The 57671-nt window shown below is 62.2% G+C and carries 51 protein-coding genes and 2 tRNA genes (2 of these 53 running past the window's edge); 33 read left to right on the top strand and 20 right to left on the bottom strand.

Annotation, left to right across the window (positions count from 1 at the left end):
• The 5 genes in view from EOA16_RS07965 to EOA16_RS07945 are tightly spaced (at most 12 nt apart) and all read left to right on the top strand, a layout consistent with a single transcriptional unit that may run on beyond the window.
• Positions 1 to 547: the end of an ABC transporter substrate-binding protein gene (locus tag EOA16_RS07965; RefSeq protein WP_027035742.1), read on the top strand. It extends 707 nt beyond the left edge of the window; the window shows 547 of its 1254 coding nt (coding positions 708–1254); its start codon lies beyond the left edge, outside the window; it ends in the stop codon at positions 545 to 547.
• Between the two features lie 3 nt (positions 548 to 550).
• Complete coding sequence (locus tag EOA16_RS07960; RefSeq protein ID WP_127256930.1) at positions 551 to 1288, top strand: ABC transporter ATP-binding protein; 738 nt, start codon at positions 551 to 553, stop codon at positions 1286 to 1288.
• Positions 1285 to 1998, top strand: a complete 714-nt coding sequence (locus EOA16_RS07955) for an ABC transporter ATP-binding protein (protein WP_127256929.1) — start codon at positions 1285 to 1287, stop codon at positions 1996 to 1998. The genes EOA16_RS07960 and EOA16_RS07955 overlap by 4 nt, the downstream gene beginning before the upstream one ends.
• A 12-nt stretch (positions 1999 to 2010) precedes the next feature.
• Positions 2011 to 2886 (top strand): branched-chain amino acid ABC transporter permease, encoded by an 876-nt coding sequence (locus EOA16_RS07950; RefSeq protein ID WP_127256927.1) that lies wholly within the window; start codon positions 2011 to 2013, stop codon positions 2884 to 2886.
• Positions 2883 to 3917, top strand: a complete 1035-nt coding sequence (locus tag EOA16_RS07945; protein WP_127256925.1) for a branched-chain amino acid ABC transporter permease — start codon at positions 2883 to 2885, stop codon at positions 3915 to 3917. Before EOA16_RS07950 ends, EOA16_RS07945 begins: the two co-directional genes overlap by 4 nt.
• Positions 3918 to 4255: 338 nt before the next feature.
• Here the strand turns inward: EOA16_RS07945 and EOA16_RS07935 are convergent, their stop codons facing one another.
• The 4 genes from EOA16_RS07935 to EOA16_RS07920 form a co-directional block, all read right to left on the bottom strand.
• Positions 4256 to 5572, bottom strand: a complete 1317-nt coding sequence (locus tag EOA16_RS07935) for an ArgE/DapE family deacylase (protein ID WP_127256923.1) — start codon at positions 5570 to 5572, stop codon at positions 4256 to 4258.
• Positions 5573 to 5629: 57 nt separating this feature from the next.
• Positions 5630 to 6541, bottom strand: a complete 912-nt coding sequence (locus EOA16_RS07930) for a MurR/RpiR family transcriptional regulator (RefSeq protein ID WP_127256921.1) — start codon at positions 6539 to 6541, stop codon at positions 5630 to 5632.
• A gap of 175 nt (positions 6542 to 6716) precedes the next feature.
• Positions 6717 to 8342, bottom strand: coding sequence for a DUF882 domain-containing protein (locus tag EOA16_RS07925; protein WP_127256919.1), 1626 nt, complete (start codon positions 8340 to 8342; stop codon positions 6717 to 6719).
• 562 nt (positions 8343 to 8904) lie between these two features.
• On the bottom strand, positions 8905 to 9576 hold the full coding sequence (locus EOA16_RS07920; RefSeq protein ID WP_127256917.1) for an FCD domain-containing protein: 672 nt from the start codon (positions 9574 to 9576) through the stop codon (positions 8905 to 8907).
• A gap of 80 nt (positions 9577 to 9656) precedes the next feature.
• Between EOA16_RS07920 and EOA16_RS07915 the strand changes: the two genes are divergently transcribed.
• The 11 genes from EOA16_RS07915 to EOA16_RS07865 all read left to right on the top strand — a co-directional run bounded on the left by EOA16_RS07915 (position 9657) and on the right by EOA16_RS07865 (position 23445).
• Positions 9657 to 10658, top strand: a complete 1002-nt coding sequence (locus tag EOA16_RS07915; protein ID WP_245455878.1) for a fumarylacetoacetate hydrolase family protein — start codon at positions 9657 to 9659, stop codon at positions 10656 to 10658.
• A complete protein-coding gene (locus EOA16_RS07910; protein WP_127256915.1) occupies positions 10655 to 11434 on the top strand; it encodes an alpha/beta fold hydrolase in 780 nt (259 codons plus the stop codon). Before EOA16_RS07915 ends, EOA16_RS07910 begins: the two co-directional genes overlap by 4 nt.
• Before the next feature lie 52 nt (positions 11435 to 11486).
• Complete coding sequence (locus EOA16_RS07905) at positions 11487 to 12815, top strand: amidohydrolase family protein (RefSeq protein WP_127256913.1); 1329 nt, start codon at positions 11487 to 11489, stop codon at positions 12813 to 12815.
• On the top strand, positions 12812 to 13861 hold the full coding sequence (locus EOA16_RS07900; protein ID WP_127256911.1) for a branched-chain amino acid ABC transporter permease: 1050 nt from the start codon (positions 12812 to 12814) through the stop codon (positions 13859 to 13861). Before EOA16_RS07905 ends, EOA16_RS07900 begins: the two co-directional genes overlap by 4 nt.
• A complete protein-coding gene (locus tag EOA16_RS07895) occupies positions 13858 to 14886 on the top strand; it encodes a branched-chain amino acid ABC transporter permease (protein ID WP_245455877.1) in 1029 nt (342 codons plus the stop codon). Before EOA16_RS07900 ends, EOA16_RS07895 begins: the two co-directional genes overlap by 4 nt.
• A gap of 55 nt (positions 14887 to 14941) precedes the next feature.
• A complete protein-coding gene (locus tag EOA16_RS07890; protein WP_206517317.1) occupies positions 14942 to 16183 on the top strand; it encodes an ABC transporter substrate-binding protein in 1242 nt (413 codons plus the stop codon).
• 41 nt (positions 16184 to 16224) lie between these two features.
• The gene (locus tag EOA16_RS07885; RefSeq protein ID WP_127256908.1) at positions 16225 to 16995 is read left to right on the top strand and encodes an ABC transporter ATP-binding protein; all 771 of its coding nucleotides are present in this window, start codon (positions 16225 to 16227) and stop codon (positions 16993 to 16995) included.
• Positions 16988 to 19195: an ABC transporter permease gene (locus tag EOA16_RS07880; RefSeq protein ID WP_127256906.1), complete on the top strand. Its 2208-nt coding sequence runs from the start codon at positions 16988 to 16990 to the stop codon at positions 19193 to 19195. Before EOA16_RS07885 ends, EOA16_RS07880 begins: the two co-directional genes overlap by 8 nt.
• A gap of 81 nt (positions 19196 to 19276) precedes the next feature.
• Positions 19277 to 21466, top strand: a complete 2190-nt coding sequence (locus EOA16_RS07875; protein ID WP_127256904.1) for a flotillin family protein — start codon at positions 19277 to 19279, stop codon at positions 21464 to 21466.
• Between the two features lie 17 nt (positions 21467 to 21483).
• Positions 21484 to 21921, top strand: a complete 438-nt coding sequence (locus EOA16_RS07870) for an SRPBCC family protein (protein WP_127256902.1) — start codon at positions 21484 to 21486, stop codon at positions 21919 to 21921.
• Positions 21922 to 21930: 9 nt separating this feature from the next.
• Positions 21931 to 23445: a zinc-binding dehydrogenase gene (locus tag EOA16_RS07865; RefSeq protein WP_127256900.1), complete on the top strand. Its 1515-nt coding sequence runs from the start codon at positions 21931 to 21933 to the stop codon at positions 23443 to 23445.
• 571 nt (positions 23446 to 24016) lie between these two features.
• Here EOA16_RS07865 and EOA16_RS07860 read toward each other — a convergent pair.
• A tRNA-Thr gene (locus EOA16_RS07860) sits at positions 24017 to 24091 on the bottom strand.
• A gap of 161 nt (positions 24092 to 24252) precedes the next feature.
• Here EOA16_RS07860 and EOA16_RS07855 point away from each other — a divergent pair.
• The 9 genes from EOA16_RS07855 (at position 24253) to yacG (ending at position 29905) form a co-directional block, all read left to right on the top strand.
• Complete coding sequence (locus EOA16_RS07855) at positions 24253 to 24429, top strand: hypothetical protein (RefSeq protein WP_127256898.1); 177 nt, start codon at positions 24253 to 24255, stop codon at positions 24427 to 24429.
• A gap of 145 nt (positions 24430 to 24574) precedes the next feature.
• Complete coding sequence (gene murA, locus EOA16_RS07850) at positions 24575 to 25867, top strand: UDP-N-acetylglucosamine 1-carboxyvinyltransferase (protein ID WP_127256896.1); 1293 nt, start codon at positions 24575 to 24577, stop codon at positions 25865 to 25867.
• Positions 25868 to 25956: 89 nt separating this feature from the next.
• Positions 25957 to 26391: a DUF2948 family protein gene (locus EOA16_RS07845; RefSeq protein WP_127256894.1), complete on the top strand. Its 435-nt coding sequence runs from the start codon at positions 25957 to 25959 to the stop codon at positions 26389 to 26391.
• Positions 26392 to 26398: 7 nt separating this feature from the next.
• Positions 26399 to 27691 carry a histidinol dehydrogenase gene (gene hisD / locus EOA16_RS07840; RefSeq protein ID WP_127256893.1) on the top strand — a complete coding sequence of 431 codons (1293 nt, stop codon included), beginning with the start codon at positions 26399 to 26401 and terminating at the stop codon, positions 27689 to 27691.
• 6 nt (positions 27692 to 27697) lie between these two features.
• Positions 27698 to 28183, top strand: coding sequence for a UPF0262 family protein (locus tag EOA16_RS07835; protein WP_127256891.1), 486 nt, complete (start codon positions 27698 to 27700; stop codon positions 28181 to 28183).
• Positions 28171 to 28641: a low molecular weight phosphatase family protein gene (locus EOA16_RS07830; protein WP_127256889.1), complete on the top strand. Its 471-nt coding sequence runs from the start codon at positions 28171 to 28173 to the stop codon at positions 28639 to 28641. Before EOA16_RS07835 ends, EOA16_RS07830 begins: the two co-directional genes overlap by 13 nt.
• Positions 28642 to 28841: 200 nt before the next feature.
• A complete protein-coding gene (gene infA / locus EOA16_RS07825; RefSeq protein ID WP_006200926.1) occupies positions 28842 to 29060 on the top strand; it encodes a translation initiation factor IF-1 in 219 nt (72 codons plus the stop codon).
• A gap of 21 nt (positions 29061 to 29081) precedes the next feature.
• On the top strand, positions 29082 to 29711 hold the full coding sequence (locus EOA16_RS07820) for a Maf-like protein (protein WP_127256887.1): 630 nt from the start codon (positions 29082 to 29084) through the stop codon (positions 29709 to 29711).
• Positions 29708 to 29905: a DNA gyrase inhibitor YacG gene (yacG, locus tag EOA16_RS07815; protein ID WP_027035756.1), complete on the top strand. Its 198-nt coding sequence runs from the start codon at positions 29708 to 29710 to the stop codon at positions 29903 to 29905. Before EOA16_RS07820 ends, yacG begins: the two co-directional genes overlap by 4 nt.
• A 15-nt stretch (positions 29906 to 29920) precedes the next feature.
• Here the strand turns inward: yacG and EOA16_RS07810 are convergent, their stop codons facing one another.
• From EOA16_RS07810 to EOA16_RS07785, 6 genes are all read right to left on the bottom strand, one after another.
• Positions 29921 to 31294, bottom strand: coding sequence for an alpha-glucosidase/alpha-galactosidase (locus EOA16_RS07810; RefSeq protein WP_127256885.1), 1374 nt, complete (start codon positions 31292 to 31294; stop codon positions 29921 to 29923).
• A 19-nt stretch (positions 31295 to 31313) separates the two neighbouring features.
• The gene (locus EOA16_RS07805) at positions 31314 to 32981 is read right to left on the bottom strand and encodes an ABC transporter ATP-binding protein (protein WP_127256883.1); all 1668 of its coding nucleotides are present in this window, start codon (positions 32979 to 32981) and stop codon (positions 31314 to 31316) included.
• Between the two features lie 9 nt (positions 32982 to 32990).
• The gene (locus tag EOA16_RS07800; protein WP_127256881.1) at positions 32991 to 34130 is read right to left on the bottom strand and encodes an ABC transporter permease; all 1140 of its coding nucleotides are present in this window, start codon (positions 34128 to 34130) and stop codon (positions 32991 to 32993) included.
• A gap of 2 nt (positions 34131 to 34132) precedes the next feature.
• Complete coding sequence (locus EOA16_RS07795; RefSeq protein WP_127256879.1) at positions 34133 to 35140, bottom strand: ABC transporter permease; 1008 nt, start codon at positions 35138 to 35140, stop codon at positions 34133 to 34135.
• 111 nt (positions 35141 to 35251) lie between these two features.
• Positions 35252 to 37336 (bottom strand): ABC transporter substrate-binding protein, encoded by a 2085-nt coding sequence (locus tag EOA16_RS07790; RefSeq protein ID WP_127256877.1) that lies wholly within the window; start codon positions 37334 to 37336, stop codon positions 35252 to 35254.
• Positions 37337 to 37467: 131 nt separating this feature from the next.
• Positions 37468 to 38934 (bottom strand): alpha-glucosidase/alpha-galactosidase, encoded by a 1467-nt coding sequence (locus EOA16_RS07785; RefSeq protein ID WP_127256875.1) that lies wholly within the window; start codon positions 38932 to 38934, stop codon positions 37468 to 37470.
• 75 nt (positions 38935 to 39009) lie between these two features.
• Here EOA16_RS07785 and EOA16_RS07780 point away from each other — a divergent pair, with 75 nt between their 5' ends.
• Positions 39010 to 40056, top strand: coding sequence for an AraC family transcriptional regulator (locus EOA16_RS07780; protein ID WP_206517316.1), 1047 nt, complete (start codon positions 39010 to 39012; stop codon positions 40054 to 40056).
• A 27-nt stretch (positions 40057 to 40083) separates the two neighbouring features.
• On the opposite strand, the gene EOA16_RS07775 is transcribed toward EOA16_RS07780, so the two are convergent.
• From EOA16_RS07775 to EOA16_RS07755, 5 genes are all read right to left on the bottom strand, one after another.
• Positions 40084 to 42111, bottom strand: a complete 2028-nt coding sequence (locus tag EOA16_RS07775) for an aldo/keto reductase (RefSeq protein ID WP_127256871.1) — start codon at positions 42109 to 42111, stop codon at positions 40084 to 40086.
• A 36-nt stretch (positions 42112 to 42147) separates the two neighbouring features.
• Positions 42148 to 43227, bottom strand: coding sequence for a sn-glycerol-3-phosphate ABC transporter ATP-binding protein UgpC (gene ugpC / locus EOA16_RS07770; RefSeq protein WP_127256869.1), 1080 nt, complete (start codon positions 43225 to 43227; stop codon positions 42148 to 42150).
• A gap of 8 nt (positions 43228 to 43235) precedes the next feature.
• Entirely contained in the window at positions 43236 to 44072 is an 837-nt protein-coding gene (locus EOA16_RS07765) for a carbohydrate ABC transporter permease (protein ID WP_127256867.1), read from the bottom strand.
• The gene (locus tag EOA16_RS07760) at positions 44069 to 44929 is read right to left on the bottom strand and encodes a sugar ABC transporter permease (protein WP_127256865.1); all 861 of its coding nucleotides are present in this window, start codon (positions 44927 to 44929) and stop codon (positions 44069 to 44071) included. Before EOA16_RS07760 ends, EOA16_RS07765 begins: the two co-directional genes overlap by 4 nt.
• Positions 44930 to 45036: 107 nt before the next feature.
• Positions 45037 to 46308 carry an extracellular solute-binding protein gene (locus tag EOA16_RS07755; RefSeq protein ID WP_127256863.1) on the bottom strand — a complete coding sequence of 424 codons (1272 nt, stop codon included), beginning with the start codon at positions 46306 to 46308 and terminating at the stop codon, positions 45037 to 45039.
• Between the two features lie 85 nt (positions 46309 to 46393).
• On the opposite strand from EOA16_RS07755, the gene EOA16_RS07750 reads away from it, so the two are divergent.
• The 5 genes from EOA16_RS07750 to EOA16_RS07730 all read left to right on the top strand — a co-directional run bounded on the left by EOA16_RS07750 (position 46394) and on the right by EOA16_RS07730 (position 49586).
• Complete coding sequence (locus EOA16_RS07750; protein WP_206517315.1) at positions 46394 to 47287, top strand: helix-turn-helix domain-containing protein; 894 nt, start codon at positions 46394 to 46396, stop codon at positions 47285 to 47287.
• 321 nt (positions 47288 to 47608) lie between these two features.
• Positions 47609 to 47684: transfer RNA gene (locus tag EOA16_RS07745), tRNA-Phe, on the top strand.
• A gap of 241 nt (positions 47685 to 47925) precedes the next feature.
• Entirely contained in the window at positions 47926 to 48411 is a 486-nt protein-coding gene (locus EOA16_RS07740; protein ID WP_127256859.1) for an antitoxin Xre/MbcA/ParS toxin-binding domain-containing protein, read from the top strand.
• A complete protein-coding gene (locus tag EOA16_RS07735; protein ID WP_127256857.1) occupies positions 48408 to 48917 on the top strand; it encodes an RES domain-containing protein in 510 nt (169 codons plus the stop codon). Before EOA16_RS07740 ends, EOA16_RS07735 begins: the two co-directional genes overlap by 4 nt.
• A 228-nt stretch (positions 48918 to 49145) precedes the next feature.
• Positions 49146 to 49586: a hypothetical protein gene (locus tag EOA16_RS07730; protein ID WP_127256856.1), complete on the top strand. Its 441-nt coding sequence runs from the start codon at positions 49146 to 49148 to the stop codon at positions 49584 to 49586.
• A gap of 96 nt (positions 49587 to 49682) precedes the next feature.
• On the opposite strand, the gene EOA16_RS07725 is transcribed toward EOA16_RS07730, so the two are convergent.
• Complete coding sequence (locus tag EOA16_RS07725; protein ID WP_127256854.1) at positions 49683 to 50951, bottom strand: DUF6161 domain-containing protein; 1269 nt, start codon at positions 50949 to 50951, stop codon at positions 49683 to 49685.
• 527 nt (positions 50952 to 51478) lie between these two features.
• Between EOA16_RS07725 and EOA16_RS07720 the strand changes: the two genes are divergently transcribed.
• A complete protein-coding gene (locus EOA16_RS07720; RefSeq protein WP_127256852.1) occupies positions 51479 to 51817 on the top strand; it encodes a hypothetical protein in 339 nt (112 codons plus the stop codon).
• Between the two features lie 33 nt (positions 51818 to 51850).
• Here EOA16_RS07720 and EOA16_RS07715 read toward each other — a convergent pair whose 3' ends face one another.
• Genes EOA16_RS07715 through EOA16_RS07705 form a run of 3 tightly spaced genes read right to left on the bottom strand, consistent with a single transcriptional unit; the run spans position 51851 to position 55618 of the window.
• The gene (locus EOA16_RS07715; protein ID WP_127256850.1) at positions 51851 to 52753 is read right to left on the bottom strand and encodes an alpha/beta hydrolase-fold protein; all 903 of its coding nucleotides are present in this window, start codon (positions 52751 to 52753) and stop codon (positions 51851 to 51853) included.
• 23 nt (positions 52754 to 52776) lie between these two features.
• Entirely contained in the window at positions 52777 to 54828 is a 2052-nt protein-coding gene (fhuB, locus tag EOA16_RS07710) for a Fe(3+)-hydroxamate ABC transporter permease FhuB (protein WP_127256848.1), read from the bottom strand.
• The gene (locus tag EOA16_RS07705; protein ID WP_245455875.1) at positions 54821 to 55618 is read right to left on the bottom strand and encodes an ABC transporter substrate-binding protein; all 798 of its coding nucleotides are present in this window, start codon (positions 55616 to 55618) and stop codon (positions 54821 to 54823) included. The genes fhuB and EOA16_RS07705 overlap by 8 nt, the downstream gene beginning before the upstream one ends.
• A 349-nt stretch (positions 55619 to 55967) precedes the next feature.
• On the opposite strand from EOA16_RS07705, the gene EOA16_RS07700 reads away from it, so the two are divergent.
• Positions 55968 to 57671, top strand: the 5' portion of a protein-coding gene (locus EOA16_RS07700; RefSeq protein ID WP_164754148.1) for a TonB-dependent siderophore receptor. Its footprint extends 453 nt past the window's final position; 1704 of the gene's 2157 nt are visible here — the first part of the coding sequence; the start codon lies at positions 55968 to 55970; its stop codon lies off the right edge, out of view.

Here is a 57671-nt window from a genome sequence, read left to right as displayed (position 1 = left end):
CGAGAACGTTCCCGATGTCGTTATCAACACCGACTATCTGCCGGGCAATTCGGCATCCTTCCTCAACCAGTTCCTCGAGCAGCCGACCAAGAGCCTCGTCTTCCTGCAATACGCGCCGAGCGTTCCGGAATTCGTCGAACTGACCGGCAAGAAATCGGATGGTGTCATCTACAACCTGCTCGGCGGCGCGCTGACGACGCCGAAGAACCCGCGCGCCGATGAGGTGGCAGCCAAGTTCAAGGCAAAATACGGCGTCGAGAGCGGCACCTACGGCGTCGGCCTCTACGAAATGACCAATGTCTATTTCGACGCGGTCAAGAAGGTCGGCGGCGCATCCGACCATGCGGCGATCATGAAGGCGCTGTCGGAGACCGACAAGCAGGTCGCGGAAGGGCGGCTGAAATTCGATCCCGCCACCCACCTTGCCACGCAGGGCGACGACTATATTCCGATCACCTTCTTCCAGATCTGGGATGGCCAGCGCACGCTGATCTCGCCGGAGAAATACGCCACCGGCGCCTTCAAGCTCCAGCCCTGGATGAAGTAGGGAATGGCCCTGCTTGAACTGGACGACGTGTCGAAGGCCTTCGGTTCGCTGAAGGCCGTCGACGGCGTGTCGTTCAAGGTCGAGGCCGGCGAGATCTTTGGCATCGCCGGCCCGAACGGCAGCGGCAAGAGTACGCTGTTCAACATCATCACCGGCATCCCGTTCGGTCCCGACCGGGGCAACATCCGCTTTGACGGCATTGCCATAAACGGCAAATCGGGACACGCCATCGCGCGCCTCGGCCTCGCCCGCACGTTTCAGCGCGAGACCAGCTTCGACGGGCTGACCGTGTTCGAGAACGCGCTGATCGGCGCCAGCTACGGCAGGCAGGAAAAGACAGCGGCCATGGCCCGCAATGCCGCCGCCGAGGCGCTGGAGTTCGTTGGCCTGGGATCCCAGTCGTTCGGCCGGCTTGCAGGCGAATTGTCCGTGTTCGAGCGCAAATGCCTGATGCTTGCCACCGCGATCGCCATGCAGCCGCGCATGCTCTTGCTCGACGAGCCGGCATCGAGCCTGACCAAACCCGAGATCGAGACGTCTATCGGCCTGATCCGCCGCACCGCCGAACGCGGCATCACCATCCTGTTGATCGAGCACGTGCTGACCTTCCTGATGAGCCTTTCGCAGCATCTGCTGGTGCTCAACAATGGCCGCGTGCTGGCCGCTGGCAACCCGGCTGGCGTGATTGCCGATCCGCGCGTCATCGAGGCCTATCTCGGCACGAGGAGGTCGGCGGCGTGAACCCCATTCTCAGCGTCGAAGGCGTCACCGCCGGCTATGGCCGCGTCACCGTGCTGCACGATATCTCGCTGGAGGCCGGCCGTTTCGGCAATGTCGGCCTGTTCGGCCCCAACGGCCATGGCAAGACGACGTTGCTGCGTGCGATCTCCGGGCTTCTGCAGCCGAAGAGCGGCCGCATCCTGTTCGACGGGCAAGACATTGTCGGCCACAGCGCGCGCGCCATCGTCGGCGCCGGCCTGATCCATGTGCCGCAAGGCAATCGGCTGTTTCCCGATCTCTCGATCGCCGACTGCATGGCGCTCGGCGCCTATTCGCCGCGCGCGCGGCCGCATGAGGCGGAGAACCGCGAAAAGGTGGTCAGGCTGTTCCCGAAACTGGCGGAACGCTGGCGCCAGCGCGTGCGCACGCTGTCAGGCGGCGAACGCCAGATGGTGTCGATCGGCACGGCGCTGATGAGCCATCCGCGCCTGCTGATCCTCGACGAGCCGACGCTGGGGCTGGCGCCCAAGATCAAGGATGAGCTCTGCGCCTCCGTGATGGACATTTCGCGCGGCGGCGTGCCGCTGATCGTCGTCGAGCAGGACATCGAATTCCTGCTGGAGCTGACGCAGCAACTCTACCTCGTCAACCATGGCGCCGTGGCGACCGAGATCAAGCCGGGCGAAAGCCTCGACCACGGCGAGATCATGTCGATGTATTTTGGCCATTAGGAAAATCTGAAGATGAGCGCATTGGCGGAAATCCTGTTCGGCGGCCTGTTCCAGGGCTCGCTCTACGCCATGATGGCGGTCGGGCTGGCGCTCGTCTGGACGACGATCGGCGTGTTCAATTTCAGCCATGGCGTGTTCATGATGCTGGGCGCCTACATCGCCTGGCAGCTGGTCGAACTCGGCCTGCCGGCGATGATCGCCTTTCCCATCGCCGTCGTCGTCATGGCCGGCGTCGGCTGGATCCTGCAGGCGAGCGTCGTGCGGCCGCTGATCGGCCGGCCCAATATCGTGCTGGTCGTCGTCATCACCACGCTGGCAGCCGGATCGCTGATCGAGAACGGCGCGCTGACCATCTGGGGACCGCGCTCGAAACAGATCCCGGCGCTGATCGCCGGCAACACCACCATCGGCGGCGTCGGCGTCTCCCTGCACCAGATCGCCATCATCGTCATCACGCCGCTGATCCTGGCCGCACTTTGGATGTTCCTCAACCGCACGCGGCTGGGGCTGGCGCTGCGCGCCGTGGCGCAGAACGAAGATGCAAGCCATCTTGTCGGGCTGAACGTCACCGCGCTCTATGGGCTGGCCTTCGCCATCGCCGCTTCGCTGGCCGGGCTCGCCGGCATCTTCATGGGCGGCTACCGTTTCATGTCGCCGGTGATGGGCAGCGACCCGCTGCTCAAGGCGCTAATCGTCGTCGTCTTCGGCGGCATATCGAGCATATCAGGCCCGATCTTCGCCGCCTATCTGATCGGCTTCTTCGAAGCCGCCTGCAGCTATTATTTCGGCTTGTACTGGACGCCGGCATTGCTGTTCGGCGTGCTCATCCTGACCCTGATGGTGCGCCCCGAGGGCATTTTCGCCAGCCGCTCCCGAGGCCTAGCATGACCGACACGACATCGCCGACCACCCTTGGCCATGCAGAGGCGGCAACCCCGATCGCTCCCGGCCGCACCCCATGGAAGCTCGAGGCCATCGGCTTCGTGCTCGGCTTCACCTTGCTGGCATTGCTGCCGCTGATCTTCGGCGACACCTATGCCCGCCACATCCTGATCATGGCCTTCATCTATGCGATCGTCGCCTCGAACTGGGACCTCAGCCTCGGCTATGGCGGCGTCTTCAATTTCGGCCATCTCGCTTTGTTCGGCATCGGCGTCTATGCCTACAGCCTGCTGACCAAGCTGGCCGGATTCGACCCGTGGACCGCGCTGTTTGCCAGCGGTGTCATCGCCACGCTGGCGGCGATCCTGGTGACCATCCCGATCCTGCGGCTGAAAGGCATCTACATCATCCTGGTCACTTTCGGCTTCGCGCAACTGGTGATGCAGGTGATCATCAGCCAGTCCGCCATCACCGGCGGCACGCAAGGGCTGGTGCGCATTCCCGGACTCTACCTGTTCGACCACAACATGGTCCGCGACGGCAAGTTTGCCTATTTCTACATCGCGCTGGCGCTGCTGGTGGCGAGCACGCTGTTCCTGCGCGTGTTCGTGCGCTCACGCGCCGGGGCCAGCATCGTCGCCTTGCGTGACAACGAGGAATACGCCATCAGCCGCGGCGTCTCGATCGTGCGCCAGCGCATGCTGACGCTTGCCGCGAGCGCCTTCTTCACCGGCATCGCCGGCGCCTTCTATGCCGCCTACCAGCGCAATGCGTCGATCGACGTCTTCGGCATGAGTCTCGCGACCATCATCCTGTCGATGGTGCTGCTTGGCGGCACCAGCACCATCTACGGCGCCATCATCGCTTCTTTCGTGCTGACGATCTTCGCCGAATGGATGGCCGATTTCGGTGCGTGGCGGCCGATGATCACGGCGGTGCTGATCATCGGCGTGATGCTGGCCTACCCGAGCGGCCTGGTCGGCATGATCAAGGCTTCATGGGGCGCCGTCGCCGGGCGGCTCAAACGCCCCGCCTGACACCGGCTCGGAGCGGGATCAATCTGGCGAAGTCGGCGCCACCCTCATTGCCCTGCCGGGCATTCCCCCTCCGCAGGGTTGTGCCTGTCTTGCGGCGGCTGCGCGTTTGGCGAATGGCTTCCCCCACTCCGTCGCTGCTTCGCAGCGCCACCTCTCCCCCCTCCGGAGGGAGAGGAAGGGCGCCAAGGCTGACCAACTCGCGCCCTTCCTCTACCCCGTCGATCGGGGGAGAGGTGGCGAGCGAAGCTCGACGGAGTGGGGGGCGACCTTCCCTGAGCAATGCTTCCGCCTGATTGGGTAGCGTAAACGTGAAGCGATTGCCCTGATGACACCGTCGTTCAACGCACGCCGCACCAGTCGATGACCGACGCGGCGATGACCTTGGCGGTCTCGACGACAGATTCGACCTCGACATATTCGTCGGAACCATGAAACCCGTCGCCCGAGGGGCCGAAGATGACACCGTCGACGCCGGCGCCGGCATAGTGTGCGGCATCGCACACGGCGACGAAGCCGCGCGCCTGCGGCGCCTTGCCGACCATGGCCTTGCGCTTCATCAGCGATGTCATCAGCGGATGGTCGACCGGCGTGTTCATCGGCGGAAAATGTAGCCCGCCGAGTTCCCACTGGATCGCCGGCGGATTGTCGCGCAGCCACGCATCGGTTTGCGCGAAATGGTGGACGAACGTCTCGAAGTCGCGGCGATAGTCGCCCGAGTTCTCGTCCGGCAGGAATTTCATGTCGAGATCGAGCACCGCGACATCGGGAATGATGGCCGGGTTGGTCATCACGGTCGGCAGGCCGTGTTCGCCAAGGCCGGTGCCGCCATGCATGACGCCGATGTTGATGGTGTTCATGCCTAGCGGCAGCAGCGGATGGGATTTCGCCCGCGTCCGGTCCAGTTCGTACTGGCGCACGGCGGCAATGAAGCGGGCGGCGATCTCGATCGCGTTGACACCCGGCTCCAGCCGGTCCTTGTCGTGGCGCTGCGGATAAATCTCGTTGTAGCGCAGCGCCGAATGGGCGTTGCGGCCGCGGATCGTCACCCGCGCCCATTCGAGCCCGCCTTCGACCGGCAGGACATCGCCCCAGGTCGGTTCGGCGACCAGCACCGCCTTGGCGAGCTTGCCCTTCTTGACCGCATCCATGGCGCCGAAGCCGCCGGCTTCCTCGTCGACGACGGAGTGGATGGCGAGCCGGCCCTGCAACGTGATGCCCGCCTTGCGGATCGCGCGCGCGGCGGCGATGCAAGCGGCGACGCCGCCCTTCATGTCGACGGCGCCACGGCCATAGAGCCGTCCATTGGTGATCTCGCCGCCGAACGGATCGACCGACCAGTCCTTCATCGCGCCGACCGGCACGACGTCGATGTGGCCGCACAGGATCAGGCTGCGGTCCTCGTCTCCCGCCCATTCGCCGACCAGATTGGGCCGGCCGGGCAAGGCATCCCATTGCTCGGTCCTGAACCCGTCCTGCTTGAGGATCGGTTCGAGCAGCGCCTGGACATCCGCCTCGCGGTTGATCGCCGGGTTGGGCTCGAATTTGGGATTGACCGAAGGGATGCGGACCATGTCGCGGGTCAGGCCGATCAACCAGTCGCGATCGGTCTCGATCTCAGCCTGCACGGCGTCGATGATGGTCTGGTTGTCGGGCATTGTCGCTTCCTTCTCTGCGTCGCGGCGCTTTGCATCGCTGCACTGGGCGCAACGGCACTATTTCCTTGTGGTTTTGGTTTTGGATTTGGCGGCGTCGTCAGCCGATGACGACAGGACGGTATCGAGCGTGACCGCATTGGCGCTGCGGATCTTCTCGATGTCCTCGATGCGCCTGCGAACCCCGGCGCCATGGCCCTCCAGCGCGTGGGCAAACACGGTTTCCATCTGGGCAACGGCCGTCGCCAGCGTGTCGAACGGCGAGTTGGCGTCGATCGCCGCGACCAGGGTCAGGTCGGCGATGTCAGATATCGGCGACAGCCAGACATCGGTGAACAGCAGGATGGAGACGCCGCGCTCCTTGGCCTGCTGGGCAAAGCTCACCACGTCCGACTGGTAGCGCCGGTAGTCGAACACGACGAGGAGGTCGCGCTTGCCAAGGTCGATCAGCAGGTCGAAATCGGCGGGGCTCAACGAACCGATGTCGCGCACGCCGGAACGGAACTGCAGGAGGTAGCCGGCCAGCATGGAGGCGATGTGACGGCTGAAACGGCCGCCCAACAGCACGACCTGGCCCTTGCTTTCGAGCAGCATGTTGACGGCGCGCGTGTAGGCCTGCACCGGCACCGCCGTGCGCGTGCGCTCCAGGCTGTCGGAAACCGAATGGAAATAGGCAAGTGCGGTGCCTTCGCTGGAGCCGCCCGGACGCTTGGCCTCCATCATCAAAAGCGGCGAATGCAGCCTGGATTCGACTTCCGTGAGCAGGCGTGCCTGGAAGTCGGCAAAGCCGACATAGCCAAGCTTGGTCATCAGGCGCGTCACGCTCGGGTCGCTGACGCCAGCGCGCCGGGCCAGCCGGGTCGCGGTGCCCAGCCCGGACATCGGGTAATCGGCGAGCAGGACCTGGACGATCTTCTCTTCCGCGGAGGTGAACGCCACGGTCGTGTTGGCCAGTTCTTCGCGGATCGACATTGTCATCGCCTATCGTCGACGGAAAGACAATTATCTTACAATCTCGCACATGTTTGTCAAATTTGGAAATTTCCTTACAGAGCCACCCGAGCTTTCGGCATAGCCTGCAATCCCGTGACGGCCAAGCCATCCCGTCGTGCGACACATCCACGTCGGGTCGAACGAGGGCTTGCGTCTATTTGAAGCTGGCGATGGGCAGGAACTTGACCGCGGAACCGGTGAAGCGTCGGTGATCGGAGGTCTGTCCTCGCGGCTGGAATCCGTCGAGATAGACGTGCTCCGGCGCGGTGCGGATGAGATTGGCGGCAATGACGGGCGCCGTCGCGGGGCTGGTTCCGCCAGCGATGCCGCGACCTGTCTCAATCAGCCGGCCGGACAACGCTGCCGGCACGATGACTGCGGTGGCTTCGGGATCGAGACGTGGCTGGACGCGGTCGGCCTTCGGGCTGGTCCTGACGCGATCTTCGGGCTTCGGTTGGGCAACCGAGACCCGCTGGCCGGCCAACCCATCAAGGCCGTCATCGGCGTGGTTCAAGGCCAGCAAGGCAGCGACCGCATCGCCGGATTTGTCTGCGTCAGGCTGACGCGTCGGGCTTGTCAGGCTTCCCGGCCGCCATGTCGGCAACGGGATGTTGAGCGCCACCATGTCCGGCGCGCCGCTCGCGGGACCGGCATCCGACTTGCCCGAGGGAATTTCCGCATCGGTTGCTGTTGGCTTGGCCAGTTCGGCCCGCGCCGTGGAAGCGTCGGCTGTTGCAAGTGGCGCGATTTGCGGGGTCGGAATGCTGGTCGTTGGCCCAGTGCGCGGGGCGAAGGCTGGCAGCGGCACTGAGCCCGGCGCCATCGCCATGACGATTGCTTCAGGCGTCTTCGGCGATTCTTCGGCCCGATCGACGGAAGCCGTCTGGATGTCGGCGCGCTGGGCATCCTGCGGCGGCACGATTGCGATGCCGGCGGGCCTAGGTTCAACGGACCTGGCAGGCTTGCGTGGCGCCGGCACCGCTTCGGCGACATCGTCGGTCTCGTCCGCGCCGCGCCCACCCAAAAGGGTGGCCAGCAGGCCGCGTGGCCTACGTTGGCCGCCGTCGGCACTTGCCAGTTCGATGCTGGGCGTGCCGGCGCCCTTGCGCGATTTGTAGGCGGCAAACGCCTGCCCATAACCGGGCAGCGGTTTGCCGTCGCTCGGCACATGCAGGGTATTGCCGTTCGGGAATACCCTTGCGAGTTCCTGGCGGCTGATGCCAGGCCAATGCCGCACATTGCCGACGTCCATATGGATGAAAGGCGAACCGGAGGTAGGGTAATAACCGACGCCGCCGCCCTGCATCTTGAGCCCGATGTCGCGCAGTTTCTTCAGCGGCACATCCGGCAGGAAGAAGTCCATCGCGCGGCCAACCATGTGTTGACTCTCCCGCGCCACGCCCTTCGAGCGGCTGCGCAGCATGGCGTTCGTCGCTGGCGACCGATAGGCGCTGACCGCGTGGATATAGGCGGTCGAGCCGCTGGCGCGATAGGCCTGCCAGACAAGATCGAGCAGGCGCGGATCCATCTTCGTCGGTTCGTTGCGACGCCAGTCGCGCAGCATGAGATTGATCTTCTTCAATCCCGCCGGATCATAGCGCCCATTGCGCTTGAAGACGATTTCAGCCTTCTCGCCCGTATGGAGATGTTGAATCTTCAAAGCACGCGTCTCCGCGAACGCGCCGGTAACGCACAGGCAAAGGAAGGCTGCGATGATGGCAGGCAGTGTCCAAAGACGGGAAGCACCCGGGGTGTTTTGCACGTTTTCGCTCACGTTCATGCCTTGCACATTGTTTTGTTTCGGGCGATTTCAGGTTTCCGCCCAGATCAGGAGCCTTTCGGCCCTCTTCCTGACAAGCATGGACCTGACCGGCGCAGACGGGCATCCACGCCACAATACGTCATGTCGATGAACAGCATCTTGGTTAACGAATCGTGTCTTGCCGGGAATGCGCTTCGGCCGGATTTGCCTGTGACAGCCTTTTTCTGAAGCAATGCACCGCTGATGAGGTCCGCCAGCACGATGGCCGCGCCATTCCCATGTACCCTCGCCCTCGCAAATGCCGGGGCTGTTTGCCTCAGGTCACACGCTAGATGACCGGGCGGCAGAGAACGAATGCTGCCGGTGGTTGCAGATCGAGGCGTCGCCGTGATGGTGAACCGACCACTTGGGCAGAGGGCATTGGTTCATCGGCTTGCCCAGTTTTGCCGCCGAGCCAGGCTGCAAAAGCTGAAACGAACTGGCGTTACATACGTTGCAGCGAACCCCTCGGTTCCCGATGCGCGACCGGATCAGGCAGACGGCCGATCCCTGAGGATTTGGCGTGGTCAGGCACCGATAGTCAACGTCCCAGAAGGTTCTTCCCGACGGTTCCGAGATGGACCAACATCGCTGTCTTGGCGCCATCCGGATCGCGATGGAGCAATGCATCCAGAAGCGCCTGATGCTCCTCGCAATACACCAGGCGGCGCTCTTCGGAGAATGACCGCTTCTTCATCTCGAACCAGGGCGACTGATTTCGGATCGCACGCATGAGATTATGGATTTCTTTCAAAAAATCATTGCGGCAGCATGCGAACACGCGGTGATGGAATTCCGCATCCCAATGCTCGAATGTGGGCATGTCTTGCGACTCGCAGGCGGTCTTGTGTGCTTCGCGCACTGCATTCAGTTCGGCCGCACTTGCGTTGGTCGCGGCAAAAGCCGCGGCAGCCGGCTCCAGCAGTTGCCTTATCTCCATCATATCGGCGGGGCTGGTGCCTTCCATCCGGGCAACCATCGAGGCAATCGACAGGGGATTTGTCGCGGTTAGAAATGTCCCGCGGCCGACGTGGCGAACAACCGTCCCATCGTCTTCCAGGAAACCAACGGCGCGCCGCACGGTGTTGCGCGCCACCCCAAACTCGACCGCCAGGTCGCGCTCAGGAGGCATCCGCCCGTCCTCAAGCCATTCGCCGGATGAAATCCGCTTCTTGAGCATCAAGGCAATATCGTTCGCAACGAGCTTTGGCATGGCGAAGCTTCTATCTGATCCAATTGTGAACCAAGAATATCAGTCCCCGGGCGTTCGGTCTAGGTAGTCCAAGCCCCAAATTGGTCTTTTCAGGCAGATATGCAAAGTTTCCTGCACGAAACCCATTGCCAAGCCCAACCAATCGTGGCTATCGTGTCTTCAAAGGCCACATATTGGCTCATAAAAGGTTCAGGGAGAGAGGCATGAAAATTGCGACATTCGCGATCGCCGGAGAGCGTCGCGTCGGCATCGTCGATCTCGAGAAGCAGACCGTTTCGCCTTTTGATCTACCCGTCGAGCAGGCACAGACAGGTCTTCTGGCGTTGATCCGTCGCAATGGCGCCGGGGTGCCGCGAACGCTTTCGCCGATCCCGCTTGCGCAGGTTGAGATCGAAGCGCCAATCCCGCTGCCGGCCCGCAACATTTTCTGCGTCGGCAAGAACTATCATGAGCATGCCCACGAATTTTCCCGCAGTGGTTTTGACTCGAGCGCGGCCGCCGGAACCATCCCCAAGCATCCGATCATCTTCACCAAGGTTCCAGAGTCGGTGATACCGACCAACACCAATGTGCTGATCGACTCCTCTGTATCGACGGCCATCGATTATGAGGCCGAGCTTGCCGTCATCATCGGCAAGGGCGGGCGTGGAATTTCAAAGGAAGACGCTTACGATCACGTTTGGGGCTACACGATCGTCAACGACGTCACCGCTCGCGATCTGCAGGGCAAATACAGTCAGTGGCTGATAGGCAAGTCCCAGGACACTTTTTGCCCCATGGGGCCTTGGGCCATAACCAAGGACGAACTCGACCTCGATAGTGCTTCTGTTCGCTGTTTCGTCAATGGCGACCTACGCCAGAACTCGAAGATTTCGCTGCTCATTTTCGATATCCCGACGATCATCTCGACGCTCTCGCAAGGCATCACACTGAACCCTGGCGATATCATTGCGACGGGCACACCAGCGGGCGTCGGTATCGGGTTTGATCCGCCGAGATACCTGAAGGCCGGCGACGTCGTCCGCGTCGAGATCGACGGCATTGGATCTCTGGAGAACCGCTTCGCGGAGCGTGCGCAATGACGACCGTGACGATCGGACCGGTCGTTGCCGAGGTCACCGGCGAAGGTATGCCGGTGGTGATGATCCATGGCCTCGGCGGAACGTCGAACATGTTCCAGCCCCAGATGGCCGCACTTTCTGGATATCGTGTAGTCCGGCTCGATCTGCCTGGCTCGGGGCGCTCGCCAAGGCCATTTGAGCCGCTGACGATGGAGATCATGAGCGATGCCGTTATCCACGCCATGGACGGTATGGGCGTCACGCGGGCACATTTCATCGGCCATTCGATGGGCACCATCGTCTGTCAGCAAATAGCTGTTAAGCAACCTGCGCTGGTCGCCTCGCTGGCATTGTTCGGCGCCTTGGCCGAACCTGCCGAAGCGACCCGGCTGGGCCTTGCCAAGCGAGCCCAATTGGCCAGGTCCGGCGGCATTGCCGACATTGCCGATCAGATCGTCGCCAATGCGCTGTCGGCGCATACAAGAGAGACGTCGCCTGCGGCGGTCGCCTTCGTGCGCGAGTCGATAACACGTCAGGATCCGGAGTCCTATGCGCGCACTTGCGAGGCACTGGCGAAGGCGGTGGCGGTCGACCCCAGGCGCATTGCGGCCCCTACCCTGTTGGTCACCGGCGACGCCGACACGGTCAATCCGATGAGCGTCGGTCAGGCGCTTGCCGATGGCATCAAGGGAGCCGTAATCTCGTCGCTCGATCGGTGCGGACACTGGGCCACCATCGAGTGCCCCCGCGAAAGCAGCCAGAAGCTCGCCGATTTTTTGCGACGCGTTGATAGGTGAGGACCTGAACAGCGCGTAAAACTGCGCGTTCGACAGTTTTTGGGAGGTTAAGATGGCAGAAGACAGCTGGAACGGAAACAGTTCGGGCGGCACGCTCTTCACCAATGTGCGTGTGCTCGACGCGACCGGTGAGTATCCATATACCGGGGAAGTTCTGGTGCAGGGCAACCGCATCAAGCAGATCATCAAGGGTTCGTCACGTTTTGGCTCATCATCGTCACCGTCATATGGTGGCGGTGCGACGGTCATTGACGGCATGGGCGCGACGCTGATGCCCGGCATGATCGATGCCCATCTGCACCTGTCCTGGAACAATGCGCCCGGCATCGACCCTATCCAGATGATGGAGATCGAGGAGCATATGCTGGTCACCATGGAAATGGCCAAGCTCGTGCTGGACGCAGGCTTTACGGCCGGCCGCGGTGCTGCGGCAGCCAAGCCCAGGCTGGATGTCGTGTGCAAGAAGTTCATCAATCAGGGACGGTTTCCTGGCCCTCGCTACCTTGCAGCTGGACCCGAGATCACCACGGTGGGAGGCCTCGGAGATTCGTCGCCGTCTCATATCCCGCACGAGGGTCTCAACCTCGGCATCGTCGTATCGGGACCAGAAGAAATCCGGCGCACCGTGCGCCAGCTGATCAAATACGGCGTCGACTCGATCAAGCTCAACCTGTCCGGTGAAAGCATCACCGGCATGGGCGCCGAAGAGACACCGATGTCCGAGGAGGAGGTCGCCATGGCGGCCTCGGAGGCACGCTGCCGCAACAAGGTGTTGTCGGCACACGCGCGCTCTTCCGGATCGGTCAAGCAGTGCATCAGGCACGGCATCCAGAATATCTACCATGCCTCTTTCGCCGACGAAGAGGCACTCGACATGCTTGAAGCAGCCAAGGACAAGCACTTCGTTGCGCCCGGCATTGCGTGGCTCATCAACACTGCTCGCCATGCCGAGCAATGGGGCATCAAGCCGGGCTCGCCACTTTCGCTCGAATATGAGCGCGAGCTCGAAATGTGCATCGATACGATGAAGAAGATGCATCGGCGCGGTATCCGCGTCTGCATCGGCGGCGACTATGGTTTTGCGTGGACCCCGCAAGGCACCAACGCCAAGGACATCCAGACGTTCGTCGAGATGCTTGGCTACTCACCGATGGAGGCGATCCAGGCCGGAACCAAGTTTGGCGGCCAGATCATGGGCATGGGCGACGAGCTCGGTCTGATCAAGGAAGGCTATCTCGCCGACCTGCTGCTGATCGACGGTGATCCGATCTCGGACGTGCGCATCCTGCAGGACAAGAACCGCATCCTCGCCATCATGAAGGACGGCAAATTCCATAAGGCGCCGCGGATCAACGAACAGCGCCGGCGGCTGACTGCATGAGTATCCTGGACCGGCCATCTTCGTCCGGGATCTCGGGCGGCGGCGTGTCGCGCCGGCAGGCGTGGGGCCTTTTCTGGCTTCTGGTCGCCGCGCTCGTCGCATGGCTGGTTTTCGCCGTCTGGCCGGATTGGCTCAACGCGATCCTGATATCGAAGAAAGCCTTCGTCAGCGCCGTGCTCAATGGCGTCACCCTGGCAGGTCTCTACTTTCTGGTTGCCAGCGGTTTCACATTGATCTTCGGTCTCATGCGCAACGTCAACCTGGCGCATGGCTCGCTCTATCTGCTCGGCGCCTATATCGGCTACGAAGTGGCGAACCGCACCGGCTACTGGTTGCTGGGAGTCGCGGCCGGCTTCATCGTGCTGGCGGCGATCGGTGTCGTCATGCAGGTCGTCGTCTTCCGCCGCCTGGAGGGTGACGATCTCAGGCAAACCCTGGTCAGCATCGGCATCTCGATTGTCGCGGCCGACTTGATGCTGGCGGTCTGGGCCGGCGGCACTTACCAGATCGCGGTGCCGGAATGGCTCGATGGTGCAGTGACCTTGCCTGTCATAACGGCGGTCCGATCCAACGGCGCATCGGTCTTCCTGACCTACCCATTTTATCGGATTGCTGTCCTGGCCGCGGCCATCGTCATTGGCATCGGCCTGTGGCTGATGCTGAACAAGACCCGCGTCGGCATGATGATCCGCGCCGGCGTCGACGACCGCGCTATGCTCTCGGCGTCTGGCGTCAATGTGCATGCGGTCTTTGCCATCGTCTTTGCGGTCGGCGCCGGACTTGCCGGCTTTGCCGGAGTCGTTGGCGGATCAGCGCTCTCCGTCGCGCCTGGAGAGGATATTCGCTATCTGCTGGCCTCGCTTGTTGTCGTCATCGTCGGCGGCATGGGCTCGATATCAGGCGCGGCCATAGGTGCGCTTCTCATTGGCCTGGCCGAGCAGCTCGGTCTCGTCTACTTCCCGACCTACGGCGTCGTGCTGACCTTCATCATCATGGTCGTGACGCTTGCGATCCGGCCTCAAGGCATCATGGGCAAATCACGATGACCATGAGCCTCCAATCCACGCCCGGCGCAACCCAGCCAAACTGGCTGGACAAAATTGGCGCGGGCCACATTTTCCTCGGCATCGCGCTGGTTCTGTATCCGCTGGTGGCGTCGGATTTCTTCCTGACGCAGATCGGCGGCTATTCCTTGATCTTTGGCATGCTTGGACTGTCGCTGATGATGCTCGCCGGCTACGGCGGCATGGTCAGCCTGGCTCAGATCACCGTCGCCGGCATCGCTGCCTATTGCATCGCGATCTTCGGCGACAACAACAGCCACCTTCTTGGCTTTGGCTGGCCGTGGTGGATTGCGGCGCCGGTTGCGATCCTGATCGCGGCGATAGCCTCGTCCCTGATCGGATGGATATCGGTCCGCACCGAAGGCATCTACACCATCATGATCACACTCGCGATTGCCACCGCCACCTTCTACTTCGCGCAGCAGAACTACGCGATCTTCAATGGCCATTCGGGCTATGCCGGCGTACGCGCGCCAGCTTTCTGGGGCGTGAACTGGCGCGATCCGAAGCCGTTCTATTACCTGTGCCTTGGGTTCTCGGTGCTCGCCTATGCCTCGATCCTCTATGGCTCCAGGTCAACGTTCGGGCTGACCCTGCAGGCGATCCGTGACAATCCGCGGCGGATGCGCGCTCTGGGCTTCAACGTCACCGCGCACAAGGTGTTCGCCTGGTTTCTGGCCGGCATCACAGGTGGGATGGCCGGTGTGCTCCTGGTCTGGTTCAACGGCCGCGTCTCGCCCGGCACCATCGGTGTGGACGCTGCAATCGATGTTCTGATCATCGCTGTCATTGGCGGCCTGCGGCATCCAATCGGACCCTTTCTTGGCGCCCTCGTCGTCGTCCTGATGCAGACGTTCGCGATCGATCTCGTCGGTGCCGAGCGTTTCAACACGCTGATCGGCCTCGTGTTCCTGGTGATCGTCTTCATTTCACCAGACGGAATTCTTGGGTTGTGGGCAAAGTTCAAGCCCAACTTTTCTCAGGAGTCCTTGCGCCCCGGCCTGTGACGGCCGGGCGGAATGAACTGCATAACTCTGTCAATCAAGGGAGGAAATAATGAGGATGCACAGACGCACATTACTGGCTTTGGCACTGGCGAGCGGGCTGACCGCTCCGTCCTTGGCTCTCGCCGCTGACGACACCATCAAGATCGGTCTGCTTGCGACCTTCGAAGGGCCCTTCACGGTGCTTGGCGAAGACAGCGAGCGTGGCGCAATGACTGCCGTGGAGGAGGTCGCCGGCACCGTGGCCGGCAAAAAGATCGAGATCGTCAAGGGGTCGTCCGACGCGTCGCCCGACAGTGCGGTGCGCGCGGCCCGCAAGCTGGTCGAACAGGATGGCGTCAAGGTTCTGATCGGCCCGCTTTCTGGTGACGAAGGCCTGGCCGTCAAGGACTATGCCAAGACCCAGCCGACGGTCACGTTCCTGAATGGCGCCTCTGCTGCCCAGGACACGACTTTCAGGGATCCTGCCCCGAACTTCTTCCGCTTTGGAACCGATGGCGCGCAGTGGATGGCAGGCCTCGGCACTTACGCCTTCAAGGACAAGGGCTACAAGACCGTAGCAACCGTCGCGGAGGACTATTCGTTTCCCTACACGCAGGTGTTCGGCTTCATGGCTGAATTCTGCAAGGCAGGCGGACACGTACCGTCGAAGTCCTGGGTGCCGATCGGCAACAAGGATTTCTCCTCGGTCATCGCTGCCATCCCCGACAGTGTCGACGCAATCTATGTGGCACTTGGCGGTGCAGACGCCGTGAACTTCCTGACTCAATACCAACAGTCCGGCGGTGCCGCCCCGCTAATCGGTGGCTCGATCACTGTCGATCAGACAGTGCTCACGGCCAAGGGCAAGCTGCGAGACGTGCTCGTTGGAACGCCTTCGGCCGGTCCGACGGCCGACACGAATGACACCCCTTCCTGGACCAAGTTTGTCGAGGCTTACAAGAAGCAGCCAGGTGCATTCCCGTCGCCGTCGCTGTTTGCCCATGCCTACTACATCAACATGAAAGCCGCGCTGCTTGGCCTCGACAAGGTCGGTGGCGATGTGTCCGATGGTGGTGCGAAGCTCCGCGAAACCCTTTCGTCGCTGTCTTTTGAGACGCCGACGGGCAAGGTTTCGCTCGACAAGAACCGCAATGCGATTGCCGACATCTTCCTGACGGAAGTGACTGAAAACGCAGACGGGACGCTGTTGAACAAGCTGATCAAGGTGGTTCCGCAGGTAAACCAGACACTCGGCATTGCTGAAGCGGACTTCACGGCGCTGGGCGCAGTGAGCCGCGACAATCCGAGCTGCCCATAATCGGTCGAACGCAGGAGCGCGCACCAGTGGCCGAGAATGACATGGCTTCCCCTCTGCAAGGACCTGGTGCTTACGCACTGGAACTGGACGGCGTCGCGCGTCATTTCGGTGCTCTGGTGGCGCTCTCCGGCATCAATATGAGGATCGCGGCCGGTGAACGGCGCGCGGTCCTCGGCTCCAACGGCGCCGGCAAGACGACGCTTTTCAACGCGGTGACCGGCGACTTCTTGCCAACCGCCGGGCGCATCCGTTTCTTCGGCGAAGACATAACCGATCTGCCCCCACATGAACGCATCAGGCGTGGCTTGCGGCGGACCTACCAGATTTCGCAGCTGTTCAAGGGGTTGTCGGTTCTGGATTCAATCTTCCTGGCGTGCCGCGGAGTGTCGCGCCGGCGGTTCTCATTGCTTCGGCCGCGGTTGAATGACGTCAACAGGGTTCAGGCCGAGTCGATCCTCCACGCCGTGCATTTGGACAGCGACCGCGACGCGTTGGTGGCGACACTCAGCCACGGCCAGCAGCGACAGCTCGAAATTGCGCTGGCGCTCGCCGGCGCACCGCGATTCATACTGTTCGACGAACCCGCAGCGGGTCTGTCGCCGACAGAGCGCCGCGATCTGGTTGCGATCCTCAACGGCCTCCCCAAGCACATCGGCTATGTCATCATCGAGCATGATCTCGACGTGGCGCTTCGCGTCTCCGAATATGTCTCGATGATGCACAATGGCCGCCTGTTCAAGGAAGGCACGCCCCAGGAGATCGAGGCCGATCCTGAGGTCCAGGAAATCTACCTTGGAGGCAAGCATGGCTGAGCGCGCCGCTTCCTCAGGCAAGGCGGTTCTCAAGATCGAGGACCTTCAGGTCTACTATGGCCAAAGTCATGCGCTGCAGGGCGTGTCGCTGACTTTGGAAACCGGCGTGTTGTCGGTCGTCGGCCGCAATGGCATGGGCAAGACGACACTGTGCAACACCATCACTGGCCTGAAGCGCGCACAATCCGGTTCCATTCGAGTCAACGGTCGAGAGATATCATCGCTCGACCCGCACGAGATCCACCGCCTCGGCGTCGGCTATGTCCCCCAAGGCAGGCGAGTCTGGCCAAGCCTGTCCGTGGATGAGCATTTGCGGATGTCGTCGAAACGCGACGCCAACTGGACGGTCGAGCGTGTCTACCAGACCTTTCCGCGCCTGGCGGAACGCAAGAGCAATGGCGGTTCTCAACTGTCCGGTGGCGAGCAGCAGATGCTGGCCATTTCGCGTGCGCTGCTGAGCGACCCCAAACTGCTGGTCATGGATGAGCCGACCGAAGGGCTGGCGCCGGTCATTGTCGAACAGGTCGAGCGTATGCTCGTCAGCCTGGCGGAAGAAGGCGAGATGGCGATCCTCGTCATCGAACAGAATATCGGCGTCGCAACGGCAGTGTCGGACCGCGTCGCTATCATGGTCAACGGGCGCATAAACCGGGTCATGGAAGCCTCGGCGCTTGCCGCCGATCGCGATTTGCAGCAACGCCTGCTGGGCGTTGGCCGCCACTCCGATGAACCTGGTGTTACCCCAGCCGCAATCGCCGAAGCACAAGAGCAACTGGCGAAGGTCTACCGCATTGACCGGGTGGGCACACGCACCGAGCCGATCGCCCAGAATGGGGTTTATCGTCCGGTCACCGAGCTGCCAAACCGATGGAACGTCCCGGTTGCAGCCATGCGGGAAGCGGCTGTCGAAAAACACAATCCGCAAGACGAACTGAAGAAAGTGTTCGCCATCCCCTTCGCCGAGCGGATCGGCCGCACCGTTCTTGTCGCCGGAACGTTCGACACGAAGGCGAAGGAATTGCGGTTCGTGGCCGATCGTCTGAAATCGCTGGGGATCCCCGTTCGCACAGTCGACCTCTCCACCTCGGGAAAGCCGTCGAGCGCGGACGTTCCCGCTATGCAGGTCGCAGGCATGCATGCGCGAGGATCATCGGCTGTGTTTTCCAATGACCGCGGTAGCTCGGTCGCGGCAATGGCCGAGGCCTTTGCTCGCTGGATCGAACGCGAGCAACGTCTCGGCGGTGTGATTTCAGCCGGCGGCTCAGGTGGAACGACTATGGCCACCGCCGGTATGCGCGTCCTGCCGGTAGGCATCCCCAAACTGATGGTGTCCACTGTCGCAGCCGGCGACGTCGGCAAATATGTCGGTGGCGCCGATATCATGATGTTCCACTCGGTCGCCGATGTTCAGGGCCTCAACTCGATCACCGAGGCCGTCCTGGGCAACGCTGCGCACGCTATGGCGGGCATGGTCGCGCAGCTGCCTTCCGGCGAGGCCTGGGAGGCCAAACGAAAGCTGGCACGTCCAGCCGTCGGCATCACCATGTTTGGCGTCACCACGCCCGCCGTGCAGGCCGTGACCAAACGTTTGGAAGCGGATTATGACTGCCTGGTTTTCCACGCGACAGGCATTGGTGGCCGGGCCATGGAGAACCTCGCCGATTCCCGAATGCTGTCGGCCTTCATCGACCTGACAACGACGGAAATAGCCGACATGGTGGTCGGCGGCGTATTCCCGGCAAGCGATGATCGCTTCGGCGCGGCGATACGCACTGGCTTGCCCTATGTCGGATCCACCGGCGCCCTGGACATGGTCAATTTCGGTCCGCGCGACAGTGTGCCGGAAAAATTCAAAAGCCGGAAGTTCGTCGTCCACAATCCCAATGTCACCCTGATGCGCACCACCAGGGACGAAAACCGGCAGTTTGGCGAATGGATCGGCGCGCGGCTGAATTCCATGAACGGGCCTGTGCGCTTTCTCCTGCCTGAAGGCGGCGTCTCGATGCTCGATGCACCCGGGCAACCATTCCACGATCCGGAGGCCGACAATGCGCTGTTCGAGGCGATCGAGAAAACCGTGCGCCAGACCTCACTGCGTGTGGTTCAGCGGGTCCGATCCAACATCAACGATGCGCCATTCATCGATGCGGTGATCACTGCATTCCATGCAATCGGACCGAAACTGCAGAGGCGCGCATGACACGATCTGCAGTTCGACAGCTTCACGAAAATCAAGCCGGTCGGCTTCGGTCGATCGCATCCTGTTTGGGAGGGTAGAAAAATGGCCGCGCAGACTTTTGGCACGTTCCTTTTGTGGTTGATCGTCGCAGCGATCATCGTTGTGATTGCTGTCTATGTCCTGCGATGGCTGTATCGGCGTTCCACCAAGGAAACAGCGTTCGTGCGAACCGGTTTCATGGGCGAGAAAGTGGTCGTCAATGGCGGCGCTTTCGTCATACCGGTCCTGCACGAAATAACTCCCGTCAACATGAACGTGCTGCGCATCGAGGTGCGTCGCGAAGACGCTCATGCGTTGATCACCAAGAACCGGATGCGGGTCGACCTGATCGCGGAATTCTTCGTGCGCGTGGGAGCAAGCCGCGAATTGGTCGCCGCTGCCGCGCAGACACTTGGCCGGCGCACATTGCAGCCTGAAAGCCTGCGCGAATTGCTTGAGGGAAAATTCGCCGGCGCCATGCGCACGATCGCTGCGCAGATGAGCTTGGAGGAAATGCACGAGTTGCGCGGCGACTATGCGGCCAAGGTGCGCACGCTTGCCTCCGAATCGCTAGCCGCAAACGGTCTCGAACTTGAGAGTGTCGCTATCGTCGACCTCGACCAGACCAGCCTGGAATATTTCGATCCGTCCAACGCTTTCGATGCCGAGGGGCTGACGCAACTGACGGAATCCATCGAAACTCGCCGCCGGATGCGCAACGAGATTGAACAGCGCACCCTCGTCGATATCCGCAACCAGAACCTCGATACGCAGCGCAAGGTGCTCGAGATCGACCGTGACACCGAATATGCGCGGCTCGAACAGGAACGCGAGGTCGAAATCCGCCGTGCCTCGCAGCGCTCTGAGCTGGCCATCGAGCGCGCGCTCCGCGACCAGGAATCCGAACAGGCGCAGCTGTCATCGCGCGAAGCCGTCGAGAAATCGCGCCTCAATCAGGAACGAAACATCACCGAGGAGCGCATCAAGAGCGAAGAGGACACGCAGCGCCGTGAAATCGCCCGCCGGCGGTCCCTCGACGAGACCGAGATGAAAATGCGCGAACTGACAGAGCGTGAACAGATCGCTCTGGAATTGTCCCTGGAAAAGGCTCGCATCGAGCGCGAAGGTGCGCAGAGCGGACTGGAGATCGAGCGCAAGAAGGTGCTCGAGATCGCGGAGCTTGAGCGTCAGATCGCCTTGGCGGAGAAGGCCCTGGAGGTCACCAAGGCAGAGGCTGAAAAGCGCCGCGCCGAGATCGTCGAAAACCAGGCCACGGAAACCGCGCGCATTGCGCAGGAGCGCGCCATTGACGAGGTGAGGATTGCGCGCGAGCGTCACCTCGAAGCGCTGCAAATTGCAAAGCGCCAAGCGTTCGAGGAAGCCGAAATCTCTGCCGGCGAAGAGGTGGAACGCGCCCGCATCACCACCGAGCGCGGCATTGAGGAGGCCCGCCTGATCAAGGATCGCGACATGCGCCAGTTGGGCGTCGACCGTGACCAGAAGATCGAGATCGCCGAGATCCAGAAGGCCATCGACATCGCCAAGAAAACACAGGAGCGTTCGTCCGCGATCGCCGCATCGGAAGCCGTTCGTGCAAAGGCGATTCAGGCAGAGGAACAGGCCTTCACCGCCCGTGAGCGCGAGATTGCCGAGCGCCGCAAGCTGACCGATCTCATCGGCGCCGCCCGGGAAGCCGAGCGCGATGCCTTGCGCATCACCTCGGCCGCCGACGCCGAGATGAAAGCGGCCAAGAGCCTGGCGGAAGCGCAGAAGATCGCTGCTGTCGCTTCGGCGGAAGCGGAGAAAATCCATGCCCTGGCCGCAGCCCAGCGCTACGAGGTCGACGCCGCCGGTCACAGGCAGCTCAACGAGGCCGAGAATCTGCTCTCCGACGAAGCCCGCGCCGGGCGCCTGCGCGGCAAGCTGCTGGACCATATGGAAGGCATCATCCGCGAGAGCGTCAAGCCGATGGAGAAGATCGAAGGCATCAAGATCCTGCATGTCGACGGCATCAACGGGAGCCAGGGCGGCAGCCGCAACGTCACCGACGAGGTCATCGATTCAGCGCTGCGTTACAGGGTGCAGGCGCCGATGATCGACAATCTGATGAAGGAGATCGGCATCGAGGGCGGGTCGCTTGGCCGCATGACGGATGTTTTGCGAGACGCCAAGGACATAGCCAGCCTGAGCCGCGACAAGAAAGGCAAGGCAAAGAGCGGCAAGGAAACCGACGATGACGATCGCGACCAGTGAAGCCGTAAGGTCACCCGATGCCGAAGATTTATGTGTCGTCTACGATCAATGCGCCAGCTGTGGACGTCTGGAAACTTGTCCGAAACTTCAATGGCTTGCCGAGCTGGACACCGTTCGTCGCGGAGAGCCGCATCGAACAGAACGCGCATCCGGACCAGATCGGCTGCATTCGCAATTTCTTGCTGAAGGACGGCGGCCGGATCAGAGAGAAACTGCTGGCTTTGTCTGACTACGACCTCTCCTGTAGCTATGCGATGCTGGAGAGCCCGATGGCGGTCGAGAACTACATAGCCACACTCTCCCTGACCCCTGTAACCGACGGCAACATGACGTTCGCCGAGTGGCGGGCCGAGTTCGACTGTGCACCCGAGCGTGAAAGCGCATTGGCGCAACAGATCGGCACGGGTGTATTCCAGAGCGCCTTCACGGCGCTCAAACAGCGCTTCGCCCGCTGACATCGACGAATGGTCAAGGTTTGCCAGAGCACGATCATCAACGCGCCTGTCCAGGACGTCTGGTCTGTCCTGCGCGATTTCAACGGGCATGAACGCTGGCATCCGGCAATCTCCTTCAGCGAGATCGAGGGCGGTGATGCGGCCGATGCGATCGGCGCGGTGCGTCATTTCCGCCTTACGGATGGCAGCGAGCTGCGCGAACAACTCCTGGCCTTGTCCGACAAAGACCGGCGGCTGAGCTATTGTCTGCTGGAAGCGCCGTTGCCGTTGATGGGTTATGTCGCGTCGATCCGGCTGAAGCCGGTAACGGACGGCAACACCACCTTCTGGGAATGGTCCTCGGAGTTCCATCCGCCGGCGCATCGCCGTGATGAACTGGTCAAGCTGGTCACCGAAGGCATCTACCAAGCCGGTTTTGAGTCCGTTCGCCGGCTCTTAAACGGAAGGCCAGTTGCCGAACCAACGGGGGCCACGTCAAAGCAACCAGTGGCGCGGTTGATCCCGGAGAGGCCCCAGCTGGAGCCGCCTAGGACCAGCGCCCAAGGCACACGGGCCAAGGCAATCCTCGTCGAGCGACACGGAGGACCGGAGGTTCTGCAGCTTGCGGAGATCGCCTTGGCGCCGCCATCGCGTGGCGAGGTCCAGATCCGTCACACATTCATTGGGGTCAACTTCATCGACGTCTATTGCAGGACCGGCTATTTCGATCTCCTGCAGCCGCCAGGCGTTCCGGGCATGGAGGCCGCAGGCGTCATCGCAGCGGTCGGCCCCGAAGTTTCGGGCTTTTCAGTCGGCGACCGGATTGCCTATGCATGCCCGCCGGTCGGCGCATACTGCGAACGACGCAACATGGCACCGGACCTTTTGGTTCACCTCACTGACGGCGTTTCCGACCTAACCGTCGCGGCAAGTCTTTTGAAGGGCATTACTGCGAGCTTCCTGCTCCATGACGTCTATTCCGTGAAGCCCGGGGCCGTCGTGCTCATCCATGCGGCAGCAGGCGGGGTCGGCCAGTTGCTGGTGCAATGGGCACGCCATCTCGGCGCGACGGTGATCGCCACCGTCTCGAGCGACGATAAGGCCCGGATCGTGGAACGCCTCGGCGCCCATCACGTGATCGTCTACTCCAGAGAGAATTTCGCCGAGGCCGTCATGCGTTTGACCGAAGGCAAGGGCGCAGATGTCGCCTATGACGCCGTCGGCAATGACACGTTCGGTGGATCGTTGGCCGCATTGGGTGTCCGTGGCCATCTCGTCAGTTTCGGTCAGGCCTCTGGACCTGTGGGAAATTGGGACATCGGTGGGTTCTCTTCGAAGTCGATCACCATTTCCCGTCCGAACTACGCCCATTACACTGACAGCCCCGAAAAGCTTGGCCCTCACATCAACCGGTTTTTCGCTGCTTTGCGCCAAGGTGTGATCAAGATCGGCGCGCCCAGGCAATATGATCTGGCGCGGGCTGCCGACGCTCATCGCGACCTCGAGGCTAGGAGGACAACCGGGGCACTTGTGCTGAAGGCATGACGTGGATTGCTGCGGACTGATTGGTCTAGACGCGACCAGAACCTCCGCAAGAGCTTAGCCACTCAATGGAAATAAATTAGCGCTGGGAAGATTGAACTCTGAGTTCAATTAGCAAAATCAACAATTTACAAGACGCTTTGCAAGATTGTGATGTCCATCAAAATGGACAATGTCTGACATAGTGGTGCGTCCGGATCTTTGAATCGTCGGCCAGGCGCATTTGACAGTCTCGATGGTGGAAGAAGTTGATAGCGGCCGACAGTGATGGACTGTTCGTCAGCCGCGACGGCGCCGCGCCCGCCAAGTGCTATTTCATGCTGAAGAGTGGCGACAGCACCAGGAAGCGTCTTCATGGCTGTCCTGTAGTCGCGGCCAAGCCCTTGGTCGCAATCCCGATATCCGACCAAAGCTCTTTCGGGACTGCAAGCCGTGCAAAATAGCGGCCGCCCGATTCAGGAGATTTCGAACACGGCCTGCCATCAGTTCCATCCAAATTGTACGGTATTTGTAACGTCAGAATGGACAGAAACCGTTGTGTGTCAGTGGCTTGAAAGATTTCAACAGAAAAATCTGGTGCTGCGAGAGAGGATTGAACTCTCGACCTCTCCCTTACCAAGGGAGTGCTCTACCACTGAGCTACCGCAGCCGCTGATGGCGGGGCTTCTGCCATATCGAACCGGCAAGCGCAAGGCCAAGTGCAACGCTTCTGTGAAAGGCTTTGCCGGATAGCTTTTAATGACATGGCCGTGCCACAATGTTGGCTATCCCTGAACAGCAAGCTGGCGGGTCGCCGGCACGGACGGGGCGATGGACGACAAGACAATTCCACCGAAAAACAGAGCAACAATCCGCAAGGATCGGCTTGCCGAGCAATTGCGGGCCAATCTGCAAAAGCGCAAGGCGCAGTCGCGCTCGCGGCGGACCGGCGAGGCCGACCTGCGCCCGGACGGGCTCGCTGCATCGAAGGAAATACAAAAAGATTAACTCAAATCGGCCACTCTTGGCCCGGGGTGGGCGAAATCCTATTTCTGCACCAGTGTAATTCTTGAACCAGATTGGCCAATGGTCTAGACGGGCCGCTACTCAAACGATTGAACCGGCCCTTTTTGGCCGAGAGGGACGCTCTTCCATGGATCGCATCAGAATTGTCGGGGGCAACAAGCTCTCGGGAAGCATTCCGATCTCGGGCGCGAAAAACGCGGCCCTGCCCCTGATGATCGCCTCGCTGCTCACCGACGACACGCTGACGCTGGAAAACGTGCCGCATCTGGCCGATGTCGAGCAGCTGATCCGGATCCTCGGCAATCACGGCGTGGATTATTCGGTCAATGGCCGTCGCGAGAAGCAGAATGAGGGCTATTCGCGCACCATCAATTTCTCCGCCCGCAACATCGTCGACACGACGGCGCCCTACGAGCTTGTGTCGAAGATGCGCGCCTCGTTCTGGGTGATCGGCCCGCTGCTGGCCCGCATGGGCGAAGCAAAAGTGTCGCTGCCCGGCGGTTGCGCGATCGGCACACGGCCGGTCGATCTGTTCCTCGATGGCCTGCAGGCGCTGGGTGCCGATATCGACGTCGACACCGGCTATGTCATCGCCAAGACCCGGAATGGCCGGCTTGTCGGCAACCGCTATATCTTCCCGAAGGTCTCGGTCGGCGCCACCCATGTGCTGATGATGGCCGCGGCACTCGCCAAGGGCGAGACGGTGCTGGAAAATGCGGCTTGCGAGCCCGAGATCGTCAACCTCGCCGAGTGCCTCAACGCCATGGGCGCGAAGATTTCCGGCGCCGGCACCCCGACAATCACCATCGACGGCGTCGAATCGCTGTCGGGCGCGCGCGTGCGCGTCATTCCCGACCGCATCGAGACCGGCACCTATGCCATGGCCGTCGCCATGACCGGCGGCGACGTCGTGCTTGAGGGCGCGCGGCCGGAGCTGCTGCAGACCGCGCTCGACGTGATCGCCCAGACCGGCGCCGAAATCACGCCGACAAATTCCGGCATCCGTGTGAGGCGCAACGGCGCCGGCATTTCGCCGGTCGACGTGACGACAGCGCCCTTCCCGGCCTTCCCGACCGATCTGCAGGCGCAGTTCATGGGCCTGATGACGATGGCCAAGGGCAAATCGCGCATCACCGAGACGATTTTCGAAAACCGCTTCATGCATGTGCAGGAGCTGGCGCGGCTCGGCGCCCACATCACGCTTTCGGGCCAGACGGCGATCGTCGAGGGCGTGCCGAAGCTGAAGGGCGCCCCGGTCATGGCGACCGATCTTCGCGCCTCCGTGTCGCTGGTCATCGCCGGCCTGGCGGCCGAAGGTGAGACCACGGTCAACCGGGTCTACCATCTCGACCGCGGCTTCGAACGGCTGGAAGAAAAGCTGTCCAACTGCGGCGCGGTGATCGAGCGGATCTCGGCGTAGGAATCGCAACCCCTTGCGGTGCGGTTGCGCGGAGGGGAAAGACCGCCTAACAGAAGGTTCAGTTATCAACCTTCAGGTGCGAACTCCGCATGACCGGCCTTAAGCTTATCGCCCTCGACGATCAGGATCTGAGCATCGTCTCGGCCCATGTCCAGGACGCCGTGATGAAGGTCTCAGACCTCGAATTCCTGCCCAGGGCCAAGCGTTTCCTGCTGACCATGAACCGTTTCGTCTGGGAGGCCAAATCCGGCCTGTTTCGCCAGCACAATGAGCGGCGGCAGGCCGTGCTGCATTTCGACCGGGTGCTTGGCGCCAAGACCAATGGCATCGCCCGCGACAAGCCGAACGAAATCCTATCGCTGCTGGCGATCAGCTTCATCGAGATCAGCAAGCCGGCCGGCATCGTCGAGCTGATCTTTGCGGGCGGTGGCACGATCATGCTCGACGTCGAGTGCATCGAGGCCCGCCTTGCCGATATCGGCGGCGCGTGGGAAGCCACCTCGCGCCCCATCCACAAGGCCTGACCGTCCGATGGCCATCACGCTTCGTCAGTCCGACGCCGATTTCGAGCAGCGTTTCGCCGCCTTCCTGCTGACGAAGCGGGAAGTGTCCGCCGATGTCGACGCCGCGGTGCGCGACATTATCGCGCGCGTGCGCGCCGAGGGCGACGCGGCGCTGATCGACTATTCTCAGAAATTCGATCGCGCCGATCTGGCTGGGCTAGGCATCGCTGTCTCGAAGGACGATATCGCTCAGGCCTACAAGGCCGCCGACCCAAAAACAATCGAGGCGCTGGAATTCGCGCGCGACCGCATCCGCTCGCATCATGAACGGCAGCGGCCGAAGGACGATCGCTATACGGATGCCGCCGGCGTCGAGCTCGGCTGGCGCTGGACGGCGGTCGAGGCGGTCGGGCTCTATGTGCCGGGCGGCACGGCGAGCTATCCAAGCTCGGTGCTGATGAACGCCGTACCGGCCCGGGTGGCCGGCGTCGAGCGCATCGTCATGGTCGTGCCGGCGCCGGGTGGCATCATCAATCCGCTGGTTCTGGTAGCCGCCGATATAGCCGGCGTGTCGGAAATCTACCGCGTCGGCGGCGCGCAGGCGATCGCCGCCCTTGCTTACGGCACCGAAACGATCCGGCCGGTCGCCAAGATCGTCGGCCCGGGCAATGCCTATGTCGCGGCGGCCAAGCGCCAGGTGTTCGGCACCGTCGGCATCGACATGATCGCCGGGCCATCGGAAGTGCTCGTCGTGGCTGACGGCAGCAACGATCCGGACTGGATCGCGGCCGACCTTCTTGCCCAGGCCGAGCACGACACATCGGCGCAGTCGATCCTGATGACCGACGATGCGGCTTTCGGCATCGCTGTCGAACAAGCGGTCGAGCGTCAGCTTCAGAGCCTGCCGCGGGCCGAAACGGCTGCGGCGAGCTGGCGCGATTTTGGCGCCGTGATCCTGGTTCCAACCATTGAATCCTCGCTGCCGCTGGTCGACCGCATCGCCGCCGAACATGTCGAATTGGCAATCGACGATGCCGAGGGTTTCCTGTCGCGGATGCGCAATGCGGGTGCCGTCTTTCTCGGCCGCCATACGCCGGAAGCCATCGGCGACTATGTCGGCGGCTCCAACCATGTGTTGCCGACGGCGCGCTCGGCACGTTTCTCGTCCGGCCTGTCCGTGCTCGATTTCGTCAAGCGCACGTCGATCCTCAAGCTTGGACCGGAGCAGTTGCGGATTTTGGCGCCGGCGGCGATTGCGCTGGCCAAGGCGGAGGGCCTTGACGCGCATGGACGCTCCGTCGCCATACGGTTGAACATGTAGGCGGCGATGTCTGGCCCCGATCAAAACCGCGCCAGGCTGATCGATGTCGAACTCGATGAATCGATCGGCCGTTCGACACCCGATGTCGAGCATGAACGCGCGGTGGCGATCTTCGACCTGATCGAGGAAAACAGTTTTCAACCCGTCAATGACAGCGGCGCCGGTCCTTATCGGCTGAAACTGTCGCTGGCCGAGCAGCGCCTGGTGTTTGCCGTGGCCCGCGAGGATGGCGCCGCCGTCGTCACCCATATCCTGTCGCTGACGCCTCTCAGGCGCATCGTCAAGGACTACTACATGATCTGCGAAAGCTACTACGACGCCATCCGCTCCTCGACGCCGAGCCACATCGAGGCGATCGACATGGGTCGCCGCGGCCTGCACAATGAAGGCTCCCAGACATTGATGGACCGGCTGTCCGGCAAGATCGACATCGACTTCGATACGGCGCGCCGGCTGTTCACGCTGGTCTGCGTGCTGCACTGGCGGGGCTAGCCCTGGCACCCGGCGCCCTGCCCCGTTCGATCCTGTTCCTGTGCGGCATGAATGCCGTGCGCTCGCCAATGGCGGAGCAGCTGGCGCGCCGCATGCTGCCCGCCACCGTCTTTGTCGCTTCCGCCGGCGTCCGCGCCGGCGAGCGCGATCCATTCGTCGATGCGGTGCTTGCCGAAGAAGGTCTCACGCTGGGCGAGCGTCACCCAAGGACGATGGACGATCTCGAGGACGACTATTTCGACCTGATCATCACGCTGGCGCCGGAAGCGCACCACACCGCACTCGAACTCACCCGCTCGCTCGCGGTCGAGGTCGAATACTGGCCGACGCCAGACCCGACCGACGCCAGCGGCACCCGCGAACAGATCATGGCCAGTTATCGGGACGTGCGCGAGCGGCTGAAGGTGCGCATAGGCCGACGTTTTTTGCATCCTGAAGCAAAAAACACGACGGATTAAGCGTGTTCACAAGCGGACGATTATCATATAGGTTCCGCCGAAATTCCGGCTAGAGTCGGATGATTTCAGGTCTGTTCGACCTGAAATCTGAATCCGCCTCTAGATCAAAGAAATAGAGCATGATGTCGTCCGAAAACCGCTTGACACTTTTCGGCATCATGCTCTAGGCGCCGGAACTACCATCCAAGCAAAGGTATCGAATGCCGAAGGAAGAAGTCCTCGAGTTTCCGGGTGTCGTGACGGAATTGTTGCCGAACGCGATGTTCCGGGTAAAGCTCGAAAACGAACACGAGATCATCGCCCATACGGCCGGCCGCATGCGCAAGAACCGCATCCGCGTGCTGACCGGCGACAAGGTTCTGGTCGAGATGACGCCATACGACCTGACCAAGGGCCGCATCACCTATCGTTTCAAGTAAGCAAAGCCCGACTGGTCCGCGATGAGCATTTTGCAGAAGCTGGTGCTTGCCTCGGGTTCGCCGCGCCGGATCGAACTCTTGCAGCAGGCCGGCATCGAGCCGGACCGCGTGCTGCCGGCCGATGTCGACGAAACGCCGCTGCGTGCCGAGCATCCGCGCTCGCTGGCCAAGCGGCTGTCGAAGGAAAAGGCCGAGAAGGCGTTCGCCTCGCTGCAGACCGAAGCCGACTATGCGCCGGGTTTCGTGCTGGCCGCGGACACGGTGGTTGCCGTCGGGCGGCGCATCCTGCCCAAGGCCGAAACCCTCGACGACGCCGCCAACTGCCTCGGGCTGTTGTCGGGCCGTTCGCACCGGGTCTATTCCGGCATCTGCCTGATCACCCCAGGTGGCAAGCTGCGCCAGCGGCTCGTCGAGACGCGGGTGCGCTTCAAGCGGCTGCCACGCGAAGAGATCGACGCCTATATCGCCTCGGGTGAATGGCGCGGCAAGGCCGGCGGCTACGCCGTCCAGGGCCTCGCCGGCGCCTTCGTCGTCAAGCTGGTCGGCTCCTACACCAACATCGTCGGGCTGCCACTCTATGAAACCGTCGCGCTGTTGAGCGGTGAAGGCTTCAAGGTGCATGGCGGCTGGCTGGCGGGAACCCGGCTGTGAATTCCGATCCCAAAGTCACGCCCTTGCGCCCCAAGCGCCCCTGTCCCGAATGCGGCAAGCCGTCGGCGCGCGACACCTTTCCGTTCTGCTCGACGCGCTGCAAGGACATCGACCTCAACCGCTGGCTGAAGGGCGCCTATGTCATCAAGGCCCGCGACGACGAGGAAGAGACGGACCCGGACGCTCCGAAATGAGCCGAGCGCCGCCGATCAGGCGGCAGCTTCGTTCTTGCGGTTGACGCGCGCCCAGTCCGGCAGCCAGTCTCCGTGAGCGGCCAAGAGATCATCGACCAGTGACCAGATCTGGTCGAGATCGAGTTCGGCCGCGGTGTGCGGATCCATCATCGCCGCATGGTAGATGTGCTCGCGGTTTTCCGTCATCAGCGCCCGCACCGTCAATTCCTGCACGTTGATGTTGGTGCGCATCAGCGCGGTCAATTGAGGCGGCAGGTCGCCGATGTAGGTCGGCTGGATGCCGGAGGCGTCGACCAGGCACGGCACTTCGGCGGCGCAATCCCGGGGCAGCGAGGTGATGCAGCCATTGTTGCGGACATTGCCGTAGATCACCGAGGGTTCGCCGGTCCAGACCGAATTCATGATCGAGGAGGCATATTCCTTGGACTGCTCGACTTCGATGCGATCGGCCGAGCGATAGGCTTCCGCCTGCCCCTTCCAGCGCTCGATCTGCTCGATGCAGCGCTTGGGATACTCATCCAGCGGGATGCCGTATTTCTCGATCAGGTCTGGGCGTCCTTCCTTGATGAAATAGGGCGTGTATTCGGCGAAATGTTCCGAGCTTTCGGTGACGAAATAGCCGAGCCTGGTCAGCATCTCGTAGCGCACCTTGTTGGGACAGCGCGGGTTCCAGCCGGGCTTGGGCGCACGGCCTTCGCGATAGGCGCGCACCAGATCGGGATAGAGGTCGCGGTAGGAGCCGTCCGCCTGACGATGCTCGAATTTCAGGTAGAAGGCCATGTGGTTGATGCCGGCCGAGCGATAGCGGATTTCTTCGTAGGGAAGGTCGAGGTCTTCAGCCAGCTCCATCGCCGTGCCCTGCACCGAATGGCAGAGGCCGACCTGCCTGATCTCAGGATATCTCTCCGATATCGCCCAGGTGTTGATCGCCATCGGGTTGACATATTGCAGCATGATCGCTTCGGGGCAGACGGCGAGCATGTCCTCGCAGACCTTCCACAGATGCGGCACGGTCCGGAGCCCCCGCATGATGCCGCCGACGCCCAGCGTGTCGGCGATCGTCTGGCGCAGGCCGTATTTCTTCGGCACCTCGAAGTCGGTGACGGTGCAGGGTTCGTAGCCGCCGATCTGGAAGGCGACGACGACGAAGTCGGCGCCCGTCAGCGCCTTGCGCTGGTCCGAATGGGTCTCGGTCTTCGCCTTGACGCCAAGCGTCGCGATCAGCTTGTTGACGACGATGGCGCTCTCTTCCAGCCGCTGCGGATTGACGTCCATCAGCGCGATCGTCGCGCCGGACAGCGACGGGCGCTGCAGCACGTCGCCGACAATATTCTTCATGAACACCGTCGAGCCGGCGCCGATGAACGTGATCTTGGGATTTCTTGCCATGCTAACCTCCGGCATATGTTCAGGCCACGTCGAAAGCGGCCCTGACGAGCCGTTCGGTGTAGGCGGTCTTGGGATTGGACAGGACGTCGTCGACGGGCCCCTGCTCGACGATCTTGCCGTTCTGCATGACGATGACGCGATGGCACAGCGCGCGCACCACCTTGAGGTCGTGCGAGATGAAGAGGTAGCTGAGGCCGCGCTCATCCTGCAGCTTGCGCAGGAGGTCGATGATCTGCGCCTGGACGGAGAGGTCCAGCGCCGATGTCGGCTCGTCGAGCAGGATGAATTCTGGTTCCAACGCGATGGCGCGGGCGATGGCGATGCGTTGTCGCTGGCCGCCGGAGAATTCGTGCGGAAACCGCGACAGTATATCGCCCGGCATGCCGGCGCTGACCAGCGCGTCGCGCACCCGTTGGACCCGCTCGCGCCGCGTCGCCCCTATGCTGTTGACGATCAGCCCTTCCTCGATGATCTGTCCAATCGTCATGCGCGGGTTGAGCGAGGAGAATGGATCCTGGAAGACGATCTGCATGCGCGAGCGCAACGGCCGCATCTGCGCCCGCGACAGGCCTTGGATCGGCTTGCCGTCGAAACGGATCTCGCCGCGCTTGGCGTCGATCAACCTGAGCAGGGCCTGGCCGAAGGTGGTCTTGCCGGAACCGGACTCACCGACCAGCCCCAGCGTCTCATGGCGACAGAGTTTCAGGCTGAGATCGTCGACGGCGACCAGCTCGCGCCAGTCCGGTTTCAGGAAAGTGCCGTGGCGCAGCATGAATGAGACGCGCACGCCGCTGGCCTCGAGGATGGTGCCGCAGCCCTCCGGCAGCGGCTTCGGCTGCCCGTGCGGCTCGGAAGCCAGCAGCCGCCTCGTATAGGGATGCCGCGGATCGGCGAAAAGCCGTTCGGTGACGTTGTGCTCGCACATTTCGCCATGCTGCATGACATAGACGTAGTCGGAGAACTGGCGCACCACGGTCAGGTCGTGGGTGATCAGGATCACCGCCATGCGCAGCTCTTTCTGCAGGCTGCGGATCAGGTTCAGGATCTGCGCCTGGACGGTGACATCGAGCGCCGTGGTCGGCTCATCGGCGATCAGCACGTCTGGATTGTTGGCCAGCGCCATGGCGATCATCACCCGCTGGCGTTGCCCGCCAGAGAGCTGGTGCGGATATTGCTTGAGCCGCGCGGCAGGATCGGGAATCTGCACATGCTGCAGGAGTTCCAGTGCGCGCGCCCAGGCCTGTTTGCGGCTGACCTTGCGATGCACCCTGATCGCCTCGACGATCTGGCTGCCGACCGTATAGATCGGGTTGAGTGAGCTCATCGGCTCCTGGAAGATCATCGAGATGCGGTTGCCGCGCAGCTTGCGCCGGGCGCTCTCGGGAAATTTCAGGATGTTTTGCCCGTCATAGCAGACGCTGGAGCCGGGCGACACCGTGGCGCGCCGCGACAGCAGGCCCATGACGGTGCGCGCCGTCACCGACTTGCCGGAGCCGGATTCGCCGACGATCGCTATCGTCTCGCCGCGATAGAGCTGGAAAGAGATGTCCTTGACCGCGTCGACGACGCCATGCTCGACCTTGAAGGCCACGGCGACGTTGCGGGCATCGATGACGGGCTGGTCCTGGCGTCCGTCATGATCGTGGCGGACGATCGGTGCGAAGGATTCGGCGAGCGCGACGGTCATCTCAGCACCTCAATAGGGGTCGACGGCGTCGCGCAGGCCATCGCCCAGCGCATTGAAGGCAAAGACGGTGACGAGCACAAAACCGACCGGCGACAGGATCCAGGGATAGGTGCCGATGACGGAATAGGTCGCGGTGTCCTGCAGCATGAGGCCCCACGAGATCAGCGGCGGCTTGACGGCGAAGCCGAGGAACCCGAGGAAGGATTCGAGCAGCACCACCGTCGGGATCGCCAGCGTCACCGCGACGATCACATGGCTCATCACATTGGGGAAGATGTGCTGCATGATGATGCGCCGGTCGGTGGCGCCGACCGCCATGGCGGCGCGCACATACTCGATCCGCGCCAGCGCCAGCGTCTTGCCGCGCACCTCGCGCGACATCTGCGCCCAGCCCAAGGCCGACATGACGATGATGACGAAAGCCAGGAAGACGTTGGTGGGAGCGGTGACCGGGATCAGCGTCGTCAGCGCCAGATAGAGCGGCAACTGCGGAAAGGCGAGCACCAGTTCGACGAAGCGCTGCATCCAGACATCGAACCTGCCGCCGAAATAGCCCGAAACCATGCCGACGGTTGTGCCGATGACGGTGATGATGAAGACAACCGTCAGCGCGATCATCAGCGAAACGCGCGAGCCGTGGATCGCGCGCGACAGCACGTCACGGCCGAACTTGTCGGTGCCGAGGAAATGCACCGGCTGGCCGTCCAGCGAGCCGAACAGATGCCGGTCCGCCGGGATGAGCCCGAAGAGCTTGTAGGGGGCGCCATGCACGAAGAAACCAAGCAGCCTTGGATGGTCGTAGTCGGGTCCGACGACGGGCTGGAAAGTGACCGGATCGAGGTCCGCCGAATCGGCCAGCGCATAGACCCTCGGCCGCGCGGTGAAAGCGCCGTCCTTGTCGTGGAAACCTGGCACCTGCGGCGGAGCGAAGCCGACGTCCGTGACCTTCGGGTCCATTGGCGCGATGAATTCGGCGAACACGGCCATCACCAGCAGCAGCACGACGAGCCAGAGCCCGGCCATGCCGGTCCAGGAGCGCCTCAGCCGGCGCCAGACAAGCGCGATGTAGCTTTCGTTGCCGCGCGCCGGTTTGGCAACGATGGGACCTTCGGCCGGCGGTGGCGGCGGTGATGGATCGCGCGCCAGCATCTCTAACCCTCCCCGAACTGGCGCACGCGCGGATCGAGCAGGACGAGCAGCATGTCGGCGATGATGTTGCCGACGATCAGCGTCGCCGACAGCACCATCATGAAGGTGGCGGTGACATAGACGTCGCCGACGGCCATGGAGCCGACAATCGCCGGGCCGACGGTCGGCAGCGCGAAGATGATCGCCGTCTCGATCTCGCCGGTCAGCATATAGGGCAGCACCACGCCCTGATACATGATGAGCGGATGCAGCGCGTTGGGCACGGCGTGGCGCATGACGACGGCGGCGCCGGTCAACCCCTTGGCCCTTGCCGTCTCGACATATTGCGCGTTCAGCGTGTCGAGCAGATTGCCGCGCATGACGCGCATATTGTAAGCGAGGCCGCCGAAAGTGGCGATCGCCACCACCGGCCAGACATGCTTGACCAGGTCGATGAATTTGGCCCAGGACCACGGCGCGCCACCATATTGCGGCGAGAAGAATGAGCCGATCTCCGACACGTTGAACTGGAAGACCAGGAGATAGACGATGATCAGCGCCATCAGGAACCGCGGCACCGTCATGCCAAGGAAGGAGATGGCCGACAGTGTCGAGTCGATCCAGGTGTATTGCCGCGTCGCCGCCCATATGCCGAATGTGATGCCCAGCACCGAGGCGAGCAGATGGCAGACCAGCGCCAGGAGAAGCGTGCGCGGCAGGCGCTCTCCGACCACGTCGGCTACCGGCTTGTTGTAGTAGAGGCTGTAGCCGAAATCGCCGCGGGTGACGATGCCGCCGATCCAGTTCAGATACTGGACGGGCAGCGGCTTATCGAGGCCATGCTCGATGCGATAGGCCTTTGCCTGCGCGTCGGCTTCGGCGAAGGAGGCTCCACCCTGGTTGATCGCCTGCGAGCGGATATAGTCGGCATAATCGCCCGGTGGCGCCTGGATGATGGCAAAGGTGGCCAGGCTCAAAATGGCGAGGACCGGGATTGCCGACGCTATGCGCGTGAGCAGGAATCGCAGCATGGACGGTTCGTTCCTTGTCTCGCCGATCGCGCCCTTGGTTGCGTCCGGAGGTTGGTTTGTCGGGCCGCGCCAGCGGCGCGGCCCGAGTTCTCTCGGTCAGGGGAGGTAAACCTAATTCATCGGGCCTTTTTCTCCGGGCTTGCCGGGCAGCTCCTCAGGGAACAATTCGTATTTCGCCTGCTTGTCGGCCGCGACAAAGACCCGTTCGCGGATGATCGAATCTTCGGCCCAGTTGAACATGAAGATCGGCGTGCCCTGCGGAATGTTCGAGAAACGCTTGTTGACGATGAGCGCGCCGGGATATTCCGTCAGGCCGACATTGTAGACGTGCTCCGTCGAGATCTTCTGAAACTGTTTCATCAGGCTGGCGCGCTGGTCATTGTCCTGCGTCGAGACGAACGTGTTGACGATGTCGACGAGGTCCTTTTCGAACGGCATCACATCGACCTCGCCATTTTCCGGCGCACGATGGTCCCAGCTGGTGCGCGGACCGACCGGGGCAAGCTGCACGGTGTTCTGCACCACCGACGTCAGTTCCTGTTCGTTGCGCCGGACCAGCCAATCGAAGCGGCCGGAATATTGCGACGCGTCGCGCTGGGTGCCGTTGAGGCCGTTGAGCACGACGCGAAGCCCGAGTTTTTCCATCTGGGCGACGACGCCTTCGGCAAGGCTCTTGTCTGTCGTGTAGTCGTTGTTCACCAGCATCACGATCTCGACGTTCTTGCCGCCGGCGGTGCCGGAAGGGAAGTTCACGAACCCATCGCCGTCCGTATCCTTGAGGCCGGCCTTGGCGAGCTCGGCCTTGGCGCCCTCGAGGTCGAAGGGGTAGTAGACCGTCGAAGCGCGATCGTAGAAGCTGGTTCCGGACGACAGGCCGCCGGGATAGATGGCGGTGAACGGCCCCTTGACCAGCGAGTCGCCGAGCGCCTTGCGGTCGAGCGCCATGGTGACGGCCTTGCGGAAATCCTCGTTGCGGTTCAGCTCGCGCACAGCTTGCCCGCGTTCATCCGGGTTGCCCCAGCCATTGGCGGAAAAATTAAAGCGCAGATTGTAGCCGATGAGCCGCGGGCCGAAAGCAAGACGGGCCGGCGCGTTCGGCTCCGCCGCACGCTTCAGCGAGGCGACGAAGTTTTCCGGCTGCTCCAGATTGGAAAAGTCGGCTGCGCCGGCCACCGCCTGGACGTCGCGATCGGCCCAGGTTGACAGCTTGTAGTGCAGTTCGTTGAGATAGGGCAGCTGATTGCCCTTTTCGTCGACTTTCCAGTAATAGGGATTGCGACGCATGACGATGATGTCGTCCGGCCGGTATTCGACCGGGACCCAGCCACCCATCACCGGCATATTCATGAATTCCGGCGGGAAGGCATTTTTGAACTGATCGTAGGTGTTCTTCGAATATTTCGGATGCTGCGGCTTGAGGATGTGCGCGGGGCCGGGACAGAAGGTGCCGTAGGCCATGGTATACAGGTACTGCTTCGGGAAGGCATCCTGGAAGGTCCATTCGACGGTGTAGTCGTCGATCTTCTTCAACGTCGTGCCGACACCGAAGGTTTCCGGCGTCGCGCCGTTCAGCGGCGAGACGTTGGGATCGACCACCTCGTCGTCCCAGTAGAACATCACGTCGTCGGCATTGAACGGCACGCCGTCCGACCACTTCGCTCCTTCGATGAGGTGCATGGTCAGCTTGTGGCCATCGCTCGACCAATCCCAGCTCCTGGCCAGATTCGGCAGCGGCTCGGTATCTTTCGCCTCGACCTGGAACAGCGGCGCGGTGCGCGTCAAGCATTCGGAAAGGCCGATATCGATGCCGCCCCACCCTTGCGTCTGGCCGGCGCCGTAGTTCCAGCCTTCCGGCCGTCCGCCGATGACATGGCGCATCGTATCGCCATAGACACCGATGCCGTCCTGCATGTTGCCCGTCTTGAAGACCAGCGGCTCCTTCGGCAGCCTGTCTTTCACCGGCGGCAGCTTGCCGGTCTTGACGTATTTCTCGGTGACCCAGTCGGGCTCGTGATATTCTGGAAGCGCCTTGAACTCCAGGATCGAGTCTCGCGCGACATAGTTGATCTTGCCTTCGGCGGGAAACGGTGTCGGCGCCGGCGGAACCGTCGGCTCGGAAGCGTAAGCATTGAGTGCCGAGACCGAGACGCTCAGCGTCAGTCCGGCAGCAAGGCCGATATTGCGTAAATTCCTCACGGTCTCTCTCCCTCTTGTTTGTCCGGAGCGGTGCACCCGCTCCGCCTCTCCTCGAATTCAAACGGCTTCGTGGCAGTGGATCCGCCTCCCATGGATCCAGCATCACCGCATGAACTTTCAGCCGGCCCGTTTCAGCCGGCTTGCTTCAGTGCGGCTTTTTCGGCGCGCAATTCCTCGATCGAGCGCACGCTGCGCCGTGCGGCGCCCGCCCACTCGCGGGTCTTCACCTGAGATGTCGACAGCCGCTCCCTGGCGGCCGGAACCGCATGGGCATATTGCGGCAGCCAGGCTGCCTGGGCGACGACCATTTCGTCGACCATCTGCCAGACCTCCTCCGGCGTCGAAACCGCGCCGACCAACGGGTCATGCAGCACGGCGAGCTTCAGAAGATCGATGTCGCCCGATATCGCGGCATGCACCGACATGCGCTGGACGTTGATCGAAGCGATGCAGGTGGCGGCGCAGGCCTCCGGCAACGTGATGCCGGCGGCCATGTTGATGCCAAAACGGTCGACGAAGCCCGGCGACTCGATGATGGCATCCTGCGGCAGGTTGGTGATCACGCCATTGTTCTTGACGTTGAAGTGGCCGCGATAGACCCGGTTGGTCTCCAGCGCCTCCAATATGTGGCTGGCATGCTCATTGGAGCGCTTCTCCCGGTTGATCGGCTTTGACGCCGCTTCGAGGAACTGCGGATATTCCGTCTCGAACCAGTTGCGGGTTTCGGTGGAGTAGCGGAGATAGCCGCCAGTTTCACCGTGGATCCAGTCGGACATATCGATCCAGCGCGTGATCTCGTCGGGACGTTTACGGTACCAGGGCAGATATTCGGACAGGTGGCCATTGCTTTCGGTCGAATAGACGCCGAAGCGCTTCAGGACATCGATGCGCAGCTTCTCCTGTTGCGAATAGACCGGATGCGCCTCGAAGGCCGCCACCAGTTCGTCCTTGCCGATGGGGCGGCCGTTCAGGCGCAGGTCGATGAACCAGGTCTGGTGGTTGATGCCGGAACAGACATAGTCGAGCTCCTGAGTGGACTTCGCGCCAAGCACCTCGGCGATCTGCTCGGCACCATGCTGGACGCCGTGGCAGAGCCCGACGGTGTCGACCTTGCCGTATTCGATCGCGGCCCAGGTGTTCATCGCCATCGGGTTGGCGTAGTTCAGGAATTTGACGTTCGTCTCGGCGACCTCACTGATGTCCTTGCAGAAATCCAGGATCACCGGGATGTTGCGCTGGCCATAGAGAATGCCGCCGGCGCAGATCGTGTCGCCGACGCATTGATCGATGCCGTATTTCAGGGGAATGCGGATATCGTCGGCATAGGCTTCGAGCCCGCCGACCCGCACGCAACTGATGACGTAGCGTGCGCCTTCAAGCGCCTTGCGGCGGTCGGTCGTCGCCGTCACCCTAGTGGGCAACCTGTTTGCCTCGACGATCCTGTCGAGGATCGCCTTGATCATCTGAAGGTTGTGCTCGCTGACGTCGGTCAGCGCGAATTCGATGTCGGTGAATTCGGGCACGCACAAGATGTCGGTGAACAATTTCTTGGTGAAGCCGACGCTGCCGGCACCGATGATAGCGATTTTGAAACTCATCAGCCGCACCTCATTCCGTTCACATGGCAGACAAGGAATGACAATGGGAGGCTGTAGCCATATGCCGCGACATGTATGCGCGACAAGCCGGAATCCGGCTCGCCAACCTCCCTGCCCGCTCCTCGACTGCGGATCTCTCTCGCTTTTCGGCTGGGATTATGCGCTTATTCGCGAGCGCGACCAGAGAAGGATTATGCTTTCAGGGGTAATTTTGTGCTGCAGGAATTGATAGCCAATGGACAGTCCATGCGCACGATCTCGCTGCCGCGCGGCCGCCAGCGCCTGCACGCCATGCCGACGAGCACGGGCTATGAAGTGCGCGAGGAGGAAATCTACGACTGGGATGGGCGCAGGCGCGGCCAGACACCGTTCACCGTGCTCCAGCACACGATCAGCGGAACCGGCCGGCTGCGGTACGAGAACCGCAACTACCGCCTGCAGAAGAACGACACATTGCTGGTGCTGGTGCCGCACAACCACCGCTACTGGCTGGCCGGGGATGAGCGCTGGGAATATTTCTGGATTTCGATGAACGGCGAAGAGGCGCTGCGCATCCACAAGTCGATCCTCAGCGTCTCTGGTCCGGTATTTCGGCTGCAGCCGGCGACGATCGATCATCTTGCCGATTGCAGCCTGCGCCTGATCAAAGGGGCCGCTTCGCCTGGGGCTGCTTCGGCGATAGCCTACGAGGCTGCGATGGCGCTCTATGACGATGTCTTCGGCTCCCATGCCTTCGCCGAAAAACTGAGCGCCATGCAGCCGGTCATCGATCACATCAATGCCAATCTCGACAGGCCGCTGCCAGTGGCGGACCTGGTCCAGATCAGTGGCCTCAGCCGGGCTCATTTCTCACGCTGCTTTGCCGAAAGCGAAGGCCTGCCGCCCGCCGAATTCGTGCTGCAGCAGCGCCTGCAACGCGCGGCGAAGCTGCTGACCAAGGCGGACTTCCTGCCGGTGAAGGAAGTCGCCATCCTGTGCGGCTTCGAGGACGCCAACTATTTTTCGAAGGTCTTCCGCCGCTGCTACGGCATTACACCAAGCCAATTCCGCACCACCGGCATGTATGCCAATTTGAGAACTCCGGCGCGGCGCGGCGTCAGGGCCCCTGATGACGAGGCCTGACACCGCCACTGTTAGACAGGCAACTGGCTAGGCTGCGCGCCGGCTGCCGCCATCCAGCCATTCGAGATCGGCCTGCGAAAGCGTGATGTCGAAGGCGCGCAGGCTGTCGTCCAACTCGTCCAGCGTGCGCGGCCCGATCAGGGGGATGGATGGGAAGGGCTGGGCGAGCACATAGGCCAGCGCAACATGGATCGGGCTCTTGCCCAGTCTCGCGGCAAGTTCGATTGCCCGGTCGCGGCGGCCGAAATTCCGCTCCGAGTACCACACCCGCACCAGTTCCTCGTTGTCGCGCTTGTCGCGCCCGGCGCGATCGGTGAAGAAGCCGCGCCCCTGGCTCGACCAAGCGAAATTCGGCATCTGCCTGGATGTCAGCCAGGCCTTCCACGCATCCGTGGAGGACGTAATGCAGCCTGCCCAGATCGGCTCCAGCATTTCGGCCAGCGAGAAATTGTTGGATAGCGCGCCGGGCCTTTGCTTGCCGGTGCGTTCGGCGTAGGCAATTGCCTCATCCATGCGTTCCATCGTCCAGTTCGAACCGCCGAACGGGCCGCGGATGCGGCCAGCCTTCACCTCGCGATCCATCGCATCGACGAATTCGCCGACCGGCACATCGGGATTGTCGCGGTGCATGAAATAGACATCGACATGATTGGTCTGCAGGCGTTCGAGCGACTGGTCGAGCTGCTTGCCGATCACATCGGGATAGCACAGCGGCGAGTGCGCGCCCTTTGCGATGACCACCGATTGCGCGCGCACGCCGCGGTTTTTCAACCACTCGCCAAGCAGCTTCTCGGTATAGCCGCCGCCATAGACATAGCCGGTATCAAAGAGATTGCCGCCGGCCTCGAAAAAGGCATCGAGCAGGATCGAGCCTGAGGAAAACGTACGGAAATCCTCGAAGCCGAGCGCCACCACCGATGCCGGCTTCGACAGGCCAGGAATGGTGCGCTTGGCGATCGCCGTGCCGCCGGACCGCAAAGGCCGGCCGGAGATGGTGTTGGTACGCTGCTGGGCCTTCTCGATCCCGTATTCGAGGCCGGCAGCCGCCCGCCATTTGTCCAGCACACGCAAGGTGCCGAGGCTTTCCGCCCACGCCATGCCCGGCCAGGCGAATTCCTGCCGCCCGGCGCGGATGGCCTCACCGGCTGCGTCGACCTCGAAGGAATAGACATGGCGCTTCTCGTTGACGCTGATGGTCTCGCGCGCGCCGTCGGATGCGATGATGTCGATCTGGCCGAGGCCGATTTCGCGATTGCCGCCGGCGAACCAGAAGTCCGGCACTTCGATGCGGCCTTTGGTGCCCAGGATGCGCAAGACATTGTCCTGGTTGAGCGAGATGCTGCAGGAGACTTCGGCGACAATGCCACTTGGGAAATGCAGCAGCGCGGAGGCCCATTCGTCGACGCCGGACTGGCCAAGATGGGCGGTGCCGACCACCTTGTCAGGCTCGGCGAAGAGAAGTCCTGTCGCCTCCCCGGCAATCAGCCGCACCATCGAGACCGGATATCCGCCGACGTCAAGGACGCCGCCGCCGGCGAGATCGTTGGCATAGAGACGGTGCTCCGGCATGAAGCGCGGCATGGCGAAGCCGAAGCTCGACTTGATCATCCTGGTCTCGCCGATGACGCCAGACCTGATCAGTTCCACCAGCTTCAGCGTCTGCGGGTGCAACCGGTACATGAAGGCTTCGCCGAGAAATGTGCCGGCCTTGCGCGCGGCATGGATCATGGCGTCGGCCTCGAAGGCGGTCAACGCGAGCGGCTTTTCGCACAGCACATGCTTTCCGGCCTCGGCCGCCTTGATCGCCCATTGCGCATGCCCGGGATGCGGTATCGAAATGTAGACGGCGTCGATATCGGGATCGGCGAGCAGCGCGTCGTAGCCGTCGAGGATGCGGGCACCGGGGAAACTCTCGGCGAGACCTGGCGTGGCGGGATTTCGCGCGCCGATGGCGACCAGCTTTCCGGTGCGCGAAGCGGCCACGCCACGGGCAAAGGACTGGGCGATGCTGCCCGGGCCGAGAATGCCCCAGCGAATGGGCGTGGTTGCGGTCATTGTCATTCTCCTTGAAGGCTGGAAAGGGCCGAGCGGTCAGCGCAGCCGCAGTCCTTTTTCGTCGAACAGGTAGGATTTGCGGATGGAAACGGTGATTTCGGACGTATCGGGAACCTTTGCCGCGTCGCGCTGGATCACCACGTCGTCACCGTTGGCCGTTCTGGTGTAGAGAAAGCTCGTGCCGCCGAGGTGCTCAATCACGTCGATGCCGACGACGAGGTCGGCGCCACCTTCTCCCGCACTGCCGAAATGTTCGGGCCGCACGCCGACGATGACCTTGCTGCCCACTTCGGGCATGGCGCCTGTCAGCGGCTGGGTGATACGGGTCTTCTCCTGACCCGCCAGTTCCACCACGACACCGCGTGCATCGTGCTCGACAATGCGGCCATTTACGAAATTCATCTTCGGCGAGCCGACAAAGCCTGCCACGAACTGATTGTCGGGGTTGTCGTAGAGATCAAGCGGCCGGCCGATCTGCTCGATATGGCCGGCGCGCATCACGACGATCCTGTCGGCGAGCGTCATCGCCTCGGTCTGGTCGTGCGTGACATAGATCATGGTGGCGCCGAGCTCCTTGTGCAGCCGGGAAATCTCGACGCGCATCTGGACGCGCAGTTCGGCGTCGAGATTGGAGAGCGGCTCATCGAACAGGAACACCTGCGGTTCGCGCACGATGGCGCGGCCGATGGCGACGCGCTGGCGCTGGCCGCCGGAGAGTTTTTTCGGGCGCCTGTCCATCAATTCGCTGATGCGCAGGATCTCGGCCGCCCGCTTCACCCGCCGTTCGGTGTCGGCCTTTGGGTTGCCGGTCATGCGCAGGCCGAAAGAGAGGTTCTGCTCGACGCTCATATGCGGATAGAGCGCGTAGGACTGGAACACCATGGCGATGCCGCGGTCGGCTGGTTCGACATCGTTGACCACCTTGCCGCCGATGGCGATCTCGCCGCCGCTGATGTCCTCGAGCCCGGCGATCATCCTGAGCAGTGTGGATTTGCCGCAGCCGGAGGGGCCGACGAAGACGACGAACTCGCCGTCCTTGATGTCGATGCTGGCGCCATGAACGACCTCGAAGACGCCGAAGCGCTTGACGACATTGTTGAGCGTGACCGTTGCCATGCTGCCCCTTACTTGACCGCGCCGGCGGCAATGCCGGCGATGAAATGACGCTGCAGCAGCACGAAGACGACGAGCATCGGCACCGTCAGCATCACCGCGCCCGCCATGATGCCGCCCCATGACACCTTGGTGAGGCCGATTAGCGTACCGAGCGCCACCGGCGCCGTCATCGAACCCGGCTGGCTGTTGATCAGAAGCGGCCACAGATAATTATTCCAGGAGGCGAGGAACAGGATGATGGCGAGCGCCGCCAGCATCGGCCTAGCCAAAGGCAGTGCGACGAAAAGGAAGATGCGCCATTCCTTCACGCCCTCGACGCGCGCCGCATCGAAGAGGTCGTCCGGCATCATCGAAAAACTCTGCCGCATGAACAGCACGCCGAGTGAATTGAACAACGGCGGCACGATCAGCGCCACCCAGGTGTTGGCGAGCTTGAAGTCGCGCGCCACCATGATGAATTGCGGGATCAACACGACCGCATAAGGCAGCGTTATGGTGCCCAGGATGATGGCGACAACCACGCCCTTGCCGAAGAACTGGTAGCGGGCCAGCGCCCAGCCGGCCATCGACGTTAGCAGCACCGACAGGATGGTGTAAGTCACCGCCACCGAGACCGAAATGCCGATGGCTCCGACGAAGTTGGTGTCACGCTGCAGATTGTTGAAATTGTCGATGAAGTTGCCGTGCGGCAAAAGCTCGATGCCGGGGCTGAAGATGCCGTTGTCCGGCATGGTCGAGAACACCACCATCATCCACAGCGGAAACAGCCAGATCAGCGCCAGCGGCGTCAGGAACAGATGCAGAGCGATGCTGCGTCCCAGTCTGGCGGAGGAGCGCGAACTCATTTCGGTTCCCTCGTCAGCCACAGCTGCGCCAGCGTGATGGCGATCGCCAGCCCGGCCATGGTGTAGGCGACGGCCGACGCATAGCCGAAATTGAGCGACCGAAAACCCTGGCGGTAAAGCAGCAGGCCAAGCGTCTCCGTACCGCCGCCCGGCCCGCCGCGCTCGGTGATCAGGAAGGGCTCGGTGAACAGCTGCATGGTGCCGATGATCGACAGCACGAGACAGAACACGATGACCGGCTTCAGGAGCGGCAGGGTGATGTAGAAGAACTGCTTGAGCTTGCTGACGCGGTCGAGCGTCGCCGCCTCGTAGACATCTTCGGGAATGGACTGCATGCCGGCGAGCAGGATGATGGCGTTGTAACCGGCCCAGCGCCAGGTCACCGCGATCATGATCAGTGCCATCGCCGGCGTGACGTTGGAAAACCAGTCGATCCTGGGCAGGCCGACGCTGTTCAGGAGCTTGTTGATGATGCCGAAATCGAGGTTGAACATCAGCCGGAACACCGCCGAATAAGCAACTTCGCCGACCACCACCGGGGCGAAGAAGGCAAAGCGGTAGAGGCCGCGCGCCTTCAAGAGCGGCGAGTTCAAAAGCACCGCCATGACGAGCGCCAGCGAGATCATCACCGGCACCTGTATGACAAGGATGAGCAGCGTGTTCTTCAGGGCGTTGAAGAAGGCCGGATCGCCGATCAATCGGCCCCAGTTGAAGCTCGGCGCGAACCGCCACGGCACGGTGCGCGTCGCCTGGAAGGAGATCAAGAAGGAGCTGATGATCGGCCACACCCAGAAGATCGCGAAGATCAGCAGATAGGGCGTGAGGAAGCGATAGGCCGTGGCGTTGCGATTGCGCATTCTTGCCTCCTTCCCGGGTTCAAGGGGTGGCGCGCCCGCTGAAACGCCGGGCGCGTTCGGGAATGGTCCCAGGCAGCATCATGCCGTCCGGGACCATCTCGTCCAGATCAAGATTTGACGGGCAGTCCGGTCGCCGCCGCGATCTGGCTTGCAGCGTCGTCGAGCGCCGCCTTGGCGTCCGGATAGCCACCGGCCAGATACTTGGTCTGCACGGCGCGGACGATGATTTCGGCGTCGCTCTGGAACTGCGTGCCGCGGCTCGGAACAACCTTCGGCAAGGTACCGAGAATGTCCTTCCATACCGCCTGGCCGCCCCAGTAAGGCAGGCCTTGCGCGACATAGGGATCGTCGAGTGCCGAGATCAGGGACGGCACCAAGCCGAACTCCTTCAGCATCGTGATCTGGCCTTCATTGGTTCCCAGCGTGTATTTCAGATAGGCGTAGGCAGCCTCCTTGTTCTTGGACGCGGATGTGATGGCCAGGGAAGACCCGCCGAGATTGGCGGCGCGAGGCCCGTCGGCGGTGAGACTCGGCATCAGATAGACGCCCCATTTGCCGTTTTCACCGGCAGATTCGGTGCGAATAGTGCCTTCATACCAGCCGCCATAGACCTGGGTAGCGACCGTGCCGGCGGTATTGTTGGTGATCTTGGTGCCCCAGTCGGCCGACGAGATGATGCCGGCGTCCTTCATCTCCTTGACCTTGGTCATGGCATCGACGCATTTGGGCTGGTTGACCGTGATCGATTGTCCGTCCTCGGAAAAATAGGCGCAGCCCTGTTCGTTGGAGATCATGCGGAAGAATTCCGAGTCGCCGTTGAAATCGGCATTGGTCATCGAGACGCCTGGGTTGGCGGCCTGGATCTTCTTGCCCGCGGCTATGAAATCATCCCAGGTCTTGATCGAAGCCGGATCGACGCCGGCCTTTTCATAGAAGTCGCGGCGATAAAAGGCGGCCACCGGGCCGGAATCCCACGGCATCGCGTAGGCCTTGTCGCCCACCTCCAGCTCGGTGCGCTTGAAATCAGGGAATTTTTTCTGGTCGTCGGCTGTGTAGCCGAGCGTATGCAGGTCGACGAAGCAGTCGGGGAACTGGCTCCAGTAATTTTCGGCCTCACCGTTCTCGACGGTGACGATGTCGGGCAGGCCTACGCCGCCGGCGGCGCAGCCGGCGATCGACTTGTCGTAAGTCGGCTGGTTGCCGAGATCCTGGACCGTGACCTTGACGTCGGGAAATTGCTTGTTGAAGCCGGCAATGGTCGCCTTCAGCGATGAAGCCGCGACATTCCAGCTCCAGATGGTGATTTCGCCGGATTGCGCGAAGGCCGGGGCTGAGCCCAGGGCAAGCGCGAGCGCGGCGCAGGTCATTGTGATGCGCATTGAAATCCTCCCATTTCATTTGCTCTCTCACTGTGAGCGTGGCTAGACTATGCAGTGGGCAAGGCCTGTCGCCGTCAAAGGGAATATGAAATTGGCGGAAAGTAAGATGTCGGAACGGCCGTTTTACCAGCCTGGCGCCAGCAGCGTGGAAGGCCTGCCGCTGCTCCTGCAGATGTTTCACACCAATCCGCTGGTGATGCTCAAGCCGCATTGGCACGCCCAGGTCGAGGTTAATTTCATCGTGCGCGGCAGCGTGCATTACCGCATGAACGACCACGAGATTTCGCTTTCGGCCGGCGAGATGTGCCTGTTCTGGGGTGGCCTGCCACACCAGATGGACGATTTGTCCGACGACGCCATCTATGCCGGAGCGCATCTGCCGCTGGTGCATTTCTTCCGGCTGCACCTGCCCACTGACATAAGGCACCGGCTGATGACGGGCGCGACGCTGGTGACATCAGCCACCGACCAGTCCGACAACCATAATTTCGAGCGCTGGAACCGCTACGCCCGGTCCGGCGACCAGGCCAAGGCCGAACATGCCGTCAACGAATTGCTGCTGCGGCTGGAGCGGGTCCGGTTCGAGCCTTACCGGCTGGTATCCGCAACCCCGACCGGCCAGGAAACAGGCAGCCCGTTCGATCAGCAGTCGTCGCGCAATGTCGGTCGCATGTGCGATTTCATCGCCGAAAACTTCCTCTACGACATCGATTGCGTGAACATCGCGGCCGCCGCCGACATCCATCCCAAATATGCCATGAGCCTGTTCAAGAAATCCACCGGCATGACGCTCAACGAGTATGTGAACCTGTTGCGGCTGAGCTATGCGCAGGCGCTTTTGATGCATCAGGACGCCAACGTGCTGCGCGTCGCCATGGATTCGGGTTTCGGCTCGCTCAGCGCCTTCAACAAGTCGTTCCGCAAGCTCGCCGGCATGTCGCCCTCCGATTTTCGCCGCGGCGTGACCGGCGCCAGATAGATGGCGGCGACCAGTGGCGTGTCCGAGCCGCAAATGCATTGGTGCGAGTCGATCGCCGGCCAAAGGCAGCGCCACGGCATGTCAGCCGGCAATAGCGGCACGGACAAGAATGGCGAAGGCCGGATCGTCCCATGCCGTGCGCCATTCCGGCCTGCAAGCAGCATGGAAACCGGGGCACCGCACGGCATCGCTTTTCCTGCCTGAAATCGCCACCAAGGCGCTGGACAGGCCGAATTCCCGTGCTATAACCCACGCGCTTTCAAGGGGCGCCCACGGTGTCTCGATGAATTCCGGTCTGCGAGTTTTCGTTTGCCGGAACAGGCCCAGATAGCTCAGTTGGTAGAGCAGCGGACTGAAAATCCGCGTGTCGGTGGTTCGAATCCGCCTCTGGGCACCATTTTCTAAACAATATCAATAACTTAATCGTTGGACGCTTAGCCGTCTTGCGCGCCGTTAAGACCCTGCCCACTACGTCAAATACGACCGCCTTTCCGGCCTTAATTCTAATCATCTGGCTACCGACGCCGCGCACCCGGTCATATGGTCCGGACTGGGTTCAAGCAGCGCCCGCGCTGCCCACTTGAAATCGCCACCGTCAACTGTCATATTTGACGCGACAGTTGACGCAGGAGGCGCACATGACGACTACGGCGGATAAGGTCGTTACGGAAGCGAGAGACGGCGGTCTCCAACGAGTGGAGGCACTGCTCGGCGGGTCTCGTATATTGTCGCGTCGATTGACCAGCGCACTTGATGCGCATGAATTGCTTCTAAGTGGCCTGCCGGCCTCGGCGCTAAACCATCTCGTCGAGCAACTGGTCTTCATTGACAAGACGGCGTCCCTCGAAAAGGCGGTTGGTATGAGCCTGCGAACCTGGCAGCGCCGCAAAGACGCTCCATCCAAGCCCCTTAGCCAAGAGCAAAGCGGACGGACTTGGAAATTCGCAGAGATCCTGGCGAAGGCGACGGATGTCCTCGGCACGCAGGCGGAAGCTGAGCAATGGTTGGAGCGCCCGGCGATCGGTCTCGACCAGCGCCGTCCGATCGATCTTCTGGGCACTCCCGCCGGCGTGGAACTGGTCGAAGACTATCTCGAACGACTTGAATACGGCGTCTATGCATGACGCCTCTGCCAATAGCGCTCGGAGGAACGGAACTCATCGCGTGGCGGCTTGACCAAGCCATCCATGCCGCGACATGGAATAGTGGCGAAGGTGCCTACCGGGTCGGCGGCCGCTGGAACAGCAAAGGCGTAAGAGCTGTGTACTGCTCGATCGATCCCGCCACGGCTATCCTCGAAGTCGCCGTACATAAGGGTTTTCGCGCCCTCGACACAGTTCCTCACACGTTAACAGCCGCTGTCATCAGCGATGCATCGGCTATACATGTCGTTGATCCTGCAAGCGTGCCCAATCCGAACTGGCTGCGCCCTGGTATACCAAGCGCGGGTCAGCAGGCATTCGGGGATGACCTTCTGATGAGCCATCGCGTGGTGGCGATACCGAGTGCGGTCTCTTCACATAGCTGGAACTTGATCTTCGTGGCAAGCGTAGCGGCAGACACCTATGCGCTGAAGCTCCAGGAAACTTTTGCTCTCGACACAAGGCTGCATCCCCCGGCCGGCCGCTAATCTGGCCGCGTGGGCGCTGTGTGCAAGGCGTCGGCTCACCCGGGCGTCGCAGCCAAAATATCTGCGGCTTGGTAACGGCCAGCAGGGTGGCCGTAAAAGCTGGCCAACGTCACCGCAAGCATCATTGGCCGAAACAAGTTTGCGCTCTTCTGCCTACATGCGGATTTAATTTTCTTGGCCACCCCTCATCCCTAGGGCAAACTGCCTGCCGGGGCGCTAGGAGGAGAAATGAGAGCACGCGCAGCAACGCTTGGGGATCTGGAGGATGTCTTTCGCGGTCTGTCCAAGCGGATGTCGGACGAATATGTGGCGGCCGGCAAGGACAGCAAGATCGCCTACGACAATCTGATGATGAATTTGAAGGAAGGCCGCGCGCACGCGCTTGTCGAGGACGACAAGGCCGTCGCGATCATCGCCTGGCATGAGAACAGCGATGCCGCCGACACGCTGTTCGCCGCACGGGAGGATTTCTTCCGTGCTGCGACCGTCCGCTTCTGCAAGCGGCATATCCGGCACATCCAGGCGCTTGCCGGCAACCTCGCCATCCACTCGCGCAGTTGGCTGCAGGGGCCGGATGTCGCAAGATGGTTCGGCGTTATCGGCTATGTCGAGCGCGGCCGGGAGAACGGCGCCACTCTGTTCGAGCTGCCGCCGGCTCGCGCCGCATAAGAATTGCGGCGTGTTGTAAAAACGCCAGCTCTGCCGACAGCGCATTCGCATCTGCGTGCCTACGGTTTGTTCCGGGACTTCGGCGGCTGTTCTCATTCAACCTTGCAGCGGGGCCTTGGCCCGATTGAAGCCCGCATTGATGACCTCGGTGAAATCGGGTGGCTCAATACCGTCGGGGCCGTGACCAGGCGTCTGCCGGAACAACGCCCAAAGAATGAGAGGCCTGTCGCGCTCATCTGCCCGCCCCTTTTCCGTGAGCAAGAAATACGTATCGAGCATCGTCTCGCGCTGTCTGGCGTCATCCATCAGGAGCATCGATCGCATGAAATACCGCATGACCGCCTTCAACATCCACAGATAGACAAGGATTGGAACAGAGAAGATGACAAGACGGCTGAATTGATGCGCGATAGCGGTGCCAACCGATCCTCCGCTCAAGAAGAGGGCGACGTCAAAATGGTTCACAGACGCTACAATAGCCGGCCCAAAGAGATATGCGACAGCCATCGTCACCGCGAGGAAGGCAAACAAGATAACGCAGCCAATTTGGAACCCGCGCCGTGCCTCCAAATAACGGGTGTTCCAATTGAGGCGAGCCCGGTCGAGCTTCCATTCCTCACGGATTGCATTCTCATGGTTCAGAAGATCATTCTGAAATCCCGCCAGTGCTGCGACTGCCTGCTGCGACTTCTCATCGATGTCGACTCCAGCCGCGGAGAGAACGTCCAATTGCCCTCTTTGATCCGCACGTTCCTTTTCGAATTCGGCGCGATAGTTCTGCAGACTCGCCGTAAGCGCAGCGATTTCATTACTTACGGAAGCGGCGCGCTCAGGCTCCTTTGCCTGCTCAATTTTATGAGCATTGTATATCCCGATCTGAATTATCAGAGACAAGCCATCTCTGCCGATCAACTCTTGGCTGTCTATGAGGGGGCCTTTGATCGAATCGTTTGATTCCACGATCAAAGCAGCTGCAGCAACGATGCCAAATTGTTTTGCCTGCTCTGCTGACCTACCTGCTATGGACACCTTAATAAAGGAACGGAGTTGCTGCATGTCGTCATCACGAAGTATCGGTAAGATTCCGCTAACTATTGATTTATCTCTACTCTGGACAAAAAGAGCCGGACTATTGTCCAGCAATGCACGACACTCCCTAAGTACTTTGTCTGCCAGATCGCTTATGCTCGCACTTCCGGAGGCATTTTCGGTCTGAAATGGCACGTCCTGAAACAGAGATCTGAGCTCATCGTACAAGACCGTTTGCTGGGCAACGAGCGCTCTGGCGTTACCACCAGTTTTATCAGGCAGTTCAACACTTCTATCTCGGAGCAATTCGATCAAAAAATATATCAGATTGTCCATTCCATCCCCCGCCACCTGTTTTAAATAGACACCTCGTCAAAGGCAGTGACAAGCGAACCAAAAAACTAATCACCGATTTCATTATGTTGCGATGGCATATCGACGTTCGGCTGACGCAGACCTCGCACCCACGGGGCCGGCATGCAGTTCGGAGCTCGCGCGCACGCCCGGGTGAGCATCAAGCCGCTCCGTCATCGCCCACATAAGTTCGTCGATGCGGGTCACCGTCTTCGGGTCCAGACGCCTTTGCTCGGCGGCCTTCTGGACTGCCTCAGCAAGCGGCTTGCGCCGGGCACCGATTGGCGGGATGTTATAGGAGGGCAACCGGGGGGCAAACCGGCACGCCGAGATCGATATGGCTGCTGGAAATGTCACGAGCTTGCTTCGTCTTTCTTGCCTTTCTTGCCTTTGTTGCCTTGCTGAGGCCGGTAGAGGCAGGCGAGTGGACGTCTCATCTGCTTGACCGCTCAAGCCTGGCAACCGCCTATTTTCGCCAAGCGGATCTTGTGACCGCATACGCGACCGCGATGGCGCGCTTCCGTCTGCAGCTCACAGGGCGTGCCGGCGAAAGCAACCTTGCGGTCCCTCTCGAACCCCTGCTTTTGCGGGCGGAATTCCGTGCGCGGACATGGCGCTCGGCGGACGGCAGCCTGTTGCAAGGCTTCGCCGGCAAGGGCGGCTTCCGGCTGACTATCGGGAACTGCCTGGCGCGCATCTGCGCTGCCAGAGAATGCAGCGATGCCGGTTGGCCGGTTTACGCCTGCAGCGACGGAGGCAAGCGCAAGATGTCCGTCACGGATTTTGTGACGGCAAACTTCGGCGGCGTCTCGTACCGCCGATTGAGCGCCTCCCCCTCACAGGAATGACAGCGCGAGGCGCCGACCGCCTTGCTGCAGCGTTCAGCAAAGGGCGGTATCCTTCTCCCTCACCGCAAACGCCGCCTGCACCGCACGATTGACGGTGACCGGCAGGATCGACATGTGGTTTTCGCCGGCATGCAGTTCGAAGCTTGCGCGCACGCCCGGGAGAGCATCAAGACGCTCCGCCATGGCTCGCGCGAATGCGTCGGTACGTGTCACCTTCTTCTGCTGCAGGCGCTTTTCCTCGTCCTCGGCACCAATCTGGAACGACGCCAGCTTGTCGGTCTCGTATTCGCCGGCCGACAGGATCATGGTCGTCGTCAGGCCATCGGGCACGGCGGCCTCGAACGCTTCGAGAAAGCGGTCGATGGCGCGGTCTTCCCAATAGATGGCGGGGCTCGCCGCGATCCAGGTCTGGAAGGAAGAAGGCCGCGTGAACAGGGCGTAGAGCGCAAACAGGCCACCGAAGGAATGGCCGTAAAGCGCCTGGCGGCTTGCATCGACCGCGACCCGACTGGCGACCCATGGCTTCAGCTCGTCCTCGATGAAGGCAAGGAATTCCCCTGCCCCACCGGTCCGCACTTCGGGCGTGCCCTCGTAGAAGGGCGGATAGGCCTTGCCCGGCGGCGGACCGAGGTCCCATGAGCGGCGCAGCGGGTCATAGGCGCCCTCGACGGGATAGCCGATGGCGACGATGACGCCCCAGCCGACATTGGTGCCCGTGGGATAGAAGGCCTGCGCGCGCATGGCGTCGACCGCCGTGCCGATGACGGCGTTACCGTCGGTCATGTAGAGGACCGGCCAGCCGGCCTCGGGCACCGGCCCGGACGGCACATGCAGGAATATCCGCCAGGGGGCGCCGCCCTGCGCCGGGACAAAGTCGTGGACCGTCGTGTCGGCGATCAAGGCTGGCATCGCGTTGGACATGGATATCTTGGACATGGATATCTCCAGGGGCAAAACGGTCAGCGGCGGCGCAGCAGCCACATCAGCACCGGGCCGCCGATGAGCGTGGCGACGAGACCGGCCGGGATCTGGCGCGGGAAGATGGCGGTGCGGCCCACCCAGTCGGCGGCGACCATGATCAGCGCGCCGGCGAGCACCGCGCCAATGGCCTGCGGCAGCGCACGGGAGAGGCCAAGGCGACGGGCTAGGTGCGGCGCCATGAGGCCGATGAAGGTCAGCGGACCGACGATCAGCGTCGAGGCAGCGGTGAGTGCCGCGACCACCAGCAGCACGAGAAGCCGCGTCCTCTTCAGGTCAATGCCCAGGCCTTGAACGGCGGCGGAGCCGAGCGGCAGGATGTCGAGCCAGCGCATGAAGAAAGGCGCGAGCGCGAAGAGGCAGACGGCAATGCCGCCGGTCAAAAGGGCGGCGCCGACATCGACGCCATAGGTCGAACCGGTCAGCCAGTTGAGCAGCAGCATGGCACGCGGATCGCCGGTGGCGGTGAGCACCAGGATCAGCGCGTCGAACAAGGCCGTCAGGGCAACGCCGGCGAGCAGCAGCCGCTCCGGCGCATAGGCGGCACGGCGGCCGATCGCCAGAGTCACCAGCAAAGCGGCGAAGGCGCCTATGGTTGCCGCCGCCGTCTGAACCGGGCGTCCGGCATCGACGAGCGCAAACAGCGCCACCATCATGCCGAGCGCGGCACCGGCGCTGATGCCAAGCACCTCGGGGCTGGCCATCGGATTGCCGGTCAGCCGCTGCATCATCAGCCCGGCAAGCGCCAGCATGGCGCCGGCACTCAGCGCGGCAAGCACGCGAGGCCACCGCCACGACAGCAAAGGCTGCAGCTCGTCGCCGAAGGCGAAGGTCCAGCCATGCGGACCCGGTCCATAGAGCAGGGCCAACCCGAGCAGCAGAAGCAGAGCCAGGCCGATCGCCCCCAGCGCGAGGCCGGGCCGGCGTGCGCGCGGCAGGCGTTCTGAACCGAGTGCCGGGGCTTCCGAACCAAGGGCAAGACGCGGCAGCAGCCAGAGCAGCAGCGGCGCGCCGAGAAGTGCTGTGATCGCTCCAGTCGGCAGCAGGTCGCCTTGCGGTCCGGTGGTGATCTGCACAGCTTGGTCGGCGGCCCACAGCAATGCGCCGCCAATGAGCGGCGCCATCACCAGCTGCTGGCCCAGCCGGCGGGCGCCGCCGATACGCGCAAGGGTGGCCGCGGCCAGGCCGACGAAACCGATGACGCCGACAGCGGCAACGACGAAGGCGATCAGGGCGACGGCCGCCGCCAACCCCGCGAAGCGATAGGCGCCGAGCGGCACGCCAAGGCTGCGCGCGCCTTCGTCGTCGAGGCCAAGCAGGGTCAGCGGCCGCACCATGAGGAAGATCGCAAGCGCCGCTGCGCCGATGCGTGGCAAAAGCCACAGCGTCGTCGACCAGTCCTGCTGGCCGAGCGAACCGGCGCCCCAGATGAACAGGCTGGCCAGCCATTCATGCCGCAGCACAATGAGAGCGGCACCGATGGCTCCGGCATAGAGGCTGACCACAAGCCCCGCCAGCACAACGGAAAGCGGCGACAGGCCCTTATGCCAGGACAGAGCGAAGACGGCGGCAAGAGCCATGAATGCGCCGGCCAGCGCCACCCATTCGCGGCCGAAGGCAAGCAGGGACGGCGACAAAAGCGTCGCCAGCGCCAGCGCCAGGTAGGCGCCGGCCGAGACGCCGACCGTTTCGGGCGAGGCCAACGGGTTGCGCAGAACCTGTTGCAGGACGGTTCCGGCAAGCCCGAGCGCCGCACCGCACAGAAGGCTGACGGCAAGCCTGGGCAGGAAGGCGTAGTGGACGAGCACCTGCCGCATGTCATCGATGTCGGGGGCGGCGAGCGATTGGAGCCAGAGCGCCGATGACAGCTGCACGGTGAGGTTTGAGACGGTTGCCGCTGCCGCCGCCGCGAGCAGCATCGCGCAAAGCAGGATCGCGCCTACCGGCTGATTGCTGAAAAAGCGCCACGCGGAGGCCCGGCCGGCAGATGCATGCTTCCCCCCTTGGGCAATGGCCGCAGCATCATCAGCCACGGGCGGCCTCCACGGTCATCGCCGACGCCAGGACCCGGGCAAAACGGGTGGCGGACGGAAGGGCGCCGAACATATGGACGGCGGGAAGGCGCATGATCGAGCGGTTGCGCACGAAAGGCATGGCGTTCCAGACCGGGCTTTCGGTCAGCGTGCCGCCCGCGCCCTCGGGCAAGGGTTCGAGATAGGCGAGGCGCGCGTCGCTGGATGTCGCCAGCCCGTCGATACCGACGGTCGAAAACCCCCAATAATTGGTCTCGGCCGTCCAGGCATTGCTGAGCCCGATGCGGTCGAACACCTCCTGAAACAGGCTTTTTGCGCCATAGACGCGCACATTGCGCGGGTCCATGAAGCTGACGACATAGATCGGCCGCGCCGAAAGCGGCACCAGTTGCCGGCGAACTTCCGAAAGATATGCATCTGTCGCCGCGATCAGCGCTTCGCCTTCGCTTTCCTTGCCGACAAGCCCGGCAAGCTGGCGCGTCGCCTCGAGCGCGCGCTGATAGGGCTGTCCGGCTTCGGTATAGAGCCCGATCGTCGTCACCGGCGCCACGCGTTCGAGCAGCGGCTTGATGCCGTCGAGATACGGCATGGACAGGATGACGTCGGGCCTGAGCTGCTGCAGCAATTCGAGATTGGGTTCGAGCAGCGTGCCGACATCGGCGATCTCAGGCGGCAGCGGCGGTTCGACCACCCAGGTCTCCCAGATGTCGCGACCGGCAATGGCAACCGGGCTGACACCTAGCATGAGCAAGGTCTCGGCCAGGCCGTCATCCAGGCAGACGATGCGCAACGGTTTCGCCGTGGCAGATGGCGATGCAACTGCGGCGAAGGGCAGAACGAAAAGCCCCAGCGCGCAGCGCCGGGTGATCCGACCGCGGAGACGGTCAGCCCTGTGGGATTCAAGGGCTGCCATCACCGCGCAGCGCCTGTGCGGAAAGCCGGCAGGGCGTGGATTTCAGGCACGGGTTTTCTCCAACGCGACGCGGTACAAAAATCTGGCTGCCGGCAGCCGATGGCTGGTTGACTATGAAACATGACTTTAATAGTCAACATTGAAGATGATTAAACGAGTCAACAATTTGAAATTAGCGCAGGGCAGGACGGCCCTGCGTGCTTTGCAACCAGTGAGGGGTATCGAGATGAGGTCGAGTGCAAATCGTGCGGAGGGTCGGCGAAACCGGACCCTTCTCGTCGCATCGCTTTCGACCCTGCTTTGCACCCAGGCCTTTGCGCAGGAAGCCACGACCGAACTCAACCCGATCAATGTCGAGGGACAGAGCGACAGCCCGGTCGGACCGGATGACGGCTACATCGCCAAAAACCCCACCACCGGCTCGAAAACCGACACGCCGCTGAAGGAAATTCCGCGCTCGATTTCGGTGGTGACCCGCAAGCAGCTCGACGATCGCCAGCCAGGGCAGCTTGAGGACGCCTTGTCCTATCTCGCCGGCGTCACCATCTCGCCATGGGGCGTCGACGATCGCTTCGACCAATGCCTGATTCGTGGGTTCGACCTCTGCACGTCGGCGATCTATCGCGACGGGCTGCCGCAGAAAGTGATCGATTTCTCAGGCTTCAAGATCGAGCCCTACGGGCTGGAGCGAATCGAAGTGTTGAAGGGGCCATCCTCGGTGCTCTACGGCGAGAACGAGGCTGGCGGCATGGTCAATGCCGTCACCAAGCGGCCGACGGACAAGCCGATCTATGACGGCTTCCTCAGCTATGGCAGCTTTAACACGGTCGAGGCCGGGCTGGATATAGGCGGCCCGATCGACGATGCCGGCGTGTGGTCCTACCGGCTGACCGGCCTGGTTCGCAACGGCGAGCTCGAAACCGACTATTCCCGCAACGACCGCATCTTCGTCGCGCCGGCGCTCAAGTGGCAGCCGGATGCGCAGACCTCGCTGACAATCCTGGCCAACTACCAGTGGGACAGGCTGACGACGAACCAATTTCTGCCGGCGCAGTATGGCAATCTGCCGCGCAATTTCTTCACCGGCTCGCCCGACTTCGACCGCTTCGACGCCAACCATGGTTCGATCGGCTACCAGTTCAGCCATGAGTTCGACGACCATTGGACGGTGCGGCAGAACCTGCGCTTCTCGCAACAGGACACCGACTACCGGCAGCTCTACTATGGCGAGTGGCTTGGCGGCCCGGACATGATCGACGACCATACGATGTCGCGCACCCTGTTCACGGTGGACGAGACTGCAAGGCTGTTCAACGTCGACAACCAGGCCGAATACAAGGCTGACATCGGCGTGGTCGAAAATAAGCTGCTGTTCGGTCTCGACTACAGCAGGCAGTCGGTCGACGGACGCAACGGCTACGGCGAGGGTCCGCCGCTGGACACCCAAAACCCGGACTATTCGATCCCGGTCACGCCGCCGAGCCTCATCATTACGGATCGCGTGGAGACGATCGGCCAGGTCGGTCTCTATGCACAAAACCAGTCCAAGATCGCCGACCATTGGGTCCTGACCCTCGGCGGCCGGCAGGCCTGGATCGACCACACCAATTTCGACCGGCTCGACGGTGCAGGCAGCTACGATCAGAAGGACCATGCCTTCACCGGCAATATTGGCATCGGCTATCTCTTCGACAACGGCCTGACGCCCTATGCCAGCTATGCCGAATCCTTCACCACCAATATCGGCCCGACCCAGTCCGGAGACGCGCTGCTGCCTTCGTTGGGCAAGCAGTACGAAGTCGGCTTGAAATACGAGCCGACCTTCTTCCCCTTCCCCGGCTTCATCACCGCTTCGCTGTTCGACCTGCGCAAGACCAATGTGCCGACGGCGGCAGCCAATCCCGTCTACCAGGTCCAGACCGGAGAAGTC

Origin of the sequence: Mesorhizobium sp. M7A.F.Ca.US.008.03.1.1 (genome assembly GCF_003997495.1) — a bacterium.
In the GTDB taxonomy this organism is placed as follows: Bacteria; Pseudomonadota; Alphaproteobacteria; order Rhizobiales; family Rhizobiaceae; genus Mesorhizobium.
The sequence above is the reverse complement of the archived record's forward strand: the minus strand, read 5'-3'. Positions and strand labels throughout refer to the sequence as shown.

Excerpts from the sequence above, each read along its gene's own strand:
- EOA16_RS07960 (WP_127256930.1), top strand. The coding sequence starts at position 551 with ATGGCCCTGCTTGAACTGGACGACGTGTCGAAGGCCTTCGGTTCGCTG.
- EOA16_RS07950 (WP_127256927.1), top strand. The coding sequence starts at position 2,011 with ATGAGCGCATTGGCGGAAATCCTGTTCGGCGGCCTGTTCCAGGGCTCG.
- EOA16_RS07945 (WP_127256925.1), top strand. The coding sequence starts at position 2,883 with ATGACCGACACGACATCGCCGACCACCCTTGGCCATGCAGAGGCGGCA.
- EOA16_RS07935 (WP_127256923.1), bottom strand. The coding sequence starts at position 5,572 with ATGCCCGACAACCAGACCATCATCGACGCCGTGCAGGCTGAGATCGAG.
- EOA16_RS07930 (WP_127256921.1), bottom strand. The coding sequence starts at position 6,541 with ATGTCGATCCGCGAAGAACTGGCCAACACGACCGTGGCGTTCACCTCC.
- EOA16_RS07925 (WP_127256919.1), bottom strand. The coding sequence starts at position 8,342 with ATGAACGTGAGCGAAAACGTGCAAAACACCCCGGGTGCTTCCCGTCTT.
- EOA16_RS07920 (WP_127256917.1), bottom strand. The coding sequence starts at position 9,576 with ATGCCAAAGCTCGTTGCGAACGATATTGCCTTGATGCTCAAGAAGCGG.
- EOA16_RS07910 (WP_127256915.1), top strand. The coding sequence starts at position 10,655 with ATGACGACCGTGACGATCGGACCGGTCGTTGCCGAGGTCACCGGCGAA.
- EOA16_RS07905 (WP_127256913.1), top strand. The coding sequence starts at position 11,487 with ATGGCAGAAGACAGCTGGAACGGAAACAGTTCGGGCGGCACGCTCTTC.
- EOA16_RS07900 (WP_127256911.1), top strand. The coding sequence starts at position 12,812 with ATGAGTATCCTGGACCGGCCATCTTCGTCCGGGATCTCGGGCGGCGGC.
- EOA16_RS07895 (WP_245455877.1), top strand. The coding sequence starts at position 13,858 with ATGACCATGAGCCTCCAATCCACGCCCGGCGCAACCCAGCCAAACTGG.
- EOA16_RS07890 (WP_206517317.1), top strand. The coding sequence starts at position 14,942 with ATGCACAGACGCACATTACTGGCTTTGGCACTGGCGAGCGGGCTGACC.
- EOA16_RS07885 (WP_127256908.1), top strand. The coding sequence starts at position 16,225 with ATGGCTTCCCCTCTGCAAGGACCTGGTGCTTACGCACTGGAACTGGAC.
- EOA16_RS07880 (WP_127256906.1), top strand. The coding sequence starts at position 16,988 with ATGGCTGAGCGCGCCGCTTCCTCAGGCAAGGCGGTTCTCAAGATCGAG.
- EOA16_RS07875 (WP_127256904.1), top strand. The coding sequence starts at position 19,277 with ATGGCCGCGCAGACTTTTGGCACGTTCCTTTTGTGGTTGATCGTCGCA.
- EOA16_RS07870 (WP_127256902.1), top strand. The coding sequence starts at position 21,484 with ATGCCGAAGATTTATGTGTCGTCTACGATCAATGCGCCAGCTGTGGAC.
- EOA16_RS07865 (WP_127256900.1), top strand. The coding sequence starts at position 21,931 with ATGGTCAAGGTTTGCCAGAGCACGATCATCAACGCGCCTGTCCAGGAC.
- EOA16_RS07855 (WP_127256898.1), top strand. The coding sequence starts at position 24,253 with ATGGACGACAAGACAATTCCACCGAAAAACAGAGCAACAATCCGCAAG.
- murA (WP_127256896.1), top strand. The coding sequence starts at position 24,575 with ATGGATCGCATCAGAATTGTCGGGGGCAACAAGCTCTCGGGAAGCATT.
- EOA16_RS07845 (WP_127256894.1), top strand. The coding sequence starts at position 25,957 with ATGACCGGCCTTAAGCTTATCGCCCTCGACGATCAGGATCTGAGCATC.
- hisD (WP_127256893.1), top strand. The coding sequence starts at position 26,399 with ATGGCCATCACGCTTCGTCAGTCCGACGCCGATTTCGAGCAGCGTTTC.
- EOA16_RS07835 (WP_127256891.1), top strand. The coding sequence starts at position 27,698 with ATGTCTGGCCCCGATCAAAACCGCGCCAGGCTGATCGATGTCGAACTC.
- infA (WP_006200926.1), top strand. The coding sequence starts at position 28,842 with ATGCCGAAGGAAGAAGTCCTCGAGTTTCCGGGTGTCGTGACGGAATTG.
- EOA16_RS07820 (WP_127256887.1), top strand. The coding sequence starts at position 29,082 with ATGAGCATTTTGCAGAAGCTGGTGCTTGCCTCGGGTTCGCCGCGCCGG.
- EOA16_RS07810 (WP_127256885.1), bottom strand. The coding sequence starts at position 31,294 with ATGGCAAGAAATCCCAAGATCACGTTCATCGGCGCCGGCTCGACGGTG.
- EOA16_RS07805 (WP_127256883.1), bottom strand. The coding sequence starts at position 32,981 with ATGACCGTCGCGCTCGCCGAATCCTTCGCACCGATCGTCCGCCACGAT.
- EOA16_RS07800 (WP_127256881.1), bottom strand. The coding sequence starts at position 34,130 with ATGCTGGCGCGCGATCCATCACCGCCGCCACCGCCGGCCGAAGGTCCC.
- EOA16_RS07795 (WP_127256879.1), bottom strand. The coding sequence starts at position 35,140 with ATGCTGCGATTCCTGCTCACGCGCATAGCGTCGGCAATCCCGGTCCTC.
- EOA16_RS07785 (WP_127256875.1), bottom strand. The coding sequence starts at position 38,934 with ATGAGTTTCAAAATCGCTATCATCGGTGCCGGCAGCGTCGGCTTCACC.
- EOA16_RS07780 (WP_206517316.1), top strand. The coding sequence starts at position 39,010 with ATGCGCGACAAGCCGGAATCCGGCTCGCCAACCTCCCTGCCCGCTCCT.
- EOA16_RS07775 (WP_127256871.1), bottom strand. The coding sequence starts at position 42,111 with ATGACCGCAACCACGCCCATTCGCTGGGGCATTCTCGGCCCGGGCAGC.
- ugpC (WP_127256869.1), bottom strand. The coding sequence starts at position 43,227 with ATGGCAACGGTCACGCTCAACAATGTCGTCAAGCGCTTCGGCGTCTTC.
- EOA16_RS07765 (WP_127256867.1), bottom strand. The coding sequence starts at position 44,072 with ATGAGTTCGCGCTCCTCCGCCAGACTGGGACGCAGCATCGCTCTGCAT.
- EOA16_RS07760 (WP_127256865.1), bottom strand. The coding sequence starts at position 44,929 with ATGCGCAATCGCAACGCCACGGCCTATCGCTTCCTCACGCCCTATCTG.
- EOA16_RS07755 (WP_127256863.1), bottom strand. The coding sequence starts at position 46,308 with ATGCGCATCACAATGACCTGCGCCGCGCTCGCGCTTGCCCTGGGCTCA.
- EOA16_RS07750 (WP_206517315.1), top strand. The coding sequence starts at position 46,394 with ATGAAATTGGCGGAAAGTAAGATGTCGGAACGGCCGTTTTACCAGCCT.
- EOA16_RS07740 (WP_127256859.1), top strand. The coding sequence starts at position 47,926 with ATGACGACTACGGCGGATAAGGTCGTTACGGAAGCGAGAGACGGCGGT.
- EOA16_RS07735 (WP_127256857.1), top strand. The coding sequence starts at position 48,408 with ATGACGCCTCTGCCAATAGCGCTCGGAGGAACGGAACTCATCGCGTGG.
- EOA16_RS07730 (WP_127256856.1), top strand. The coding sequence starts at position 49,146 with ATGAGAGCACGCGCAGCAACGCTTGGGGATCTGGAGGATGTCTTTCGC.
- EOA16_RS07725 (WP_127256854.1), bottom strand. The coding sequence starts at position 50,951 with ATGGACAATCTGATATATTTTTTGATCGAATTGCTCCGAGATAGAAGT.
- EOA16_RS07720 (WP_127256852.1), top strand. The coding sequence starts at position 51,479 with ATGGCGCGCTTCCGTCTGCAGCTCACAGGGCGTGCCGGCGAAAGCAAC.
- EOA16_RS07715 (WP_127256850.1), bottom strand. The coding sequence starts at position 52,753 with ATGTCCAAGATATCCATGTCCAACGCGATGCCAGCCTTGATCGCCGAC.